General features: G+C 73.6%; 55 protein-coding genes and 1 other RNA gene (1 of these 56 running past the window's edge). 37 read left to right on the forward strand and 19 right to left on the reverse strand.

All coding sequences use genetic code 11. From position 1 onward, the window contains the following. Window positions 1-88: 88 nt before the first annotated feature. Window positions 89-673 carry an XRE family transcriptional regulator gene (locus ACFYON_RS16395; RefSeq protein WP_354872234.1) on the forward strand — a complete coding sequence of 195 codons (585 nt, stop codon included), beginning with the start codon at window positions 89-91 and terminating at the stop codon, window positions 671-673. 1 nt (window position 674) lies between these two features. Here ACFYON_RS16395 and ACFYON_RS16400 read toward each other — a convergent pair whose 3' ends face one another. Together ACFYON_RS16400 and ACFYON_RS16405 are read right to left on the reverse strand one after the other, a co-directional pair. Continuing rightward, the gene (locus ACFYON_RS16400) at window positions 675-2,102 is read right to left on the reverse strand and encodes an MFS transporter (RefSeq protein ID WP_354872232.1); all 1,428 of its coding nucleotides are present in this window, start codon (window positions 2,100-2,102) and stop codon (window positions 675-677) included. A 74-nt stretch (window positions 2,103-2,176) separates the two neighbouring features. After that, a complete protein-coding gene (locus ACFYON_RS16405; protein ID WP_354872229.1) occupies window positions 2,177-2,635 on the reverse strand; it encodes a MarR family transcriptional regulator in 459 nt (152 codons plus the stop codon). A gap of 104 nt (window positions 2,636-2,739) precedes the next feature. Between ACFYON_RS16405 and ACFYON_RS16410 the strand changes: the two genes are divergently transcribed. Beyond that, entirely contained in the window at window positions 2,740-3,615 is an 876-nt protein-coding gene (locus ACFYON_RS16410) for a universal stress protein (protein ID WP_355096914.1), read from the forward strand. Between the two features lie 82 nt (window positions 3,616-3,697). Here ACFYON_RS16410 and ACFYON_RS16415 read toward each other — a convergent pair whose 3' ends face one another. Then, window positions 3,698-5,041: a TolB family protein gene (locus ACFYON_RS16415; RefSeq protein WP_387320895.1), complete on the reverse strand. Its 1,344-nt coding sequence runs from the start codon at window positions 5,039-5,041 to the stop codon at window positions 3,698-3,700. After that, window positions 5,038-5,541 (reverse strand): SigE family RNA polymerase sigma factor, encoded by a 504-nt coding sequence (locus tag ACFYON_RS16420; RefSeq protein ID WP_208578236.1) that lies wholly within the window; start codon window positions 5,539-5,541, stop codon window positions 5,038-5,040. The genes ACFYON_RS16415 and ACFYON_RS16420 overlap by 4 nt, the downstream gene beginning before the upstream one ends. Before the next feature lie 140 nt (window positions 5,542-5,681). Here ACFYON_RS16420 and ACFYON_RS16425 point away from each other — a divergent pair, with 140 nt between their 5' ends. Further along, window positions 5,682-6,905, forward strand: a complete 1,224-nt coding sequence (locus ACFYON_RS16425; RefSeq protein ID WP_354872218.1) for an ROK family transcriptional regulator — start codon at window positions 5,682-5,684, stop codon at window positions 6,903-6,905. Between the two features lie 28 nt (window positions 6,906-6,933). Here ACFYON_RS16425 and ACFYON_RS16430 read toward each other — a convergent pair whose 3' ends face one another. After that, window positions 6,934-7,866 carry a phosphotransferase gene (locus ACFYON_RS16430; RefSeq protein WP_355096029.1) on the reverse strand — a complete coding sequence of 311 codons (933 nt, stop codon included), beginning with the start codon at window positions 7,864-7,866 and terminating at the stop codon, window positions 6,934-6,936. Between the two features lie 40 nt (window positions 7,867-7,906). Beyond that, window positions 7,907-8,482, reverse strand: a complete 576-nt coding sequence (locus tag ACFYON_RS16435; RefSeq protein WP_354872214.1) for a dihydrofolate reductase family protein — start codon at window positions 8,480-8,482, stop codon at window positions 7,907-7,909. Window positions 8,483-8,573: 91 nt separating this feature from the next. On the opposite strand from ACFYON_RS16435, the gene ACFYON_RS16440 reads away from it, so the two are divergent. Both ACFYON_RS16440 and ACFYON_RS16445 read left to right on the forward strand, forming a co-directional pair. Continuing rightward, window positions 8,574-9,152: a TetR family transcriptional regulator gene (locus ACFYON_RS16440; RefSeq protein ID WP_355096031.1), complete on the forward strand. Its 579-nt coding sequence runs from the start codon at window positions 8,574-8,576 to the stop codon at window positions 9,150-9,152. A gap of 73 nt (window positions 9,153-9,225) precedes the next feature. Next, on the forward strand, window positions 9,226-10,371 hold the full coding sequence (locus ACFYON_RS16445) for a polysaccharide pyruvyl transferase family protein (RefSeq protein WP_354872209.1): 1,146 nt from the start codon (window positions 9,226-9,228) through the stop codon (window positions 10,369-10,371). 4 nt (window positions 10,372-10,375) lie between these two features. Here the strand turns inward: ACFYON_RS16445 and ACFYON_RS16450 are convergent, their stop codons facing one another. Beyond that, window positions 10,376-10,582, reverse strand: a complete 207-nt coding sequence (locus ACFYON_RS16450) for a hypothetical protein (protein WP_355096033.1) — start codon at window positions 10,580-10,582, stop codon at window positions 10,376-10,378. Between the two features lie 85 nt (window positions 10,583-10,667). Here ACFYON_RS16450 and ACFYON_RS16455 point away from each other — a divergent pair, with 85 nt between their 5' ends. Then, entirely contained in the window at window positions 10,668-11,189 is a 522-nt protein-coding gene (locus ACFYON_RS16455; protein WP_357708874.1) for a DinB family protein, read from the forward strand. Between the two features lie 4 nt (window positions 11,190-11,193). Here the strand turns inward: ACFYON_RS16455 and ACFYON_RS16460 are convergent, their stop codons facing one another. Further along, complete coding sequence (locus ACFYON_RS16460) at window positions 11,194-11,346, reverse strand: hypothetical protein (RefSeq protein ID WP_354872200.1); 153 nt, start codon at window positions 11,344-11,346, stop codon at window positions 11,194-11,196. Between the two features lie 83 nt (window positions 11,347-11,429). Between ACFYON_RS16460 and ACFYON_RS16465 the strand changes: the two genes are divergently transcribed. Next, a complete protein-coding gene (locus ACFYON_RS16465; RefSeq protein WP_357708877.1) occupies window positions 11,430-14,639 on the forward strand; it encodes a DEAD/DEAH box helicase in 3,210 nt (1,069 codons plus the stop codon). Continuing rightward, a complete protein-coding gene (locus tag ACFYON_RS16470; protein ID WP_354872194.1) occupies window positions 14,636-15,610 on the forward strand; it encodes an SWIM zinc finger family protein in 975 nt (324 codons plus the stop codon). The genes ACFYON_RS16465 and ACFYON_RS16470 overlap by 4 nt, the downstream gene beginning before the upstream one ends. Here ACFYON_RS16470 and ACFYON_RS16475 read toward each other — a convergent pair. Then, complete coding sequence (locus ACFYON_RS16475; RefSeq protein WP_354872192.1) at window positions 15,607-15,864, reverse strand: DUF3040 domain-containing protein; 258 nt, start codon at window positions 15,862-15,864, stop codon at window positions 15,607-15,609. The two genes, ACFYON_RS16470 and ACFYON_RS16475, sit on opposite strands and share 4 nt — an antisense overlap. A 443-nt stretch (window positions 15,865-16,307) precedes the next feature. Between ACFYON_RS16475 and ACFYON_RS16480 the strand changes: the two genes are divergently transcribed. Genes ACFYON_RS16480 through ACFYON_RS16500 form a run of 5 tightly spaced genes read left to right on the forward strand, consistent with a single transcriptional unit; the run spans window position 16,308 to window position 22,546 of the window. Next, window positions 16,308-18,356, forward strand: coding sequence for a DUF1800 domain-containing protein (locus ACFYON_RS16480; RefSeq protein ID WP_354872189.1), 2,049 nt, complete (start codon window positions 16,308-16,310; stop codon window positions 18,354-18,356). A 14-nt stretch (window positions 18,357-18,370) separates the two neighbouring features. Continuing rightward, a complete protein-coding gene (locus ACFYON_RS16485) occupies window positions 18,371-19,744 on the forward strand; it encodes a DUF1501 domain-containing protein (RefSeq protein WP_354872498.1) in 1,374 nt (457 codons plus the stop codon). After that, complete coding sequence (locus ACFYON_RS16490) at window positions 19,741-21,156, forward strand: ferric reductase-like transmembrane domain-containing protein (RefSeq protein ID WP_355015177.1); 1,416 nt, start codon at window positions 19,741-19,743, stop codon at window positions 21,154-21,156. The genes ACFYON_RS16485 and ACFYON_RS16490 overlap by 4 nt, the downstream gene beginning before the upstream one ends. Window positions 21,157-21,170: 14 nt before the next feature. Then, the gene (locus ACFYON_RS16495; RefSeq protein ID WP_354872183.1) at window positions 21,171-21,770 is read left to right on the forward strand and encodes an FMN-binding protein; all 600 of its coding nucleotides are present in this window, start codon (window positions 21,171-21,173) and stop codon (window positions 21,768-21,770) included. Window positions 21,771-21,826: 56 nt separating this feature from the next. Beyond that, complete coding sequence (locus tag ACFYON_RS16500) at window positions 21,827-22,546, forward strand: FAD:protein FMN transferase (RefSeq protein WP_355015183.1); 720 nt, start codon at window positions 21,827-21,829, stop codon at window positions 22,544-22,546. Between the two features lie 320 nt (window positions 22,547-22,866). On the opposite strand, the gene ACFYON_RS16505 is transcribed toward ACFYON_RS16500, so the two are convergent. Beyond that, complete coding sequence (locus tag ACFYON_RS16505) at window positions 22,867-23,538, reverse strand: bifunctional DNA primase/polymerase (RefSeq protein WP_354872180.1); 672 nt, start codon at window positions 23,536-23,538, stop codon at window positions 22,867-22,869. Between the two features lie 242 nt (window positions 23,539-23,780). On the opposite strand from ACFYON_RS16505, the gene ACFYON_RS16510 reads away from it, so the two are divergent. From ACFYON_RS16510 to mctP, 7 genes are all read left to right on the forward strand, one after another. After that, a complete protein-coding gene (locus ACFYON_RS16510) occupies window positions 23,781-25,010 on the forward strand; it encodes a helix-turn-helix domain-containing protein (RefSeq protein WP_354872178.1) in 1,230 nt (409 codons plus the stop codon). Next, on the forward strand, window positions 25,007-25,588 hold the full coding sequence (locus ACFYON_RS16515; protein WP_355015178.1) for a flavoprotein: 582 nt from the start codon (window positions 25,007-25,009) through the stop codon (window positions 25,586-25,588). Before ACFYON_RS16510 ends, ACFYON_RS16515 begins: the two co-directional genes overlap by 4 nt. Window positions 25,589-25,677: 89 nt before the next feature. Continuing rightward, window positions 25,678-26,535 carry a Nif3-like dinuclear metal center hexameric protein gene (locus ACFYON_RS16520; protein ID WP_355015179.1) on the forward strand — a complete coding sequence of 286 codons (858 nt, stop codon included), beginning with the start codon at window positions 25,678-25,680 and terminating at the stop codon, window positions 26,533-26,535. After that, complete coding sequence (locus ACFYON_RS16525) at window positions 26,525-27,262, forward strand: C4-type zinc ribbon domain-containing protein (protein WP_355015180.1); 738 nt, start codon at window positions 26,525-26,527, stop codon at window positions 27,260-27,262. The genes ACFYON_RS16520 and ACFYON_RS16525 overlap by 11 nt, the downstream gene beginning before the upstream one ends. Before the next feature lie 5 nt (window positions 27,263-27,267). Next, on the forward strand, window positions 27,268-28,413 hold the full coding sequence (locus ACFYON_RS16530) for a bifunctional RNase H/acid phosphatase (protein WP_355015181.1): 1,146 nt from the start codon (window positions 27,268-27,270) through the stop codon (window positions 28,411-28,413). 125 nt (window positions 28,414-28,538) lie between these two features. Continuing rightward, window positions 28,539-28,781, forward strand: coding sequence for a DUF3311 domain-containing protein (locus ACFYON_RS16535; protein ID WP_354872165.1), 243 nt, complete (start codon window positions 28,539-28,541; stop codon window positions 28,779-28,781). After that, a complete protein-coding gene (gene mctP / locus ACFYON_RS16540; protein ID WP_387320898.1) occupies window positions 28,781-30,433 on the forward strand; it encodes a monocarboxylate uptake permease MctP in 1,653 nt (550 codons plus the stop codon). Before ACFYON_RS16535 ends, mctP begins: the two co-directional genes overlap by 1 nt. A gap of 288 nt (window positions 30,434-30,721) precedes the next feature. On the opposite strand, the gene ACFYON_RS16545 is transcribed toward mctP, so the two are convergent. Next, window positions 30,722-31,483 (reverse strand): sulfite exporter TauE/SafE family protein, encoded by a 762-nt coding sequence (locus tag ACFYON_RS16545; protein WP_354872160.1) that lies wholly within the window; start codon window positions 31,481-31,483, stop codon window positions 30,722-30,724. Window positions 31,484-31,667: 184 nt separating this feature from the next. On the opposite strand from ACFYON_RS16545, the gene rnpB reads away from it, so the two are divergent. Next, window positions 31,668-32,076, forward strand: an RNA gene (gene rnpB / locus ACFYON_RS16550) — RNase P RNA component class A. 214 nt (window positions 32,077-32,290) lie between these two features. Here rnpB and ACFYON_RS16555 read toward each other — a convergent pair. Next, complete coding sequence (locus ACFYON_RS16555) at window positions 32,291-33,073, reverse strand: transposase family protein (RefSeq protein WP_355047483.1); 783 nt, start codon at window positions 33,071-33,073, stop codon at window positions 32,291-32,293. A gap of 139 nt (window positions 33,074-33,212) precedes the next feature. On the opposite strand from ACFYON_RS16555, the gene ACFYON_RS16560 reads away from it, so the two are divergent. From ACFYON_RS16560 to ACFYON_RS16570, 3 genes are all read left to right on the forward strand, one after another. Further along, window positions 33,213-33,998, forward strand: coding sequence for a maleylpyruvate isomerase family mycothiol-dependent enzyme (locus ACFYON_RS16560; protein ID WP_357708907.1), 786 nt, complete (start codon window positions 33,213-33,215; stop codon window positions 33,996-33,998). A 99-nt stretch (window positions 33,999-34,097) separates the two neighbouring features. Beyond that, entirely contained in the window at window positions 34,098-34,622 is a 525-nt protein-coding gene (locus tag ACFYON_RS16565) for a hypothetical protein (protein ID WP_354874816.1), read from the forward strand. Between the two features lie 146 nt (window positions 34,623-34,768). Then, window positions 34,769-35,728, forward strand: coding sequence for a threonine/serine dehydratase (locus tag ACFYON_RS16570; RefSeq protein ID WP_354874814.1), 960 nt, complete (start codon window positions 34,769-34,771; stop codon window positions 35,726-35,728). Window positions 35,729-35,805: 77 nt separating this feature from the next. Here ACFYON_RS16570 and ACFYON_RS16575 read toward each other — a convergent pair whose 3' ends face one another. Both ACFYON_RS16575 and ACFYON_RS16580 read right to left on the reverse strand, forming a co-directional pair. Beyond that, a complete protein-coding gene (locus ACFYON_RS16575) occupies window positions 35,806-36,291 on the reverse strand; it encodes a roadblock/LC7 domain-containing protein (protein ID WP_354874812.1) in 486 nt (161 codons plus the stop codon). Continuing rightward, window positions 36,288-36,659 carry a hypothetical protein gene (locus ACFYON_RS16580; RefSeq protein ID WP_354874810.1) on the reverse strand — a complete coding sequence of 124 codons (372 nt, stop codon included), beginning with the start codon at window positions 36,657-36,659 and terminating at the stop codon, window positions 36,288-36,290. The genes ACFYON_RS16575 and ACFYON_RS16580 overlap by 4 nt, the downstream gene beginning before the upstream one ends. A 240-nt stretch (window positions 36,660-36,899) precedes the next feature. On the opposite strand from ACFYON_RS16580, the gene ACFYON_RS16585 reads away from it, so the two are divergent. The 6 genes from ACFYON_RS16585 (at window position 36,900) to npdG (ending at window position 41,632) form a co-directional block, all read left to right on the forward strand. Beyond that, window positions 36,900-37,223, forward strand: coding sequence for a PadR family transcriptional regulator (locus ACFYON_RS16585; RefSeq protein WP_355047272.1), 324 nt, complete (start codon window positions 36,900-36,902; stop codon window positions 37,221-37,223). Continuing rightward, on the forward strand, window positions 37,217-38,179 hold the full coding sequence (locus ACFYON_RS16590) for a hypothetical protein (RefSeq protein ID WP_387320901.1): 963 nt from the start codon (window positions 37,217-37,219) through the stop codon (window positions 38,177-38,179). Before ACFYON_RS16585 ends, ACFYON_RS16590 begins: the two co-directional genes overlap by 7 nt. Before the next feature lie 182 nt (window positions 38,180-38,361). Then, window positions 38,362-38,565 (forward strand): hypothetical protein, encoded by a 204-nt coding sequence (locus tag ACFYON_RS16595; RefSeq protein ID WP_018787041.1) that lies wholly within the window; start codon window positions 38,362-38,364, stop codon window positions 38,563-38,565. A gap of 77 nt (window positions 38,566-38,642) precedes the next feature. Then, window positions 38,643-39,368, forward strand: coding sequence for a histone (locus ACFYON_RS16600; protein ID WP_354874804.1), 726 nt, complete (start codon window positions 38,643-38,645; stop codon window positions 39,366-39,368). 62 nt (window positions 39,369-39,430) lie between these two features. Beyond that, the gene (locus tag ACFYON_RS16605; protein WP_354874802.1) at window positions 39,431-40,867 is read left to right on the forward strand and encodes an RNB domain-containing ribonuclease; all 1,437 of its coding nucleotides are present in this window, start codon (window positions 39,431-39,433) and stop codon (window positions 40,865-40,867) included. A 66-nt stretch (window positions 40,868-40,933) separates the two neighbouring features. After that, the gene (npdG, locus tag ACFYON_RS16610) at window positions 40,934-41,632 is read left to right on the forward strand and encodes an NADPH-dependent F420 reductase (protein ID WP_354874800.1); all 699 of its coding nucleotides are present in this window, start codon (window positions 40,934-40,936) and stop codon (window positions 41,630-41,632) included. Between the two features lie 45 nt (window positions 41,633-41,677). On the opposite strand, the gene panB is transcribed toward npdG, so the two are convergent. Then, on the reverse strand, window positions 41,678-42,523 hold the full coding sequence (gene panB, locus ACFYON_RS16615; RefSeq protein ID WP_354874798.1) for a 3-methyl-2-oxobutanoate hydroxymethyltransferase: 846 nt from the start codon (window positions 42,521-42,523) through the stop codon (window positions 41,678-41,680). 118 nt (window positions 42,524-42,641) lie between these two features. Next, window positions 42,642-44,402 (reverse strand): NAD+ synthase, encoded by a 1,761-nt coding sequence (locus ACFYON_RS16620; RefSeq protein ID WP_354874796.1) that lies wholly within the window; start codon window positions 44,400-44,402, stop codon window positions 42,642-42,644. Window positions 44,403-44,605: 203 nt separating this feature from the next. Between ACFYON_RS16620 and glnA the strand changes: the two genes are divergently transcribed. The 4 genes from glnA (at window position 44,606) to ACFYON_RS16640 (ending at window position 47,646) form a co-directional block, all read left to right on the forward strand. Next, a complete protein-coding gene (gene glnA, locus ACFYON_RS16625) occupies window positions 44,606-45,955 on the forward strand; it encodes a type I glutamate--ammonia ligase (protein ID WP_354874794.1) in 1,350 nt (449 codons plus the stop codon). Window positions 45,956-46,035: 80 nt separating this feature from the next. After that, window positions 46,036-46,461 carry a DUF350 domain-containing protein gene (locus ACFYON_RS16630; protein ID WP_354874792.1) on the forward strand — a complete coding sequence of 142 codons (426 nt, stop codon included), beginning with the start codon at window positions 46,036-46,038 and terminating at the stop codon, window positions 46,459-46,461. A 32-nt stretch (window positions 46,462-46,493) separates the two neighbouring features. Further along, window positions 46,494-47,186, forward strand: coding sequence for a WYL domain-containing protein (locus ACFYON_RS16635; RefSeq protein WP_354874790.1), 693 nt, complete (start codon window positions 46,494-46,496; stop codon window positions 47,184-47,186). A 97-nt stretch (window positions 47,187-47,283) separates the two neighbouring features. Beyond that, window positions 47,284-47,646 (forward strand): VOC family protein, encoded by a 363-nt coding sequence (locus ACFYON_RS16640; RefSeq protein WP_354874788.1) that lies wholly within the window; start codon window positions 47,284-47,286, stop codon window positions 47,644-47,646. 54 nt (window positions 47,647-47,700) lie between these two features. Here ACFYON_RS16640 and ACFYON_RS16645 read toward each other — a convergent pair whose 3' ends face one another. Continuing rightward, complete coding sequence (locus ACFYON_RS16645) at window positions 47,701-48,198, reverse strand: hypothetical protein (RefSeq protein WP_354874786.1); 498 nt, start codon at window positions 48,196-48,198, stop codon at window positions 47,701-47,703. A 182-nt stretch (window positions 48,199-48,380) separates the two neighbouring features. Here ACFYON_RS16645 and ACFYON_RS16650 point away from each other — a divergent pair, with 182 nt between their 5' ends. Beyond that, on the forward strand, window positions 48,381-49,274 hold the full coding sequence (locus ACFYON_RS16650) for a virginiamycin B lyase (RefSeq protein ID WP_354874784.1): 894 nt from the start codon (window positions 48,381-48,383) through the stop codon (window positions 49,272-49,274). A 67-nt stretch (window positions 49,275-49,341) separates the two neighbouring features. Here ACFYON_RS16650 and ACFYON_RS16655 read toward each other — a convergent pair whose 3' ends face one another. After that, a complete protein-coding gene (locus ACFYON_RS16655) occupies window positions 49,342-50,217 on the reverse strand; it encodes an LD-carboxypeptidase (protein WP_387189279.1) in 876 nt (291 codons plus the stop codon). A gap of 113 nt (window positions 50,218-50,330) precedes the next feature. Here ACFYON_RS16655 and ACFYON_RS16660 point away from each other — a divergent pair, with 113 nt between their 5' ends. Further along, window positions 50,331-51,098 carry a type 1 glutamine amidotransferase gene (locus ACFYON_RS16660; RefSeq protein ID WP_354874782.1) on the forward strand — a complete coding sequence of 256 codons (768 nt, stop codon included), beginning with the start codon at window positions 50,331-50,333 and terminating at the stop codon, window positions 51,096-51,098. 2 nt (window positions 51,099-51,100) lie between these two features. After that, window positions 51,101-54,124 carry a bifunctional [glutamine synthetase] adenylyltransferase/[glutamine synthetase]-adenylyl-L-tyrosine phosphorylase gene (locus tag ACFYON_RS16665; protein ID WP_354874780.1) on the forward strand — a complete coding sequence of 1,008 codons (3,024 nt, stop codon included), beginning with the start codon at window positions 51,101-51,103 and terminating at the stop codon, window positions 54,122-54,124. Between the two features lie 46 nt (window positions 54,125-54,170). Here ACFYON_RS16665 and ACFYON_RS16670 read toward each other — a convergent pair whose 3' ends face one another. Continuing rightward, window positions 54,171-55,172, reverse strand: the 3' portion of a protein-coding gene (locus ACFYON_RS16670) for a hypothetical protein (protein ID WP_354874778.1). 570 nt of this gene lie beyond the right edge of the window; 1,002 of the gene's 1,572 nt are visible here — the last part of the coding sequence; its start codon lies beyond the right edge, outside the window; the stop codon is at window positions 54,171-54,173.

The following is a 55,172-nucleotide window of genomic DNA, read 5'->3' on the forward strand; positions in this document are numbered from 1 at the left end:
GGTACTCGCCCATCCCGCTCCGCGACCAGACTGCTGCCGGCCCCGACAGAACTGCAAAGTCTGTTGCTGATGTGGCAAACTTGCTGGCATGGACGGCGACCTCGATCAGGCCCTCGACGCGGTGGGCCCCCGGCTGCGCGCGCTGCGCCGCGAGCGGGAGACCACGCTCACCGACCTCTCCGCCGCCACCGGCATCTCGGTGAGCACGCTGTCCCGGCTGGAGTCGGGCGGCCGTAAGCCCACGCTGGAACTGCTGCTCCCGCTGGCCCGCGCGCACGGCGTGACGCTCGACGAACTGGTCGGCGCCCCACCGACCGGCGACCCACGCGTCCACCTGCGGCCGGTCGCCGCGCACGGGATGACCATGCTGCCGCTCACCCGCCGGTCCGGCGGCATCCAGGCGTACAAGCTGATCATCCCGGCCGGCGGCCGGGCCGAGCCCGAGCCGAAGACCCACGAGGGGTACGAGTGGGTCTACGTGCTCAACGGGCGGCTGCGGCTCATGCTCGGCGAGCACGATCTGGTGCTCGAACCCGGTGAGGCGGCCGAGTTCGACACCCGCGTACCGCACTGGTTCGGCCGCGCCGACAGCGAGGCGGTGGAGTTCCTCAGCCTCTTCGGCAGCCAGGGCGAGCGCGCCCACCTGCGCGCCCGCCCTCGCGCGTCCCGCTGACTCACCCCACGAGCGCCGGGGCGTCGGCACGCTCCGCCGTGCGCGGGCGCGGCAGCGCGTACGCGAGCGCGACGGCGACCACCAGGAGCCCCGCGCCGATCGCGAACGCCAGGTGGAAGCCGCTGGTCAGAGCCGTGGCCCGGTCGTCGCCGAGCGCGACGCGGCCGGCCGTGCGGGCGGCGGCCAGCGTGGACAGCACCGCGACGCCGAACGCCATGCCGATCTGCTGCGTGGTGTTGAACAGCCCGGAGGCGAGGCCGGCGTCATCGGGGCGGGCGGCGGACATACCGAGCGAGGTCAGCGCCGGTAGCACCAGCCCGCCCCCGCCGGCCAGCAGCATCACCGGGAGCACGTCGGTCAGGTACCGGCCGTCCACCGGCACCCGGACCAGCAGCGCGAACATGGCCACCAGCAGGACCAGCCCGGCGGTCAGCACCGCCCGCTCGCCGAAGCGGGTGTTGAGCCGGGCCGAGACGCCGAGTGACACCGCGCCGATGAGCACGGCGGCCGGCAGCATCGCCAGGCCGGCGCCTGTGGCGTCGTAGCCGAGCACCTGCTGGAGGTAGAGCGTGATGAGCACCTGGAAGGCGAACATCGCGGCCATGGTGAGGATCTGGACCACGTTCGCCACGGCGACGCCACGCGAACGCAGGATGTGCAGCGGCATGAGCGGGCGGCGCGCGGTGGCCTGCCGGACCACGAACCCGGCGACGAGCGCGACGGCGAGCGCGCCGAGGCCGAGCGTGTGCGCCGACGTGGCGCCGTACCGCTCGATCGTGACCACCGTGTAGATGCCCAGCATGAGCCCGCCGGTGACCAGCACCGCGCCCGCCACGTCGGCCCCGGCCGCCAGGCCCAGGCCCCGGTCCGCGGGCAGCGTACGGGCCGCGAGCGCGATCGTGGCCAGGCCGATCGGCAGGTTGATCAGGAAGATCCAGTGCCAGCCCAGCGCGTCGGTGAGCAGGCCGCCGGCGACCTGGCCGATGGCCGCTCCGGCGGCGCCGGTGAAGGCGAACACGGCGAAGGCCCGCGCCCGCTCGGCGGCGTCGGGGAAGAGCGTGACCAGGATGCCGAGGCTCACCGCGACCGCCGCCGCGCTGCCGACACCCTGGAGGAAGCGGGCGGCGACGAGGGTGGCGGGGGATCCGGCCACGCCGGCCAGCACCGACGCGGCGGTGAACAGCGCGGTGCCGCCGAGGAACATCGTCCGGCGCCCGATCAGGTCGCCGAGCCGGCCGGCGAGCAGGAGCAGGCTGCCGAACGCGATCAGGTACGCGTTCACCACCCAGCTCAGGCCGGTCGGGGAGAAGTGCAGGTCGCGCTGGATGGCCGGCATCGCCACGGTGACGATGCTGCCGTCGAGGATGGTCATCAGGGCGCCGGTGGCGAGCACGCCGAGGGCGAGCCGCCGGGAGCGGGGAGCGGACATGGAGTCCTCCTGTCGAGAGGTGCGACAGGAGAGACCGTAACGGATAGTTCCGTTACGGACAATCTATTGGGGGATTATTGGCGGGCCCGGCGTGCCGGCTTGGGGCTCTGCACCGGCGTGGCCAGGTATCCGGCGGTCAGGCGTTCCAGCGCGCGCAGGAAGACCTTCCGCTCGTCGTCCGGCAGGCTCGCCAGCGCCTCGGCGTGCACCCGGTCGACGATCTCCTGGCTGCGCGCGGCCACCCGGGCGCCCTCCTCGGTGACCGCGATGATCCGCGCCCGCCGGTCGGTACGCGACGGACGCCGCTCTGCCAGGCCGGCCCGCTCCAGCGCGTCCACCGTCACCACCATCGTCGTCTTGTCCATGTCGCCCATCTCGGCGAGCTGGATCTGCGTACGCTCCTCGGGCAGCGCATGTGCGAGCACGCAGTGCATCCGGGCGGTCAGCCCGATCTCGGCGAGCGCCGCCGCCACCCGCGTACGCAACACGTGGCTGGTGTGGTCGAGGAGGTACGACAGGTCCGGGGTGCTCATCCGCCCAGCGTACCGATGCTTCCGTGCCGGACGATCCGGCTCGGACCCGGTCCGGACCCGGATACGATCTTGTGAGATGTCGTCGGTGAGAGGGGTTTGGTGCGGTGAGCGACGTGCAGGTCAGGCAAGTGGTGGTTGGTTACGACGGGTCTCCGGCCGCCAGCGCCGCCATCGAGGCGGGCGCGCTGCTGTTCCCCGGCGCGCACGCGTGGATCGGGCACCTGTGGACGCCACCGTTCGCCAGCGAGGAGCTGCGTAAGCGGCTCTGGACCGGCAAGCGCAACATCAACGTGTTCGTGGAGGCCATCGAGCGCGAGGGCGGCCGGGAGGCAGACCGGATGACGGCGGTCGGCGTGATGCTGGGCCGTGCCGCCGGCTGGGACGCCGAGCCGCTCGTGTGCCGTAGCTACGGCGGCGAGGGGCTCCGGCTCGCCGAGCTGGCCGACGAGAAGCAGGCCGACGTGCTGCTGCTCGGCTCACGCGGTCTCGGTGGCGCCCGCGCGGTGCTCGGCAGCGTCTCCGACATGGCAGTGCACTACAGCCCGCGTCCCGTGCTCGTGGTGCCGCACCCGCTGCTGACCGACGAGTACGACGCGCTCGCCGCCGGACCGGTGGTGGTCGGCTGGGACGCCTCGGCCGGGTCCGAGGCCGCGCTCGCCGCCGCCCGCCGCCTCTTCCCCGAGCGGGAGATCGTCCTGGTCGCCGTCGACGGCGACGAGGGGGACACACCGGAGACCGCCGACGGGCAGCCGTTGACCACCGTCCGCGTACATGCCGGTGGCGGCGCTCCCGGGCGCGCGGTGGCCGAGGCGCTCTCCACGGTCGCCGCCGAGCGCAAGGCGAGCCTGGTCGTGGTCGGCTCGCGCGGCCGGACGGCGGTCCGCAAGATCCTGCTCGGCAGCGTCGCCATGGCCACGCTGCACCGCGCGCACCGGCCGGTGCTGGTGGTGCCGCAGAGCCCGGTCCGCGAAGCGGAGTAGCCCTTCCGCTCGCTCGCCCGCGCCGAGTGGAACGTCACGGGTGTCTTCCGCGCCGGGAGGCGCCCGTGGCGTTCCACCCTCGTCACCGATGCCTGCGGCGCAGTCGCCGGTACGCCGCCAGGCCGCCGAGCACCAGCGCCACCAGGCCCACTCCCCACCACACCCGGCCGCCGGGGCCCGACGGCGGATCGGCCTCGCGGACCCGGCCGGCGTGCACCACCGAGTCCGCCACGTCGACGGCGAGCACCTGGTCCGGCGCGGTGAGCAGAGTGGCCGGGGCGGCGGCGCCCGGCGTCAGGCCCAGGACCCGGATCGACCGCACGTTGGCGTACGCGGTCCGCTGGTCCATCGCCAGCTCGTCGCCGGACAGGGCCGGCGCGTTCGGCTCGGGCCGGTACGCGACCACCCACGCGGTCCCGTCCGCCAGCCAGCCGAGCAGCCGGATCGCCGTCACGCCCGAGACGGCGGCCAGCGCTGGCGCGAGCAGCTCCCGGCCGTCGGTGTCGACCCGGCGCAGCCGCCACCGGTCGCCGGCCGCGTCGTGGGAGGCCAGGGCCAGCGAGCCGTCCGGCAGCCAGGCGCCCTTGCCGGCCAGCGCGGTGCCGGTCGGCAGCGCGAACGAGGAGATCTGCCGCCCGTCCGTGCTGCTCACGAGCACCTTCGTGCCGACCTGGTAGGCCAGCCGCGACCCGTCGGCCGCGAACGCGACAGGCGAGCCGAACACCGGCACCTGCGGGGTCTCCAGCAGGCGCACCGCCCGGCCGGTGTCCAGCCGCACCAGGCTGAGCGTGTTGATGTGCGCGCTGACCTCCGGATTCGCCGGAGTGGTGTCCACGACCACCAGCGCGGACCCGTCCGGCGCCCACCCGGCCGGCGTCGTCACCGTACTGCCCGGCCGAGGGCTGGGCAGCCGCCGGACCGTGCCGCCGGCCAGGTCGATCACGCCCACACCGGGGCTGGTGGGCGACCCGTTCGGCACCGCGAGGAACCGCCCGTCCGGGGAGAGCAGCACCCCCTCCCCGGCCGGCACCTCGGAGCCGACCGTCCACGTCCGGTAGCGGTCCGCGTCCGCCCCGACGATGCCGACAGTGCCGTTCTCGTCGACCAGGCCGGTCAGGCCGCGTGCCTGCCCGCTGAACACCACCGACGCCGGGCCGAGCGCGGGCCGGTCGGTCGCCCGCAACGCGCCGAACGGCGGCAGCCCGAGCCGGTCCGGCAGCGCCGCCCCGCCCGCGCCCGCCGGTAGGGGCCGCCCGTCACCGCGTACCGTCAGCGGCACGGCCGCCACCAGCGCCAGCACCGCCGTGACCGCCGCGGCGGCCCGCCACCGCGTGCGCCGCGCGGTCCGCACCGCCCGGTCGTGGACCGGGTACGCGGGCACCTCGGCCGCCGCCTCCCGCAACGCCTCCCGCAGCCGTACGCTCACCGCTCGCTCCTCTCCGGAGTCCGCTCCAGAAGTTCGGGGACCAGGTCGCGGAGCCGGCGTACGGCGTCGTGCCCGTGCCGCTTCACGGTGCCCACCGAGCAGCCGAGCGCCTCGGCCACCTGCGCCTCGGTCAGGTCCTCGTAGTACCGCAGCACCACCACGGCACGCTGCCGCGCGGTGAGCCGCCGCAGTGCCGCCACCACGCTCAGCCGCAGCGCCGTCTCCTCGCTGTGGTCGCCGCCGCCACGCTCGGCCGGCGTCGCGTCCAGCCGCTCGACCACCCGCCGGCGGCGCCACCAGGAGACCTGCTGGTGGTACATGACCCGGCGCACGTACGCCTCCGGATCCCCGTCACGGATCCGCCGCCAGTGGCGGTAGGTGCGCGCCAGCGCGCTCTGCAACAGATCCTCGGCGAGCTGGTGATCGCCGGTCAGCAGGTACGCGGTCCGCGACAACGCGGGTGACCGCTGCACCACGAACTCCCGGAACGACTCCGACATGCCCACCCCCCTCACCACAATGAACGCCGGTCGGGCCCTCGATGGTTGAGGCGGCCGTCCCCGCGGCGGGCGCTGGCAGCCGTCGATGTGCGGGAACTATCCTCGGGCCACGAGCCAGTCGCCATCCGACGGAGTGGTCGATGCTGAAAGGTCTGGCAGTGGACCGGCACGCGCAGGGGGACAGCCGCCGGCTCAACCTCGGCGCGCTGCTGCGGCGCGTCCACCTGACCGGCCCGGTCACCCGCGTCGAGCTGGCCGACTGGATGGGCGTCAACCGCAGCACGGTCATGGCGCTCACGGCGGAACTGGCGGCGGCCGGCCTGGTCCGGGAGGTGGCGGCCGGCGGCAGCGGGCGGGCCGGGCGTCCCTCGCGTGTGGTCCGTCCCGCCTCCGACACCGTCTACGTCATCGCCTTCGACATCGCCGTGGACCGGCTCGTGGCCGCCCGCGTCGGGCTCGGCGGCGTGGTGTCGGCGCGGCTGGAGGCGGAACGGCCGCGGGCCGGGGCCGACCTCGACTCGGTGGTCTCGGTGCTCGCCGACTTCGGGCGGGCCCTGCACCACGCCGCGCCACCCGGGTCGGTGTGCGTGGGCGTGGGCGCCTCCTACTGCGGCATGATCCGGCCGGGTGACGGGATGGTCCGCTTCGGACCCGACATGGGGTGGGTGGATCAGGCGTTCGGCGCCGAGCTGGCCGGGCGGCTGGATCTGGGCCTGCCGGTCCTGGTCGGCAACGAGGCGCACCTGGGGGCGCTGGCCGAGCATCAGCGCGGGGCCGGCGTCGGCGTGCAGAACCTGGTGTACCTGCACGGTGACGTGGGTGTGGGCGGCGGGATCATCGTGGGCGGGGAACTGCTCGACGGCGACGGCGGGTACGCCTCCGAGGTCGGGCACATGCTCGTGAACCCGTACCAGGGGCGGCCCTGTGGCTGCGGCTCGCGCGGGTGCCTGGAGGCCGAGGTCGGTGAGCGGGCGCTGCTCGACGTCGCGGGCCGCCCGGCGCAGGAGAAGGGGCGCGAGGCGGTACGCGCTGTGCTCGCCGCCGCCGCCGTGCGTGGAGAACCGGCCGCGCAGGACGCGCTGCGGCACATCGGTGACTGGCTGGGCATCGGCGTGGCGAACGTGATCAACCTGTTCAACCCCGGCGTGGTGATCTTCGGCGGCACGCTCAGCGAGGTCTTCCCCGCCTCGGCCGCCCATGTACGCAGCCGGATCGCCGCCAACGTGCTGCCCATCTCCCGCGACAAGGCCCGCCTGCGCGTCAGCGCGCTCGGCTACGACGCCACCTTGATCGGCGCCGCCGAGCTGGGCTTCTCACCCCTGTTCGCCGACCCCCTCGGCACCCCAGCCCGCGTCCCCGGATAGGCGGCGGGCGGGGCGCGGCGGGCGGGGGCTAGCCGGCCAGGCGGCGGGTCAGCCAGGGGAGCAGGGACTCGCCCTGTAGGCGCTGGAATGCCCGCACGGTCGGGATGCCGGGTGGCGGTGGCTGGCGGGCGCCGTCGAGGAAGAAGCCGGTGAAACCGGCGAGCACTCCGGTCAGGTCGGCCGTGTCGACTCCGGCGGTCAGTCGCCGGGCGGCCAGCAGCGCGTCCGGATCGTGTCCGCCGTACACCTGCACGTTGACGACGGTGAGCAGGGTGTCCAGCCAGGCCGGCCCGCGGCACGCCCAGGGCCAGTCGACCACGGTGACCGATCCGTCGGGGCCGAGCAGCAGGTTGTCGGCGCGCACGTCGACGTGGCAGAGCGTGTCGCCGGTGAGCGCGGCCAGTCCCCGGTCGGCGGCGGCGCACAGCTCGGGCAGGTGGGACCGGGCCCACGGGTCGAGGTCGGCCGGCGGGTCGGCGGCGAGGCGGCGCCAGCCGCCGAAGTCGTGCGCGAGCAGTTCGGCGGCGGTGGGCGCGGGCGCCGCGGCGGGGGCCGGGGTGAGCGTGCCGGCCATGGTCTCCAGCGTGGACAGCACGGCGGTCAGCTCGTCGGCCCGCCACGGGGTGGCGGGGTGCCGGCCCTCGACGTCGGCCAGGACCAGCGCGATCCAGTCGCCGTCGTCGTAGCTGCCGAGCAGCTCCGGCGCGGGCGCGTCCGGCGGCAGGGCGGCGGTGATCCGGGCTTCGGCGCGGTACAGGCCGGGGCTGCGGTCGTTCTGCGCCGGGCTGACCGCCTTGACGAAGGCCCGGCCACCGCCGGCGGTGCGGACCCGGTCGGCGGTGCCGGGGGAGAAGCCGCCCGGCTGCGACTCTGCCGCCACCACGCGGTCGCCGAGGACGGTCTCGACGCCGTCGCGTACGTGCGTGGGCAGTTCGGGCCAGTGCAGCCGGGTCTTCGTCACCGTTCCACGGTGCGTGCCACCCGCCGCCGGGGCAAGCGGGTTAACCGTCGCGCGTGTAGCGCAGGACCACCACACCGGAGTCGAACGGTCGCGCCGAGGTGAGCGTGAGCCGCCGCGGGTCGAAGCCGCTGTCGACGAGCTTGATGCCGCTGCCGACCACCACCGGGTTGAGCTTGACCACCAGCTCGTCGATCTCGTCGGTGAGCTGACCGGCGAGCCGGCCACCACCGCAGAGCCAGATGTCGCGGCCGGGCCGGGTCTTCAGCTCGCTGACGAAGGCGGCCGGGTCACCGGCGACGACGTCGACGTCCGGGTAGTCGGCCGGGGGCAGCGAGCGGCTGAACACGTACTGCTTGAGGTGCGCGTACGGGCTGGTCACGCCGATCTTCAGGCCGGGCTCGTAGGTGGCGCGGCCCATCAGCACGGTGTCGAGGCGGCCGGTGGGCGGGGAGTCGACGCCGAGCTGGGCGTGGGCGAACGTGGGCAGCGTCTGGGGCCACTCGGCCACCAGATAGGGCGCCACATCGGGCATCAGCGGGAGGAAGTCGAACGACCCGTCGGGCGCGGCGATGAAGCCGTCGAGGGTGGTGGCGACGAAGTAGACGAGCTTGCGCAAACCGGCTCCGATGTCCGAGGTGATCCACGACGGCTGTCGTGGTTCGGCATGAATGTACAACACCTGTCGTGGTTGTTGCTAGTGTGTTCGCGTGGCCAGGAACCCGGAACGCCGTACCCTGCTCGCCGACGCCGGCCTGCGGGTGCTCGCCGACGCGGGCGCGCGCGGGCTGACCCACCGCGCGGTCGACGCCGAGGCGGGCGTGCCCACCGGCACCACCTCGAACTACTTCCCGTCCCGCGCGGCGCTGCTCGCCGGCCTCGCCGAACGGATCCTCGCCCGGATGGCGCCCGACCCGGCCGTGCTGGCCGCCCTCGGCCGTCGCGAGCCGTCGCTCGCCCTGATGACCGACTACCTGCGCGACATCGTCGCCCGCACCACCCGCGAGCCGGGCCTCACCCGGGCGCTGTTCGAGCTGCGGCTGGAGGCCGCGCGTCGCCCCGAGTTGCGGTCCGCGCTCGGCGGCGTGCTGCGCCAGGGGTACGCCGACGACGTCGCCCACCACGCCGCCGCCGGCCTGCCCGGCGGGGCGTACGAGGTGGCGCTGCTGCACTACGCGGTCGACGGGCTCCTGCTCGACCTGCTCACCACCTCGATCGACGCCGGGTTCGACACCGATCAGGTGGTCTCCACCCTCGTCTCCCGTCTGGTCGGCGACGCCACCGGCTGAGCGTCCTCGCCGTGCGTTAACCCGGGCTGGCCAGCGGGAACGCTGGCCCGGAGGCCCTAGGAAGGAGCAACGGATGAGGGAACGCACCGGCCTGACCATCGGCGTGCTCGGCTCCTACGGCGGACGCAACCTCGGCGACGAGGCGATCCTCACGGGTCTGCTGGACGATCTGCGCCGCCACGAGCCCCATGCCCGGATCATCGTCTTCTCCCGGAACCCGGCGCACACCGCGCTGGCCCACCCCGAGGTCGAGGCGGTGCCGTGGGAGGGCGTCAGCCGGGTCGACTCGTCCCCGGTGCTCAACCAGCTCGACCTGCTCATCCTCGGCGGCGGCGGGATCCTCTACGACAAGGAGGCCCGGCGCTACCTGCGCGTGGTCCGCGTGGCCCAGGAGCGAGGGCTGCCGCTGATCACGTACGCGGTCGGGGTCGGCCCGCTCACCGACACGCTGGACAGCGACATGGTGCGCGAGACGCTGGCGCAGGCCGTCGAGGTGACCGTCCGCGACCAGGAGTCGCGGATGGTGCTGGAGGAGGCCGGCCTGGTGAACCCGATCACCGTCACCGCCGACCCGGCGTTCCTGCTCGAACCGGAGGAGTTCCCCCAGCAGTGGCTGCGTGACGAGGGCGTACCGGCCGGCTCCCGGCTGGTCGGGCTGAGCGTGCGCGAGCCGGGCCGGGCCGCCGAACGGCTCGACGTGGACGGCTACCACCGCCTGCTCGCCCAGATCGGTGACTTCCTGGTGCACCGGATCGACGCGCACGTGCTGTTCGTGCCGATGGAACGCGACGACATCCGGCACTCGCACGGCGTGCTGTCGCACATGACCGCCGCCGACCGGGGGCGGATCCTGCACGGTGACTACCGTCCGGCGCAGATCCTCGGCCTGATGCGCCACTTCGACCTGGCGGTCGGCATGCGGCTGCACTTCCTGATCTTCGCGGCCATGATGGGCACGCCGTTCCTGCCGCTGCCGTACGCCGGAAAGGTCTTCGACCTGGCCCAGCGGCTCGGTGTGCCGGCGCTGCGCGGCGTGGAGCGGGAGGTGGAGGGCCCGTTGCTGGCCGAGGTGGACCGGCTGTGGGACGAGCGGGCGGCCCGGGCCGAGGCGACCGCGCGCCGGGTCGCGGAGGTCTGCGAGCAGGCCCGCGGCACCTCCCAGGTGACCCGCAGCGTGCTGGACAGCATCCGGGCCCGCACGCTGACGCACGCGGGATGAGCCGTCAGACCGCCGGGCCGCGCCAGGCGTAGACCCACTCCTGCCCCGGCTGGTCGTCCGACTCCAGCTCGTAGATCTGCGCCTCCGCCAGACCCTGCGCCCCGAGGTGGTGATGGGTCAGGGGCGGACGGCCGTTGCCGTCCAGCTCGACCGTGACGGTCTCGCCGTCGGCCGCGCCGCCCACCAGAGGGATCTGCACCGAGGAAGCCATGCGCCCATCCTGCCCCGGCCCGCCCGGCCGCGCAGGGGATCACGCGGGGCGGCGAAACGGGCACGGTGCGTACTAGGGTCCGGGAATGGCGCACCCGACGATAGACCCGACCCTCGGTCCGGTCCTCGCCCGTACGGGCGGCGAACGGGCGATCCTCGACGCGTTCCTCGACTTCCACCGGGGCACGGTGCTGCGCAAGGTGCGTGGTCTGACCGACGCCGACGCCGCCCGGCGTCTGGTGCCCTCGCAGACCACCCTGGCCGGGCTGCTCCGGCACCTGACGGTGGTGGAGGGGAACTGGTTCCGCTGCCTGTTCGCCCCCGGGCCGGACGACGTGTACCGCACCTCGCAGGCCGACGCCGACGCCAGCTTCGCGCTGCGCCCCGGCGACACGGTCGAGACGCTCGCCGCCGCGTACGAGGCGGCCTGCGAACAGTCCCGCCAGGTCGCCGCCCGGTTCGACCTCGACCACGTGGTGCCGCACCCGCAGCTCGGCGAGGTGTCGCTGCGCTGGGCGCTGGTGCACCTGATCGAGGAGACGGCCCGGCACGCCGGGCACGCCGACATCCTGCGCGAGTTGACCGACGGCGAGACCGGCGCGATCTGACGCCTCAGTCCCGGGGCAGCAGCCCGTCCGGGTACTCCATCCCGTCGTGCGTGCAGGCGGCGGCCGCCACCCGGGCGGCGTACCGGGCCGCGTCGTGGACGTCCCCCCGGGTACGGACGTCCACGCCGAGTCCGCCGATCACGAGAAGGTCGACCATGGCGTCGACGATATCCGCGCCCGGCGGCCTATCCTGACTCCCCGGGGCGCCGTCCTTCCGCCCCGGGTCGGCGAGGGGGAGCAGTGCTGGTCATCCACGGGTTGTGGCTGCCCGGCGCCGGGCTCGCCCTGTGGGCCGAGGACAGCACGCTCCCGGCCCGCGCGCCGCGCCGCCCCGGCCGCGTGCCGCGCGAGCGCCCGCACCCGTTCGCCGCCGACCACGCCGCGCTCGCCGCCGCGCTCGACGGCGTGCCGGGCGAGCCGACCTCCGTACTGCTGGATCTGCCGACCCGGGCCGGCTCGCCGCTGGGCTCGCCGGAGCTGGTCCGGGCCACCGTCGAGGAACCGGTCCGCGGCCCGGTCACCCGCGCCGGATGGCGGGCACCCGCCCTGGGGTACGCCCCGGACGCCGCGTACGCGCTGCTGCGCGCCCCGATTCCGGGCCCGGTCGGGGCGAGCCTGCGCCACCTGTGCGAGCTGGCCGACTTCGCCGCCGACCTGGTGGCACGGGGCCGGCTGCTGCCGGTCGCGTTGGAGGCGTACCCCGACGGTGTGCCCGGCGGTGGGTCGGCCGCGACCGGCCGGCGGACCCCGGCGCGGCGGTCCCCGGCGGTTTCGGGCGCGGCCGGGTCCGGGCGGCGGCTGCGGGCCGTGGGGGCGGACGACGTGACGACCGGTTGGGGGCTCTGGCGGCCGCTGCTGACCGGCACCGACGCGGCGTGGGCGCGCGACCTGGCGCTGGCGTTGCCGCAGGCGGCCCGCGCCGCCCGGGAGTGGCGGCCGGAGCCCTCGGCGAGCGGGTCCGCCGCGACGACGGCTGACGCGTGGCGCGGGCGGCCCGACGACGTCGGCGCCGGTGCGCTGGTGGCAGAGGCGCTGGACGCGCTCGTCGACGCCGCCGCCCGGGTGGCGCTGGCCGACACCCGGCTGCACCGGGGGATGCGTCCGGTCGGCGCGGTGCCGCGCTGGCTGGCCGCGCTCACCGGACCGGAACGCGCGTTCCCGGCCGAGCCGGACGCGCTGGCGACGCTGCGCGAGGAACTGGACGCCTGGCAGCGCGACGCCGCGGGCGGCTCGGTACGGGCCACGTTCCGCCTCGTCGAGCCGGCCGTCGACCCGGTCGCCGAGCTGGTCGAGGACGCGGTCTGGCGGGTCGAGTTCGGCCTGCACCCGGCCGACGAACCGGGCCTGGTGGTCGACGCCGCGCACATCTGGCAGCGGCCCGCGCCCGTGCTCGCCGCGCGAGGGGTGGAGCCGCAGGAGACGCTGCTGGCCGAGCTGGGCCGGGCCAGCCGGTTGTGGCCCGAGGTGGACGCCGCGCTGCGTACCGCCGCGCCCGAGGGGATGGAGCTGGACGCCGAGGGCGCGCACCGGTTCCTGCGCGAGGGCGCGCCGGTGCTGCACGCGGCCGGATTCGGTGTGCTGCTGCCCTCGTGGTGGCGGCGTTCCTCGTCCCGGCTGGGCGCGCGGTTGCGGGCGCGCAGCCGTACCGCGCCGGGTGCGGTCGCCACCACCGCCGGGAAGCTGGGCCTGGACGCGCTCGTCGACTACCGCTGGGAGCTGGCGCTCGGCGACCAGCCGCTGACCGCCGAGGAACTGGCGTCGCTGGCCGATCTGAAGTCGCCGCTGGTCCGGTTGCGCGGCCGGTGGGTCGAGCTGGACCCGCAGCGGCTGGAGGCCGGGCTGAAGCTGCTGCGGTCCTCCGGCGAGCTGACCGTGGCCGACCTGCTGCGGATGGGACTGTCCGGTGACGACAGTGCCGGTGAGCTGCCGGTGCTGGAGGTCGTCGCCGACGGCGCGCTGGGCGAGCTGCTGGCCGGTGAGGCGGAGCGGCGGCTCACCCCGGCCGACCCGCCGCCGGGCTTTGTCGGCACGCTGCGGCCGTACCAGCGGCGCGGGCTGGCCTGGCTGGCGTTCCTCCAGTCGCTCGGCCTCGGCGGGATCCTCGCCGACGACATGGGCCTGGGCAAGACCGTGCAACTGCTCGCGCTCCTCGCCGGTGACCCGCCGGAGGCCGGGCCCACGCTGCTGGTCTGCCCGATGTCGCTGGTCGGCAACTGGCAGCGGGAGGCGGCGAAGTTCGCTCCCGAACTGCGGGTGCACGTGCACCACGGCGCCGAGCGGGCCCGGGGCGAGGGCTTCGCCGCCGCCGTGCGGGAGGCGGACCTGGTGCTCACCACGTACTCGGTGGCGGCCCGGGACGCGTTCGAGCTGGCCGGCGTCGACTGGCACCGGGTGGTGGTGGACGAGGCACAGGCGATCAAGAACGCCGCCACCCGCCAGGCCGAGGCGGTACGGTCGCTGCCCGCGCGGCACCGGGTCGCGGTCACCGGTACGCCGGTGGAGAACCGGCTGGCCGACCTCTGGTCCATCATGCAGTTCGCGAACCCGGGGCTGCTCGGCCCGGCCGCCACGTTCCGCAAGCGCTTCGCCGAACCGATCGAGCGGCACGGCGACGCCGAGGTGGCCGAGCGGCTGCGCCGGATCACCGGCCCGTTCGTGCTGCGCCGCCTCAAGACCGACCCGACGATCATCACCGACCTGCCGGAGAAGCTGGAGATGGAGGTGGTCTGCAACCTCACCGCCGAGCAGGCCGCGCTCTACCGGGCCGTGGTCGACGACATGATGGCGAAGATCGAGTCCAGCGACGGGATCGAGCGGCGCGGGCTGGTGCTGGCCACCATGACCCGGCTCAAGCAGGTCTGCAACCATCCCGCCCAGCTGCTGCACGACGGCTCCGCGCTGGACGGCCGGTCCGGCAAGCTGGAACGCCTCGACGAGATCGTCGACGAGGTGCTCGCGGCGGGGGAGAAGGCGCTGCTGTTCACCCAGTACGCCGAGTTCGGCGGCATGCTGCGCGGGCACCTGTCGGCGCGTACCGGCCGGGAGGTGCTGCTGTTGCACGGCGGCGTCGGCAAGGCCGAACGGGACGCCATGGTGACCCGGTTCCAGTCGCCGCAGGGGCCGCCGCTGTTCGTCCTGTCGCTCAAGGCCGGTGGCACCGGGCTCACCCTGACCGCAGCCAACCACGTGGTGCACGTGGACAGGTGGTGGAACCCGGCCGTCGAGGACCAGGCCACCGACCGGGCGTTCCGCATCGGACAGCGCCGCCGCGTCCAGGTACGCAAGTTCGTCTGCGCCGGCACCGTCGAGGAGAAGGTGGCCGCGATGATCGCCGACAAGCGCAGCCTGGCCCGCTCGGTGGTGGGCAGCGGCGAGCAGTGGGTCACCGAGCTGTCCACCGACACGCTGCGCGACCTGTTCCGGCTGGAGTCCGGGGCGGTGGTCGAGTGAGCCCGGTCGACAGGTTCGAGGACTACGGGCCGCCGGTACGGGTCGAGGGCGGGCTGCGGGCGCGCAGCACCCGGGGCGCGATCGGGCAGTCCTGGTGGTCGCGGCGGTTCGTGGAGGTGCTGGAGTCGTTCGCGCTCGGCTCCCGGCTCACGCGGGGCCGGGCGTACGCGCGCCGTGGGCAGGTGCTCCGGCTGGACGTGTCGCCGGGGGAGGTCACCGCCGAGGTGCAGGGCTCCCGGCCGCGTCCGTACCCGGTGCGGATCGGGCTGGCCGCGTACCCGGAGAAGACGTGGCGGCGGATCGAGGCGGAGCTGGCCGGGCAGGCGTTCTTCAGCGCCCGGCTGCTCGCCGGTGACCTGCCGGCCGAGTTGGAGGAGCTGTTCGCCGACGCGGGCGCGCCGCTGTTCCCGGCCGAGATCGACGAGCTGGACCAGCGGTGCGGCTGCCCCGACTTCGCGGTGCCGTGCAAACACCTGGCGGCCACGTTCTACCTGCTCGCCGAGGCGTTCGACGCGGACCCGTTCCACCTGCTGCACTGGCGCGGCCGGTCCCGCGCCGACCTGCTGGACCGGCTGCGTACGCTGCGCGGCGCCCAATCCGGTAGCCCGGACGGGAGCGGCGGCCCGGCGACCGGCCGTGGTGGACCCGGCGGCGCGGAGGCCCCGGGCGCCGGGCTGGACTCGGCCGCGACGACCGGTGTGCCGGTGGTCGGTGCGGCGCGGGCCCTGGCCGGGTTGCCGGCGGTCGAACCGGACGCCGAACCGGACCGGTTCTGGCTGTCGCCGGTGGCGCTGCCGGACCGTCCGCCCACGCTCGCCACCGGTCCGGAGCTGCTACTGCGCCAGCTCGGTTCACCCGGTGCCGGGATCGGCGGGCCGGGCCTGGCCGAGCGGCTGCGCCGGGCGTACCGGGAGTTCGGTCGCGGCGAAGCCCAGGGCGAGCGTCAAGAAGGAGCCCGTGCTCACGGCTAAAGGAGGCGGCGGCGAAAGCGCCACATCACCGCGGCGTTGGCGACGAGCACCACCGCGCATATCGCCCCGGCCAGCCGCCCGACAAGCACTGTCATCGCCGGCAGCGAGGCCCACAGCACGATCGTCAACAGCATCATGTACCGGCCCCGCCGGCCCTTGGCCCGGTTGTTCAACCGGGCGAAGAACCGTGGGTCACTCTCCCGTAGATGGCGGGTGATCTGTTCGAACCTGCGCTGATCCTCTTGGCTGAGCATGGCGGTGCCTTCCCCTCACGGCTTCAGCGGTTCGGCGGCATACCCGGATCGGAGGCCGGTCACGCGCCGCCGCTGCTGCTGTTTCGGCGGGCCGGACAGGCGGAACGCGGTTCTCATCGCAGGCTTATCGGTACCTTAAGTTTCGGTGAGGTGGTGAACGTGTCCGGCGGCGTCGCCGGGGTGCGAAACCTCGCATCCGGGCGGTGCGCGCCCGAGTCGGCCCTGTTCCGGAGGTCGTCGTGCACCGGTCGTCGAAACCGGCCTCTCACATCGGTTCTCAGCACTGTCTTAAGTGCGCTCGGGAGCGCGATCGGCGCGCCTTGAGCTGCCGGTTCGGCATGGCTACGTTGCCGTAGCAACTCTCCGGCAACCGTCGCCGCCCCTGCGTCACCCGACCCCCGGGTGGCAGGCGTGCCGGCGCTCGAAGAAAACGGGATAGGTACATGGCCGACCTGAACGTGCCACCGCGTCGACCTCGGGACGACCGCGGCTGGGACGGATACCAGCACCCCCAACCGGACGGGTACCGCGACCTGGACGCCGCACCGTACGCCGGCGGTCACCCCGCCCCGGGCCCGCAGTGGGTCGGGCCGAACGGTTTCGCTCCCGCCGCGCCGGCCCCCGCCGGCTACCCCCAGCCCGGCGGTTACGCCCAGCCCGCCGGCGGGTACGGCCCGCCGCCCGGCGGCGGACTGCCCGACCTGGACGACGACGGCGACGAGGCCCCCAAGCGGGGCCGGCGCCGGGCGCTGGCCACCCTCGGCGGCGCCGTGGTGGTCGCCGGTGGCGCCGCCCTGGCCATGTCCCCGCAGGTGCGCGGCCTGTTCAGTGACGCGCCGGCCGGTGACGCCACCGGCACCGTCAACACCGACGGCAGCTCCGCCCGGCCCAGCGGGCAGCAGCCCAGCACGGTACGGACCTACACCGAGCAGAACGAGAGCTACATGGGCTCCCGGGCCGGTGAGGCGCTCAAGCGCAACGCGCCGTCCGGTGGCCGGCTCTACGGCAGCCCGGCCGAAGCCGCCGCGGCGACCAAGGTGACGGTCAAGACGGTGCTCGCCAAGGACCCGATCCGGCACCTGGCCATCCGCACCACGTTCGGCGCCACCCCGAGGGTGATGGCCGACATCAAGCGGCTCGGCATCGACGACTGGCTGCGCGAGCAGCTCGAACCGGAGAAGATCGCCCCCACGAAGGCCGAGCTGAAGCTGGCCGACCTGCAGTCGCTCAAGCTCAGCCCGACGCAGCTGCGCGACCAGCGCGAGCAGCTCAACGAGAAGGGCGTCGACCCGGCTCGGGAGACGGTGGACGCCACCATCGCCCGGCAGATCTGGTCCGACCGGCAGCTGTTCGAGGTGATGGTCGACTTCTGGAACGACTTCCTGCACGTCGCCGCCGACTTCGACGGCGGGGAGAACTACCGCAACGCGTTCGACCGGGACGTCATCCGCAAGCACGCGCTGGGCAGCTACCCGGAGATGCTCGTCGCCGCGAACAAGCACCCGGCGCTGCTGCTCTACCTGAACCAGGTCGACTCGCGTAAGGACGCGGTGAACGAGAACCTGGCCCGGGAGAACCTGGAGCTGTACTCGGTCGGCGTCGACGGCGGTTACACCGAGAAGGACGTCCGCCAGGCCGCGCTGCTCCAGACCGGACGCGGTGTCGCCGACGGCAAGTACAAGTTCTTCGCCGAGCGGCACTACCTCGGCAAGGTGAAGATCCTCGGGTTCAGCCACGCCAACAACTCCGACGATCCGGTGGCCGCCGACAAGGTGATCGACTCGTACATCCGCTACATCGCGATGCACCCGTCGACCGCGCGGTACGTGGCACAGAGCCTCGCCACCCGGTTCGTGTCCGACACCCCGCCGAAGTCCGTGGTGGACCGGCTCGCCAAGGCGTACACCACGAACAAGGGCCAGATCCGTCCGGTGCTGGCCACGCTGTTCAGCTCCTCGGAGTTCTGGGCCGCGATCGGCCAGAAGGTACGCCGCCCGATGGAGTACCTGGTCGCCACGTACCGGGCGCTCGGCGTCTCGCCGGAGGCGGCCCCCGGCTACTCCGGCGACAACCGGCGTACCCCGTTCGCGCAGGGCCTGCGGCAGATCCAGGACAAGATGCGCGAGCTCGGTCAGTACCCGATGGGCAAGCCCACCCCGGACGGCTACGCCGACGTCTACCTGGCCTGGACCTCGGCCGGCACCATGATCGATGGCTGGAACGAGGCGGGTGACCTGATCGCCGGCTACCGCAAGCAGTTCACCTTCGCCAAGCCGGAGAAGCTGGTCGCGAAGCCGCCGGCCACCGCCGGGGCGTACGTGGACGCGCTCGCCCAGCGGCTGGTGCAGCAGAGGCTCAGCGCCAAGGAGAAGAAGCTCGTGCTCGCCGTGGCCGGCGTGTCCGAGAGCGCCAAGGTCGACGCCACCTTCAACGGGGCCATCGCCGCTGTCGCGCGGACGATCCTCGCGTCCCCCCAGCACCACCTCCGGTGAGGCATTCGATGGAGATGACCGTGAACCCGTACCCCCTGCACCCCGAATGCCCCGACCTGCGGCGGCTGGCCGACAACCCGGCCGAGGCGCTGCTGCGCGCGGAGGCGGACATCGTCGCGGCCGAGAACGCGGCCGAGGCCGACCGGTACCGCCGGCTGGAGGAGATCGAGGAGGCGCAGCAGGACGGCCGGGGCGTCACCCGGCGTACCTTCGTCGCCGGCGCCGCGGCGACCGCCACCGCGCTGGCGACCGCCCAGTTCGTCACCACCTCGGCGTCGTTCGCCGCGACCAAGACCGGCACGCTGATCCACGTCTTCCTCTACGGCGGGCTGGACGGGCTGAGCCTGGTCGCACCGGCCGACGACCCGGTGCTCGCCAAGGCGCGCCCCGACCTGCTGCTCGGCAACGACTCGCTGGCGCTGGCCCGCGGCTTCAAGCTCACCAGCGCGTTCGCCCCGCTGGACAAGTGGCTCAAGGCCGGGCAGCTCGGCTTCGTGCCCGCCGTGTCCGACCCGCGGCTGTCCCGCAGCCACTTCCAGGCCGCCGACGCGTGCAACCTGGGCGGCCTGCCGGGCGAGACCGGCGGCCGGGGCTGGCTGGACAGCCTGGTCGACTCGCTCGGCAAGGGCACCGCGTTCCGCAGCGTCGGCATCGGCAGCACGCTGCCGCGTTCGCTGGTCGGCGTGAACGGCGCGATCTCCCTCAACAGCGTCGGCGACCTGCGGCTCAACGGTGACGACAAGTACCGGGCGGCCACCGAGAAGGCGATCCGCGGTCTGTTCACCGGCATCAACCACCCGGTCGAGGAGGCGGTGCAGGAGGGCATGGGCGCGCTGGCCACCGCCCAGAAGCTCGCCGCGAAGCCGTACGCCGCCGCCGCGGGCGTCCAGTACCAGGGCGTCGGCAACTCGTTCAAGCAGCTCGCCCAGCTCATCAAGGGCGGCGCGAACGTGCGGGTGGCCACCGTCGGCATGGGCGGCTACGACACCCACGAGAACCAGGGCACCCGCGAGGGCGGCCAGCTCTGGCGGCGGCTCAACGAACTCGCCAACGCGATGGCCGCGTTCTTCACCGACCTGGGCGACCAGGCGGCGGACGTGACGATCATGGTGTCCAGCGAGTTCGGCCGGCGGGTCGGCTCGAACGGCGGCGGCACCGACCACGGGCACGGCGGCGTGGTCACCGTGCTGTCCGGCCGCAAGCTGGCCGGTTCGCTGCTCGGCACCTGGAACGGACTGGACAAGCTGGACAGCGGCGACGTGCCGGAATACAACAACATGTTCAACGTCTACGGATCGGTCGCGCAGGGCCGCTTCGGCCTGACCACCGCCCAGGTGGACAAGGTCTTCCCCCGGCAGAAGTTCACCCCGGTCAAGATCTACGCGTGACGTACCAGGACACCCACGCCGCCGGCCGCCGTACCGGGCATCCCGCCCCGTACGGCGGCCGTCCGGCTGCTCCCGTACCCCCGGGTCGTCCCCGGCGCGGACCCGGCGGCCGGCGCGCGCTCGCCGCGGTGTTCTGGCTGGGCCTGGTCGCCGCCGTCGGGCCGTGGTGGCTGGACACCCCGGCCGGAACGCTCGCCGGCACCGCCGACCTGCTCACCGCGGGCGGCCGGATCACCGGCCTGATCGCCGGCTACCTGCTGCTGGTGCAGGTGCTGATGATGAGCCGGCTCGGCGTGCTGGAACGTGCGCTCGGTGGCGAACGGATCTCCCGGCTGCACCGGGACCTCGGCGCGACGCTGCTGGTGGCGGTGCTCGCGCACATGTCGCTGCTGGTGGTCGGCTACTCCCGCCAGGAACGCAAGACAGTGTTCGGCGAGGTCGGCGCGCTGCTGACCGACTACGACGACATGATCACCGCGTTCGCCGCGGCCGGCGTCCTGGTCACCGTCGCGTTCACCGCGGTACGCGCCGTGCGCCGCCGCCTGCCGTACGAGCTGTGGCGCCTGCTGCACGCGGCCAGCTACCTCACGCTGCTGCTCGGCTACGCGCACCAGTTCAGCAACGGCGCGCAGCTCTACGAGCCGGGCCCGGTGCGAACCGGCTGGATCGCCGCGTACCTGCTGGTGGTGGCCGCGCTGGTGTGGGGCCGGATGGTCGCGCCGCTGGTGTTCAACATGCGGCACCGGCTGCGCGTCGCCGACGTGGTGGCGGAGAGCCCGGACACCGTCTCGGTCTACCTGACCGGGCAGCGGCTCAACCAGATCGGCCTGCTCGGCGGGCAGTTCTTCCGCTGGCGATTCCTCAACCCCGGCTGCTGGTGGCAGTCGCACCCGTTCTCCGTCTCCGCCGCCGCCAACGGCCGCTGGCTGCGGATCACCGTCAAGGTCGTCGGCGGGTACACCGCCGAGCTGCGCGACCTGACGCCCGGCACCCGGGTCTGGGCGCAGGGCCCGTCGGGCACGTTCACCGCCGCGCACCGCACCCGGGAACGGGCGTTGCTCATCGCCGGGGGCAGCGGCATCGCTCCACTGCGGGCGATGCTGGAGGAACTGCCGCCCGGAGCGGCCCTGATCTACCGGGCGCGTACCCCGGCCGACGTGCTGCTGCACCAGGAGCTGGACTGGCTCGCGCAGGCCCGGCAGACCTCCCTCTGGTACGTCGTCGGCCGCCGCGACGATCCCGGCCCCCGGCAGGTGATGAGCCCGGACGGGCTGCGCCGGCTCGTGCCCGACCTGACCCGCCGCGACGTCTACCTGTGCGGCCCCGGCGGCCTGGTCGACGAGGCGGTCGCCGCGCTGCGGGCCGCAGGCGTGCCCCGCCGCCAGATCCACCTGACCGCGTTCGAGCTGTAGGAGAGGCACCGCCCATGCGTCGCGCGCTGTTCGCGATCACCGGCCTGGCCGCCGGCACCACCGCGCTGGTCGTGCTCAAGGGCGCGCCGGGCGCCGGGCAGGCCGCGCCGGACGTGCCGGCCGCGCTGGCCCCTGTCGTCCCGGGCGGCTCGGCCGCGCCGGAACCGCCGTCGCCCACCGGCTCCGCGCCCGGCGACGTCACGCCGTCGCCGCGCGCGTCGGCGAAGCCGGCACCGAAACCGTCCGCCGACCGCAGCACGGCCAGCCGGGGCGGCACCCGCACCCGCACCACACCGGCCGCGCCCCGGACGACCACCAAGAGCGCACCCAAGGTCACCACCCGCACGGTGACCGGTCCGTCGGTCACCTACGAGTACGGCTCGCTCCAGGTCCGGATCACGCTCAGCGGCAGCCGGATCGTCGACGCCACGGCCATCGGACTGCCGCTGGGCGGGCAGTCCGGGCAGCGCAGCGACGACGTCCAGGCCCGCTACAGCGGCACCTCCGGCGAGGTGGTGGCCCGGCAGAGCGCCAACCTGAGCACCGTCTCCGGCGCCACCTACACCAGCACCGCGTACAAGCAATCGTTGCAGGCCGCGCTGGACAAGGCGTGACCGTCCCGGCTCGGGCCGGTGCCGTTCGTCCCGGCCTGCGCCGGGTCGAGCACGTCATGGGTACGGCGATCAGCCTCGACCTGTCCGACGACCTGCCCGCGTCCACGCTGCACCGACTGGCCGAGGACACGTTCGGCTGGCTGCGCGAGGTGGACACGCGGTTCAGCACGTACCGGGACGACAGCGAGGTGTGCCGGGTCGACCGGGGCGAGTTGCGGGCCGTCGACGCCTCCGCCGACCTGCGGGCCGTGCTGGCGGCCTGCGCCGACCTGTGGACCGCCACCGACGGGTTCTTCGACGCGTACGCGACGGGACGGCTCGACCCGTCCGGCTACGTGAAGGGCTGGGCGGCGCAGGTCGCCTCGGACCGGCTGGTGGCCGCCGGCGCCCCGAACCACTGCGTGAACGCGGGCGGCGACGTGCGGGTACGCGGCCACGACGCGACCGGCGAGCCGTGGCGGATCGGGGTACGGCATCCGTGGGACGCGGCGGCGACCTGTCTGGTGCTGACCGGCACCGACATCGCGGTCGCCACCTCCGGCGTGTACGAGCGCGGCCACCACGTGCTGGACCCGCGCCGGGGCGTACCGGCGACCGGCCTGCGCTCGGTGACGGTGGTCGGTCCCGACCTGGGCGCAGCGGACGCGTACGCGACGGCGGCCGTGGCCATGGGCGAACCCGCCCTGACCTGGCTGGACCACCTACCGTCCCCCTGGCTGCACGCCGTGGTCACCGACGACGGGCACCTGCACCACTCCCGCGCCCTCCCCACCTGAGCCCTCGCCCTCGTCGACAGGCGGTGGGTGGTGGGGCGGTGGGGCGGCGGGTCAGCGGACGGGGCGGTGGAGGGTGGCGGGGCGGGAGCCCGTCGGGCGGGGGCGGCCGGGGCGGGCGCCCAGAGGGCGGGTGAAGGCCCACGGATGCCGGCGGCGGGGCCGCGCCGGCTCGGTACCGCCGGTGTGGCGGGCAGCGTCGTCCCTGGACATGGTCAAACCCCCGCTCTGGCGCACACGCGCCCTCGGCAGGAACAACGAGTCCGGTGCCGGGGAGGTCGCTGTCGGGCGCCCGTCCGAGGCGGGGGCCGCCTCCGCCGAGGTCAACGGCCACGGCGGGGCAGCGGCAGGTGGCCGGGCAGCGGCTCCGTGCCGAACGTGACGCCGGCCGCGCGTAACGCGGCGATCAGCGCGTTCTGCACCAGGTAGGAGTCGGGTAGCTGCCAATGGGCCTGTTCCGGCGCGACCGCCCAGCGCACCGTCCCCTCGGGGAGCCGGGTCGGCGGGGCGGGGATCCACGAGCCGGGTCCGTGGCGTACCACGTGGAAGCAGTGCTCCAACTCGGGCCGCAGCGGGTCGCCGGGGCGTACCAGGAACATCCAGCGGCCGGTCGGGGTGACCAGCGCCGGCCCGCGTACGCCGAAGCCGGCGGGATGGGTGGCGACCGCGTCCAGCACCTGCCGGCCCAGGTGGGCGGCGACCTCCAGGACGTCGAACGCGTGCCCGGTGGGCAGCAGGATGCCGTGCGGGCGGCTACGCCACCAGGCGGCCACCCGGGCCGGATCGGCGCTGGCGGCGTGCTCCCAGTCCTCGAGCGCCGGGTGGCAGCCCACTGTGGGACAGCCGGGCCGGCCGCAGACGAACCGGCTGTTCGCGAGGCAGGCGCCGGGGGTGACCGGCCAGTGGTGCAGCGCGTACCGCACCGCGACCCGGCGCAGCCGGACCCGCTCCAGCGGCGAGAGGTGAGCGACGCGCGGTCGGACGTTCCTCCACATGTCTGCCGTCCCCTCTGGTCCCGCCGGACCGTCCACACGATGGGCCCGCCGCACCGTCCACAAGCCATACGTCGAGAGCCGTCACTGCCGTAACCCCCGCTCGTTGTGCTGACGAACGGCCGGTGCAACTTGCACGAAAGCTACGAGAACTGGCTGCACGGTGGACGCACAACCTGTGCGATCGGCGCAACCTGTGGGACGTGAGGGGACCGGCCGGCACCGTGAGGGGGAGGGGAGCGGGGATGGACGAACTGCCCACAGGCCGGCGCGTGGCGTACTGGCGGAGTCGCCGCAAGATGTCCCAGCAGGTCTTCGCCGACCGGCTCGGCAAGTCGAAGAGCTGGGTGGACAAGGTGGAGCGCGGCGTCCGCCGGCTGGACAAGTTCTCCGTGCTCTACGAGATCGCCGACATCCTCCAGATCGACGTGCAACTGCTGCACGGCAGGGACCCGGAACGGCGTACCGACGCGCTCAACTGCATCGACCAGGTCGAGGTGGAGGAGATCCGGACCGCCCTGGAGCGGTACGACTCGATGAGCGCCTACTTCGACGCGGCGCCCTGCCCCCCGCCGCTCGCCGACATGCGCAAGGCCGTGAACCACGCCTGGCTCACCTACCAGTACGGCCGGTACGGCATGCTCACCCGCGCGCTGCCCAAGCTGCTGCGCGACGCCCAGGCGGCGGACGCCGGCTACGCCGGTGACGACCAGGTGCGCGAGGCCGCCCACCTGCTCGGGCAGGTCTACCAGATCGCCTCCTCGGTGCTGCGCAAGCTCGGCGAGTGCGAACTCGCCTGGCTCGCCGCCGACCGGTCGATGGCGGTGGCCCAGCGGGCCGACGACCCGCTGCTGGCCGGCATCGCCACCACGAGGGTCTGCAACGCGCTCGTCGCGATGGGCCGCCCCCGGCCGGCGCTGGAGCTCAACGTCCGCATCGCGGGCCGGCTCGCGCCCGGCGGCGAGAACGACGTCGCACCGGAACGACTCTCCGTGTACGGCCTGCTGCTCCTGCAGGGCGCGATGGCCGCCGCCCGGATCGGCGACTCGGCGACGGTGGACGACCTGCTCGCGGGCGCCGGCGAGGCGGCCACCATGCTCGGCGGCGACCACAACCACTACTGGACCTCGTTCGGCCCGACGAACCTGGAGCTGCACCGCGCGGCGGCGGCGGTCGAGTTGGGCGACGGCGGCCGGGCGGTGGAGACGCACATGCGGCTGTCCGTGCCCGCGTTCAACGCGTTGCTGCCGGAACGGCGCGCGCACCACCTGCTCGACCTGGCCCGGGGCTACTCCCAGATCGGTGACGTCGCCAACGCGGGGGACATGCTGCTGCGCGGCGACCGGCTCGCGCCGTCGGAGATCCGGTGCCGCCCGATCGCGCACGAACTGATGTCCGAGATTCTCCGTCGCACACGTGGTGCGCCGCCTCCGCCGATCGCGGAGTTGGCTGAGCACATGGGAGTCGGAGTATGAGCGATCCGAACATCGCCGGCGGGCACCGGCGCGTGCTCTACGTCATCGCCTGCGGTTCGCCGCTGGCCCGTCACGTCGGCCGGCTGGTCGACCTCGCGCAGCGGGAGGGCTGGACGGTCTGCGTGGTCACCACGCCGGACGGCGCGAGGTTCGTCGACCGGACGGCGCTGGCCCGGCAGACCGGCCATCCGGTCCGTACGCACTACAAGAACCCGGGTGACCCGGACGTGCTGCCCCCGGCCGACGCCATGCTGGTGTGCCCGGCGACCGTCAACACGATCAACAAGTGGGCGGTCGGCATCACCGACACCCTGGCGCTCGGCCTGCTGATCGAGGCGCAGGGGATGGGGGTGCCGATCGCGGCCGTCCCGTACACGAACGAGGCGATGGCGGCGCATCCGGCGTTCCGGGCCAGCCTCGACCGGCTCGCGCAGTGGGGCGTCCGGGTGGTCTTCGGCGACCACGTCGTACGCCTGCATCCGCCCGGCACGGGGGAACGGCGCGCGGACGCCTTCCCCTGGGACGCCGGTCTGACCGCCCTGCGCGGCGCGGACCGGCCGGTCGCGCCGGTCGCCTGAGCGGTGAGCGTGGTTCCCGGGCACGCCCAGGAACCACGCTCGGCGGCGGCCGGCGTGTGCCGGCGCGGACGCCGGTAAGCTGGCCGCCCGTGAGCACAACCGTCGCCGATGTGGTGGCCGCCATGGACCGCCGTTATCCGCCCGCCTGGGCCGAGGAGTGGGATCGGGTCGGCCTGGTGCTGGGGGAGCCCGCCAACCCGGTGCGCCGGGTCGCCTGCGTGGTGGACGTGGTCCCGGAGACCGTGGACGAGGCGCTCGCCGCCGGCGCGGACATGATCGTCGCGCACCATCCGCTGCTGCTGCGCGGCGTCTCCTCGGTGGCCGCCACCACGTACAAGGGCCGGATCGTGCACCGGTTGATCAAGGCGGACGTCGCGCTGCACGTGGCGCACACGAACGCCGACGTGGCCGATCCGGGGGTGTCCGACGCGCTCGCCGCGCGGTTCGGGCTGACCGGGCTGCGCCCGCTGCACCCGCCCCGCCCCGGCTCGCCCGCCGCCGGGCCCGGCCGGGGCATCGGCCGCGTCGGCGAGCTGCCTGTCCCGATGACGCTGGCCGAGCTGACCCGGCTGGCCGCCGCGGTGCTCCCGGTCACCGCCTGGGGAGTTCGCGCCGCCGGGGATCCCGGGCGTATGGTTCGTACCCTCGCCGTCAGCGGCGGCTCGGGGGACGGCTTCCTGACCGAGGCGACCGCGGCCGGGGTGGACGCGTTCCTCACCGCGGACCTGCGCCACCACCCGGCCGGGGAACACCTCGCCGCGGGCGGCCCGGCGCTGCTGGACGCCGCCCACTGGGCGACGGAGCGACCCTGGCTGGACGACCTGGCCGCCTACCTGGCCGCCGAGCTGGACGTCGAGACCGTGGTGTCCGACCTGGACACCGACCCGTGGACCGTGCACGCCGCCGCGCCCCGGCCGGACGACAAGGAGCCCCGACGTGAAGGCTGACCCGAAGGTGCAGCGCCGCCTGCTCGACCTGCAGGCGATCGACACCGCCCTGGTCCAGCTCGCGCACCGCCGCCGCACCCTGCCGGAGCGCGCCGAGCTGGAGGCGCTGGCGCGTGAGCTGTCCGCGCTGGAGGACGAGCGGGTCCGCGCCCAGGTGGCGGTCGACGACCTGGACCGGGACATCGCCCGGATCGAGAAGGACGTCGACCAGGTGCGGGCGCGCAAGAGCAAGGACGAGGCCCGGCTGGCCGCGGGCGGCGGCCCGGCGCGGGAGCTGGAGGCGCTCCAGCACGAGCTGGTCTCGCTGAACCGCCGGCAGAGCGAGCTGGAGGACGCCGAGCTGGAGCTGATGGAGCAGCGGGAGACCGCGCAGGGTGTGCTCGACGGCGTGGAGAGCCGGCTCACCGAGACCCGGGAGCGCCGCGCCGCGACCGAGCAGCGCCGCGACGAGACCCTGGCCGAGATCACCAAGGAGGAGGAGTTCAAGCGCACCGCCCGCCAGCCGCTCGCCGGTGACCTCCCGGCGGACCTGGTCGTCCTGTACGACAAGATCCGTGCGGACACCGGCCTGGGCGCCGCCCTGCTCACTGCGGGCCGCTGCGGCGGCTGCCGGCTGGAGCTGTCCGGCGCCGACCTGGCCCGCATCCGCAAGGCCGACCCGGACGACGTGGTCCGCTGCGAGGACTGCCGGCGGATCATGGTCCGGACCAACGAGTCGGGACTGTAGCCGCCGTGGCGGTGCGCGCGGTCGTGATCGAGGCCGACGGCGGCTCCCGGGGCAATCCCGGCCCGGCCGGCTACGGCGCCGTGGTCCGGGATCCGGAGACCGGCGAGGTGCTGGCCGAACGATCGGAGTCGATCGGCACGGCGACGAACAACGTGGCCGAGTACCGGGGCCTGATCGCCGGGCTGGAGGCCGCCGCCGAGCTGGGCGCGGCCGAGGTCGAGGCGCGGATGGACTCCAAACTGGTGGTCGAGCAGATGTGCGGCCGCTGGCAGATCAAGCACCCCGGGCTGCGCCCGCTCGCCGCCCAGGCCGCCGGGCTGGTCGGACGCTTCACCGCCGTCCGGTTCACCTGGATCCCTCGGGAGCGCAACCGGCACGCCGACGCCCTGGCCAACACGGCCATGGACGCCGCCGCCTCCGGCGCCGCACCGGAAGCGAAGGCCGAGGCGCGGGCGGCGACTGTCGTGCGGGCCACCGGCACCGACCCGGCCACCACGCCCGCCTCCTGGGAGCCGCGCCCGACCGAGGAGGCCACCCGGCTGATCCTGGTGCGGCACGGCGAGACCGAGCGCACCGTGCAGAAGCGCTACTCCGGCCGGGGCGACGTGCCGCTCACCGAGCGGGGCCGGGCCCAGGCCCGGGCCAGCGCCGCCCGGGTGGCCGCGCTGGCGCCGTCCGTCGCGGCGGTGGTCAGTTCCCCGCTGTCCCGGTGTACGGCCACCGCCGAGGCGGTCGCCGCGCAGGTCGGAAACCCTCCGGTACGCACCGACGACGACCTGATCGAGTGCGACTTCGGTGCCTGGGAGGGGCACACGTTCGCCGAGGTACGCGAGGGCTGGGCGGCCGAACTGGACGCCTGGCTCGTCTCCACGGCCGTCGCGCCGCCGAAGGGCGAGTCGTTCGTGACAGTCGCCGAGCGGACCGGGCGGGCTGTCGACCGGCTGCGTTCGGCGTACCCGGGGGAGACGGTGGTGGTGGTCTCCCACGTCTCGCCGATCAAGCTGGTGCTGCGCGACGCGCTCGCCGCGAGCGACGCGTTCCTGCACCGGCTCTACCTGGACACCGCCGGCATCTCGGTACTGGACCTGTACCCGGACGGCGGCGTCGCGGTCCGCTCGGTGAACGACACCTCTCACCTCACGGACGTCTGACGGCCGTTCGGCGCATGCCGACGGCCGTTCAGCGCATCGACATCGCCCGATCGAACGTGACCCCTGTCACAGGGTCGTAGCCTCCGGCCGTCACAGGCCCGCTACGAATGCCCGGAGGGTGTCACATGTCCGCACCGGAACCGGAGGCGCTCGACACGGCGCGATCCAGGGCGAAGGACAAGAGTCCCTGGAACTGGTTGCTCTTCATCCCGATCGTGGTGCCGCTGATCCCGGCGCTGTTCAACGCCGACTCGCCCCGGCTGTTCGGGTTCCCGCGCTTCTACTGGCTGCAACTGGCCTGGATCCTGCTCGGCGTCTGCACCACCACGCTGGTCTACCAGATGACCAAGAAGCGGGGTGACCACTGATGTGGCGGGACCACCTCACCGAGATCATCGTGTTCACCCTGCTGTTCCTGGTGGTCAGCGCCATGGGCTTCGTGGCCGCCCGGTGGCGCAGGCCGACCGACATGGCCCACCTGGACGAGTGGGGACTGGGCGGGCGCAGCTTCGGCGGCTGGATCACCTGGTTCCTGGTCGGCGGTGACCTCTACACCGCGTACACGTTCGTGGCGGTGCCGGCGCTGATCTTCGGGGCCGGCGCGGCGGGCTTCTTCGCGGTGCCGTACACGATCGTCATCTACCCGCTGGTGTTCCTGGTGCTGTGCCGGCTCTGGTCGGTCTCGCACCGGCACGGCTTCGTCACGCCGGCCGACTTCGTCCGCAACCGCTTCGGCTCGCCGGTCCTGGCGCTGCTGATCGCGATCACCGGCATCGTCGCCACCATGCCGTACATCGCGCTGCAACTGGTCGGCATCGAGGCGGTGCTCAAGACCATGGGCGTCACCGGGGACAGCGCGGTGGCCCGGCACCTGCCGATCATCATCGCGTTCGCGATCCTGGCCGCGTACACGTACCAGTCCGGGCTGCGCGCGCCGGCGCTGATCGCGTTCGTCAAGGACTCGCTGATCTACATCGTGATCCTGGTCGCGGTGATCTGGCTGCCGTACAAGCTCGGCGGCTGGGGAGCCATCTTCGACGCCGCCGACGCGAAGTTCCAGGCGTCACCGGCGCCCGGCGACGGCATCCTGCTCAACGACAACAACCAGATCCAGTACGTGACGCTGGCATTCGGCTCGGCGCTGGCGCTGTTCCTCTACCCGCACAGCATCACCGGTGTGCTCGCCAGCCGGAACCGCGACGTGATCAAGCGGAACATGTCCGCGCTGCCCGCGTACAGCCTGCTGTTGGGGTTGATCGCGCTGCTCGGCTACATGGCCATCGCGGCGAACGTGAAGCCGCTGCCCGGCGCCAAGGCCGGCAGCGTGGACGGCAACACGGTGGTGCCGCTGCTGTTCGACCAGCAGTTCCCGGACTGGTTCGCCGGAGTGGCGTACGCGGCCATCGGCATCGGCGCCCTGGTGCCCGCGGCGATCATGTCGATCGCGGCGGCGAACCTGTTCACCCGCAACATCTACAAGGAGTACCTGAAGCGGGACGCCACCCCGGCGCAGGAGGCGAACGTCTCGAAGATCACTTCGCTGGTGGTGAAGGTCGGCGCGGTGGCCTGCATCGTCTTCCTCGACCCGCAGTTCTCCATCGACCTCCAGCTCATCGGCGGCGTGATCATCCTCCAGACGCTGCCGGCGGTGGCGCTGGGCCTCTACACCCGCTGGTTCCACAGGGGTGCGCTGATCGCCGGCTGGGCGGCCGGCATGGGCCTGGGCATGTGGATGCTCTACCAGATCGGCAACCCGGCGACCGGCAAGAAGCACTTCGCCGGGTCGGCGTTCCCGCTGGAGAAGTTCGGCTTCGACACCCCGAAGACGATCTACGTCGGCATCGTGGCGGTGCTGGTGAACCTGGTGGTGGCCGCGCTGCTCACGCTGGTGCTGCGCGCCGCGAAGGTGGCCGACGGGCCGGACGGCACCACGCCGGACGACTACTTCGCCGACGAGGGCGACCCGCGCGTCACGGCCACCGCCGATCGCGCCGACTCCGCACCGGAACCGGTCGCATGAAAGGAGGGGTCCCTTATTAACGCATTCTGCATAATAAGGGACCCCTCCTCGCACCTCAGCGGCGGCGGTTGCGCGCGTCGAGCGCCGACACGTCGGCGCCGTGCAGACCGTCGGCTTCGGGGTGCTCGCCGCCGGCATGATCGCCTACCTCGCGTTCGGTCATCTGATGGCGGGCGGATACGGCGAACGGGCCATCTGGAACCGGTCCGCCCGCCGCGCCGAGCACGCACCGGAGAGCCGGTGGGGAGGCCTACTGATCGGCCGCGGCCCTGATCCGGCCCGGCGGCGTCAGGTCAGCGCCCGCCACAGCAGGTAGAACCCGATGGCCGTGCCGAACACCACGATCACCGTCTTCAACACCACCTGCGGCAGCCGGCGGGCCAGCCGCGCGCCCGCGTACCCGCCGAACAGGGTGGCCGGCGCGACCACCGCGACCGCCGCCCAGTTCACCGGGCCGAACAGGGCGAACACGATGAGCGTGGTCAGCCCCACCACCGCGGAGAGCAGGTTCTTCACCGCGGACACCCGGGCCAGCGTCGCGTCCAGCACCAGCGCCAGCCCGGCCACGAGCATCACTCCGAGGGCCGCGCCGAAGTAGCCGCCGTACACGGTGCCGAGCGCGACCATGGTCTGCACCGTGACGGTACGGCGGCGCGCGCCCAGCAGTTCCGGATGGCCGACCAGCCGGCGCAGCGGACCCTGGAACGCGAGCACGGCGGTGGCACCGAGCACCAGGAACGGCACCACCAGTTCGAACGCGCGGGCCGGGGTGGCCAGCAGCAGCGCGCACCCGGCGATCGTGCCGAGTACGGCGGTGGGCAGCAGCGACCGCAGCTCCCGCCCGCGCGGCAGATCAACCCGGCTGCCCGCCACGCTCGCCACGTATCCGGGGAAGACCGACACCGAGTTGGAGACGTTCGCCGCCACCGGCGGCAGCCCGGTGGCGATCAGCGCCGGGAACGTGATCAGCGAGCCACCACCGGCCACCGCGTTCACAGTGCCCGCGGCGAGACCGGCGGCGAGCAGGAGCGCGGCGTCGGAGAGATCCATGGTTCCCCGAGGCTAGTACGGCGCCGGCCCGGTCGCCGCGCTGGCCTTGCTCGTCCCGGATGTGGTCTTGCCCGGCTTGGCTTGTGTCTGCGCTGGCCGGTTCCTGCTCGGGCGGTTCCTGCTCGGGCGGGCCGGGGCGGAAATGGGCGCGGCGGGTGCGTCGTTAGGATGAGGGCGCGACGGACGAGTCGACCGGGCGGTCGCGTCGACGGGCTCCGGCCCGTCGCCGAGGAACGTCCGGACTCCACAGGGCAGGGTGGTTGCTAACGGCAACCCGGGGTGACCCGCGGGACAGTGCCACAGAAAACAGACCGCCGGCCCGTTACGGGACGGTAAGGGTGAAACGGTGGGGTAAGAGCCCACCAGCACCCCGGGTGACCGGGGTGGCTCGGTAAACCCCACCCGGAGCAAGGCCAAGAAAGGGTCGTCACCGCAAGATGACGACCCGCGCAGACGCTTGAGGGCTGCCCGCCCGATGTCTGCGGGTAGGCCGCTGGAGCCTGCCGGCAACGGCAGGCCGAGATGGATGGCCGCCGCCGGTGCGCCTTCGGGCGTGCCGGGCACAGAATCCGGCGTACAGGTCGACTCGTCCGTCGCCCACCCAGACACTGCGGGATAGCCGCCGAGCATGCGCTACCTCAGCCGGTCGTTCCTCCTCGGCGCGCCGCACCGCAGGAAGGAGGTCGAGCAGTTCCTCGGTCCCGGCACGGTGGGGGCATCGAGGTCGTCCGCTGGTGTCCATCTGGCCATGGCAGGACGGCTACAACGAAAATCGCTGTCCGGTCGTCGGAGACCACTGAGCGATTTTCATCCTGCGTAGCGGTCGGCTTCGACGTGGTGCAGGACGAGGATGGCCTGCACGATCGCGGTCGCTCGGTGTGGGCAGCAGCGCAGCTTGGTCAGGATCTTCCAGGTCTTGAGGGTGGCGATCGCGCGTTCGCCTCGGGCGCGGATTTTCGCGTGGGCCTGGTTGACGGCCTTCTGCCGGCGTGACAGCTTCGGCCGGAAGCGGCGCCGTTTGAACGGGGTGCGCACGCTGCCGTGGGCGCCTTGATAGCCCTTGTCCGCGAAGGTCATCACTTCGGCGTTGGTCAGGGCGTCGATGATGCCGTGGGTGCGGGCGGCGGTCAGGTCGTGCGTCGAGCCGGGCAGCGCGGTCGAGGCCCAGACGAGACGCCCGGCCGCGTCGGCGATGACCTGCACGTTCACTCCGTGACGCTTGTGCTTTCCGCAGTAGTACGGCTTCTGGTTGGCGACCCGGTCGATCGGGATCAGGGTGCCGTCGAGGATTGCGTAGGCGAGTAGCCGGATCCTGGTCATGGCCGTGGCCAGGTCGTCGGCGGTCGCGGCGAGCAGGTCGATGGCCTCGCGGACATAACGCCAGGCCGTCGTGACGCCGATCTCGAATCCGGCGGCCAGGCGGGTCAGGGTGTCGCCGTTGCGCAGGTGGGCCAGGGCGAGCAGGGCTTGCCGGCCGGGGTCGAGGCGTCGCCATCGGGACCGTTGCTGCTGGCGGCGGGTTCGGATGAGGGCGGCGAGGTGGTTCAGGCTGCGGGTGGACAACGGAATCGCGGCAGGGTAAGACAGCACAGCGAGGCTCCCGGTTGGGGCATCTGATCTTGGTCGATTGCTGTCTTACCGGGAGCCTCGTCCTACATGGACACCGGCCTCCCGCACCGCCCGTGACCTGCACCGTCACGATGAAAATGGCTCACTGATAGAAAGCCGCGTGGATCAAAGTCTCACGTTCGCTGATCATCTGCGGCTGATCAGCGAACGGTCTGCCGCCTTCCGTGCTGCCGTCGCCGCGGCACCCGGTCTCGACATGCAGGTTCCGACCCATCCCGGCCGGACCCTGTTCGATCTCGTCCAACACGTCGGCATGGCCCGCCGCAAATCGGCCGCCGTCGTCGCCGCCGGGCCCGCGGACGCACCCCCGGAGAAGTCGGCCTGGGACGACGGCACGGGTGCGCCTCTGGAACGCGAGGCGCTGCTGGCCTGGTGGACCGAGTCCATCGACCTACTGACGAGCGTGCTGCGTGAGGCCGGCCCGGATCGCAGGTGCTGGACGTGGTGGGACGACTCGCCGTCGCCGCAGACCTCTGGTGCCTGGGCGCGACGACAGGTTTCCGAGATCGCGGTGCACACCTATGACGCCCAGCTCACCGTGGGCGCCCCGCAGCCGTTACCGGAAGAGGTCGCCCTGGACGGCTTCGACGACTGCCAGTTCACCCTCTGCGCAACCACCGTCGCCTGGCCGCACGCCCCCGCCGTCGTCGACTACCACGCCGTCGAGGGCCGCTCCTGGCGCCTTCGGCTCTCCCGCGACGGCGCACAGGTCGCCCGCCTCACGCCCGCTGCCGGCGGGGATCCCGAAACGGCCGACGTCTCCGCCCGGGGCACGGCAAGTGACCTGGTGCTGTTCTTCTACGGCCGCATACCGCTCGATTCGCTGCAGTTCGCAGGCGACCGTCGGATCTTCGATCAGCTCGCCGACTGGGACCCCTCCGTATGACCACCCGAGGACATGCTGTTGGCCTTGTCGGATTTCCGACGTGGAGCGGGGCCGATCGGTTGGTTCGCGCTTGTGGAAAGTGACTGACACTCGGACGTCATGGACGAGGAACTTGGCAGAGCGGCTGTCCGTGTCCTGGTTGCGGCAACGGGTGGCACCGCGGGCGCCGGGCTTCAGGAGGCGGCCGAGAAGTTGCGTGCGCGGGTTCATTCCCAGCTCATGGATGTGGACAGCAGCGAGATATACGAGAACTGGGAGGATGCCCCACGGAGTACGCGGAAGCAGGGCGATCTGGCTGCCGCCATCGGTTTCCTGGCCGACGACTACCCGGATTTCGAGGCCGAGCTGAGGGAGTTGATCGAAGAGGCCAGGGCGCTGTCGATGGTGCATGAGGGCAGGCTGGGCGGGGGAGATCAGACGAACAGCTCCGTCGAGGCCGGTGATGACTCCCCGGTTGTCAGCGGCATGGTGTACGGCGATTCCTACGCAGGCGACGACCTGGCAGCCTCGTACAACACCTCGAATTCGAGAGCCGTCGTAATCGGTGGTGGAATCGTCTTGGCCTGCTTGCTGGGGCTCGCCCTGATCCTCGTTGTCCAGCGGTTCGGTGCCTCGGCTGGATAACGGCAGACTCGACGTGCCGGGAATTCCTCATGGCGCCCTCCGAGGAGGGCCTGCGGCATCTTCGCCGCGTTGGGAGAGACCTTGGCGTAGATACGGGGAGTTCGCCCACGACGAACGCCGCACTGAAGGATCTGTGGGACGCTGCGATGGTGATCGAACTTGCGGACATCCAGGCGGCCGCCGACCGGATCGCCGACGTCGTCGTCCACACCCCGACCCTGTCCAGCCCGGGACTGTCTGAACTGCTCGGCGTGCCTGTCACCGCCAAGCTGGAGCTGCTGCAACGTACCGGATCGTTCAAGGCCCGTGGTGCGGCGGCGAAGCTGCTCGCGCTCGACGACGCGGAGCGGGCGGCGGGGGTGGTCGCGGTCAGCGGCGGCAACCACGGCATCGCGGTCGCGGTGATGGCCGGCGCGCTAGGGGTGGCGGCGACAGTGGTGATGCCCCGTAGCGCGCCCGTCCGTGCGGTCGAGGTGGCCCGGGCGGCCGGTGCGGACGTCCGGCTGACCGAGGACATGGCCGGCGCGTTCGCGCTGATGAACCGGTTGCGCGACGAGGGCGTGACACTGCTGCACCCGTTCGACGACCCGATCGTGCTGGCCGGGCAGGGCACTGTGGGGCTGGAGCTGGCCGACGACGCCGGTGAGCTGACCGACGTGCTGGTCAGCATCGGCGGGGGCGCGCTGATCTCGGGTGTGGCGGCGGCGCTGCGGGCGCGGCGGCCGGGGGTACGCGTCTGGGGCGTGGAGACCGAGGGTGCGGAGGCGATGTCGCAGGCGTTGGCGAAGGGCGGCCCGGTCGAGGTGCCGCTGTCGTCGATCGTCACCACGCTCAGCGCGCCGAGCGTCTCGCAGCTCACCTACGAGCACGTGACGGCTCTGGTGAGCGACGTCCTCGTGGTCTCCGACGCCGAGGCCGTGCGGGGCACGCTGGAGTTGGCCGAGCACGCCAAGGCGTGGGCCGAGCCGGCCGCCGGGTGCCTGCTGCCCGCCGCCCGCCGGGTGGTCGAGCGGGTGGGCGGCGACGTCCGGCTGGGCCTTGTGGTCTGCGGCGGCAACGCCACTGTGGCAGACGTGACCGCGTGGGCGGGCCGCTTCGGCCTCTGACCACCACGAGCGACAGAAGCCGGGGGTACGCCGGCCGCCTCGGTCCGGACGGGTGGAACCGAGACGACCGGCGTACGTCAGGACGTGGCCGGGGTGACGCCGTCGAGCAGCTCGGCGAGCCGGGCCGCGGTGGCCGGGGCGTGCAGGTGCAGCCGCGCCACGTTGATGCTGTCCGTGCCGACCACGGCGAGCAGGGCCTGGCCGTTGATCGCGTACACGCTGAGGTAGCCGCCCGCGTTGCGCACCGTGGACTGCTGGAAGTCGCCCTGTCCGAGCCGGAGCCCGACCTGGCGGCCGAGTCCGTACGTGGTGGCGGCGAGCGCGGCCAGGTCGTCCGGGTCGGCGCCGTTCTGCAGGTTGTGCGTGACGAGTAGGCCGTCGACGCCGCCGAGGACGCAGCCGTGCACGCCGGGGATCTGCAACCGCAGCGCGGACAGCTCCTGGCCGATTGCCGGGTACGGCAGCGCCGGGTTGCCGGACAGCGAGGGCGGGAGCGCGCGTGGTGGCGGCAGCGTGCCGGCCTGGGCGCGCGAACGGCGGGGGAGGTCGTCCACCCGGCTCACAGCTCCAGGCTCTCCTCGATCGCACGCAGTTGGTGCCGCGCCATCGCGAGGTTGGCCCGGCTCTTGCTCACCATCAGGTAGAGGAACAGGCCCTTGCCGGTGCGGGCGCTCAGCGGGCGGATCAGGTGGTACTGGCTGCCGAGCGTGATCAGGATGTCCTCGATCTCGTCGTCGAGCTTGAGCATCTCGATGGTGCGCAGCTTGGCGCGTACGACGTCGGTGTTGCCGGCGGCGGCGACGGTCAGGTCGATCTCGCCGGTGCCCCCGGCGACGCCGAGCGTCATGCCGCTTGTGTAGTCGACGAGCGCGGCACCGATCGCGCCGTCGATGTTCATCGCGTTCTTCAGCGCGATGTCAAGGTTGCTCACGTTTTTTCTCCCCAACTCGGGCCGCTGTCCGCCGGAAGCGGGCGGACAGCGGGTTCGGTCCGTCGAGGCTCGCATATGGAGCCGCGCGGTGCACCCGGGCCACCGGTGATCCACCTGAGCGGGCACCGCCGGACCGGCCACCGGTCCCGCCAAAGGGGACACGGCGTCCCATTGTCGATCACCGTTTGTCCTGCTACGACGGTGCGCCCTCCCTATGTAGAGTTCCGATAGAGTGTGCCCGTGCGACTGACCATTCCGGTGGCGAAGGTGCTCTCGGCGCTGCTCGCCGAGCCCGAGGCCCCGCGCTACGGCCTCGACCTGATGCGGCTCACCGGCCTGCCCAGCGGGACGCTCTACCCGGTGCTGCACCGCCTCCAGGCGGCCGGCTGGCTCGCCGCCGACTGGGAGGACGTCGACCCGGTCGCCGCCGGCCGCCCGGCCCGCCGCTACTACCGCCTCACCGGCGAGGGCACGCGGTCGGCCCGGCTGGCGCTGGCCGAGCTGCGTTCGCTCGTGCCCGTGGAACGTGCCGGCGTGGACCCGGCCGGGGCACCGGCATGGTGACCCGGGGGGTGGCCGCCGTCCTGCTGCGGGTCGCGGTGTGGCGCTGGCCGGTGGAGCTGCGCGCCGACCTGGCCCGGGAATGGGCCGCCGAGCTGCACGAGCTGGCCCGGACCGGGCGGCGGTGGGGGATGCTCCGGTTCGCCGGGAGCCTTGCGGTCAGCCGGGCGGCCACGCCACTCGCCGGCCGGGCCGGGTCGCGGCGGCTGGGGCGTACCGCTGGGGTGTTGCTGCTCGCGCCGCCGGCCTGCGTCGCGGTCCTCGCGGCCGCAGCCGCGGTGATGGGCGTGGCCCACGCGTGGCTGGAGATGCGCGTGCCGTGGGCCACCGCCGCGCAGTTGCGGGTCTGGTCGGCGCTCACCGCGCTGCTGGGCGGGGCGCTCGCGCTCGTCGTCGCCCGGGCCGCGCGCCGGACCGTGCGCGTGGGGGCGCTGCCCACCGCGCTCGGCGTGGTGCTGCCGATCGCCGCGACGGCGACCGCGACGCTGGCGCTGTTCGCCGGCCGGGGCGAGAGCCGCGTCTGGGAGAGCGCACCAGGGCTGCTGCTCTGGCTGGCGCTGCTGGTCCCGGCGCTCTGGGCCGCCGGGGCGCTGGCGCGCCGGGGCCGGGTCCGGGCCGCGTGGCTGGCCGGGCTGCTCGGCGCGCTGGTGGCGGCCGACGCGGCGGTGGTGCTCGCGGTGGTCGCCTCGATCCCGGCCACCGCACCCGTGGCGGACGGCCTGCCGCCGGACGCGGTGGACCGGATCTCCGCGCCGCTCTGGCTGTTGACCTGCTGGACCGACTCGTCGTTCGGGCTGCCCCAGCCGACCGAGTGGGAACGGTTCCGGATCACCGACCGCCTGGGGGTCGAGCCGCAGTTCTACCTGGCGTGCACGCCCTATGTCCTGGCGTACGCGATCGCGGCGGCCCGGCCGACGGCGGCCGTGCCCGGCCCGGAGCCTGTCCCGGCGCCCGCCTGAGGGTCAGGCGTTCCAGCTCAGCGCCCGGCCGGTCCGCTCGTAGTGCCGGCTGGCTCGGCGTCGATCCGCCGGTCCTGCGTCGTTCCCCGTCGCAACCGCCCCGACCAGGTCTAATGTGGAGAACGGTGACTATTTGCGCCGTTCCGGTGGCGGACGGGCGGTTCGCGGTGCACAGTGATCGCATGAGCGACGACGGAAGTGGTGGGCACTACTACTGGTGCACGCGACACCACCGGGTCGAGACCGATGCCGACGTGTGCCCCGCACGGCACGTTCTCGGACCGTACGCCTCAGCCGCCGACGCGGACAACGCCCTGCAGACGGTGCGGGAGCGGAACGACGCGTGGGACGCCGAGGACGCCCGTTGGGCCGGGGAGGGCCGCTAGACGGCGCGGGAGGGCCCGCGTCGAGGTGATCCGTGCTCCGCGAGGGCGAGAGCACGTCCCCAGGAAAGGGAACCGAGATGGCCGAAGCACAGCAGGCCACCCGCCCGGCCGCGAAACGGACGACCGCGAAGAGGACCACCGCGGGCAGGTCGACCACGGTCACCAAGGCGTCGCCGAACGCCTCGGGCGCCGGCGCCGGGCGGACACCGGCGAAGAAGGCGGCGGCCAAGAAGGCGGCCGCCCGGAAGGTCGTGGCGGCAGCCCGCAAGGCGCCGGCCACCAAGGCCACCACCAGCAGGACGACGGCGAAGAAGACCGCGGCGCGGACGGCGCCGGCCGGCCGGGCCACCGCCAAGAGCGCGCCGGCCAAGAAGGCCACCGCGAAGAAGGCCACGGCGAAGAAGACGACGGCGGCGAAGAAGACCACGGCGGCCCGGAAGAGCACGACGGCCCGCACCACTGCCACCGCGAAGAAGGCGCCGGCCCGCAAGACGACGACGGCGAAGAAGACCACGGCGGCCAAGAAGACCACCGGCGCGCGCAAGGTCACCTCGGCGGCGAAGAAGACCACCGCCGCCAAGAAGACCACCGCGGCGAAGAAGGCGCCGGCGAAGACGACGACCGCCTCGACGCGTCCCACGGCGCGCAAGGCGGCGGCGAAGAAGGCGCCCGCGCGCAAGACCACCACGGCGCGCAAGACCACCACCACGGCGAAGACCACCGCCGCGAAGAAGGCGCCGGCCCGCAAGAGCACCGCCGCCAAGAGCACCACCGCACGTAAGGCGCCGGCCCGCCGCGCCTGACGCCGCGGACACCGCTCCCTCCCGAGGGGCGGAACGTGCGGGGCGCTGTCAGGATTGACCGCGTGCTGATCCGACGCGTACTGGCGCCCCGTATCGACTTCGGCGCGCTGCGCCGCGAGCTGGGACTGCCCGAGAGCTTCCCGGCCGCGGCGCAGCGCGAGGCCGACCTGGCCGCCGCCGCGCCGCCGCCCGCCGTCCCCGACCGGACCGACATCCCGTTCGTCACCGTCGACCCGGCGACCTCGCGCGACCTCGACCAGGCCATGCACCTCACCCGCCGTCCCGGCGGCGGCTACCGCGTCCGGTACGCGATAGCCGACGTCCTGACCCACGTACGCCTCGGCGGTGAGCTGGAGGCCGAGACGTGGCGGCGCGGGCAGACGGTCTACCTGCCCGACGGCAACGTGCCGCTGCACCCGCACACGCTCAGCGAGGGGGCGGCCAGCCTGCTGCCGGACGCCGACCGGGCCGCCGTGCTCTGGACCGTCGACCTGGACGCCGATGGCGGCACCGTCGCGGCCACCCTGGAGCGGGCGCTGGTGCGCAGCCGGGCCAAGCTCGACTACGGCGGCGTGCAGCGCGACGCCGACGCCGGCCGGTTGCCCGAGCCGATCGCCCTGCTGCCCGAGATCGGGGCGCTGCTCACCGCCCGTGGCCTGAGCCGCGGCGCGATCAACCTGCCGCTGCCGGAGCAGGACGTCGAGCCCGACGGCGACGGGTGGCGGCTGGTGCTGCGCGGCCCCGGCCCGATGGAGGAGCACAACGCCCAGATCTCGCTGCTGACCGGGATGGCCGCCGCGGACATCATGCTGGCCGGCCGGATCGGTCTGCTGCGCACCATGCCCGGCCCCCGCCCGGAGGCGGTCGAGCGGCTGCGGCTGGCCGCCGGTCCGCTCGGCGTGCCCTGGCCGGACGGCACACCCGTGGGTCAGGTGCTCGACGGGCTGGACACCTCCCAGCCCCGGGTGGCCGCCTTCGTCGACCAGGCCGCCGAGCTGATGCGCGGCGCGGCGTACACCGCGTTCGACGGGGAGGTGCCCGAGCAGCCCGAGCACGGCGGGGTGGCCGCCGCGTACGCGCACGTCACGGCGCCGCTGCGGCGGCTGGCCGACCGGTACGCCACCGAGGTCTGCCTGGCGCTGCACGAGGGCCGGGAGGTGCCCGAGCAGGTCCGGGCCGCGCTGCCGAAGCTGCCCGAGGTGATGGCCACGACCGACCGGACCGCCGGCGCTGCCAGCCGGGGCGCCGTGGAACTGGCCGAGGCGGTGCTGCTCGCGCACCGGGTGGGGGAGACGTTCGAGGCGGCGGTGCTCGACGTGGACGAACCGCGCCCGGCGGGCGACGGACGGCCCGGCCGTCAGCCCGGCGGCACGATCGCGCTGGACGAACCGCCGGTGCGGGCCCGTTGCACCGGAGAGCTGCCGCTCGGCGAACGCGTCCGGGTACGGCTCACGGTCGCCGACGCGGCCCAGCGCCGGGTCGCCTTCGAACGGGCGTGACCAGCGCGGCCATTGTCACAGCATCGGGATGCACCGCACGCCGTCGCGCTTTGCGAGGATGAGCCCATGGCTTACGACGCGACCACGCTGCCCGACGTCTCCGGGCTGACCGTCGGCATCATCGGTGGCACCGGCGACCAGGGACGAGGGCTCGCCTACCGGTTCGCCCGGGCCGGGCAGACGGTGCTGATCGGCTCCCGCACCGCGGAGCGGGCCACCCGGGCCGCCGCCGAGATCGCCGCCCTGCCCGGCGTACCGGAGGGTGCCGTCGTCTCCGGCGGCGACAACGAGGACGTGGCCCGGCGCAGTGACGTGGTGATCGTGGCGGTGCCGTGGGACGGGCACGCGGCCACCGTCGCCGCGCTCACCGAACCGCTGGCCGGCAAGATCGTGGTGGACTGCGTCAACCCGCTCGGCTTCGACAAGCAGGGTCCGTACGCGCTCACCGTCGCCGAGGGCAGCGCCGTGCAGCAGGCCGCCGCGCTGCTGCCCGAGTCCCGGGTCTGCGCCGCGTTCAACCACGTCAGCGCTCCGCTGCTGGCCGACCCGGAGATCGACCGGATCGACCTGGACGTGCTGATCTGCACCGAGGACCGGGAACTGGTGGGCGTGGTCGGCGCGCTGGCCGCGCGGATCCCCGGCATGCGGGGCATCTACGCCGGACGGCTGCGTAACGCCCACCAGATCGAGGCGTTCACGGCCAACCTGATCGCGATCAACAAGCGCTACAAGGCGCACGCCGGCATCCGCGTCACCGACCTCTGAGAGCGCGGCGAGGGCCGGCCGGCGCCGGCCCTCGCCGCACCCGCATCAGAAGGTGTGCTCCGCGGCGGGGAACTCGCCGCCGCGTACCTCGTCGGCGAACCGGCGGGTGGCGTCGGTGAGCGCGCCGGCCAGGTCGGCGTAGCGCTTGACGAAGCGCGGCGCCCGGCCGGTGCGCAATCCGGCCATGTCCTGCCAGACCAGCACCTGCCCGTCGGTGTCCGGGCCGGCCCCGATGCCGACGGTGGGGATGGGCGACTCGGCGGTGACCCGCTTGGCCACCTCGCCCGGCACCATCTCCAGCACCACCGCGAACGCGCCCGCCTCGACCACCGCACGCGCGTCGGCGAGCACCTCCTCGGCGGCCTCGCCCCGGCCCTGCACCCGGTAGCCGCCGAGCGTGTGCTCGCTCTGCGGCGTGAAGCCGACGTGCGCCATCACCGGGATGCCCGCGCCGGTGATCGCCTCGATCTGGGCGGCGCAGCGCCGCCCGCCCTCCAGCTTCACCGCGTGGCAGCCGCCCTCCTTCATGAACCGCACGGCGGTGCGCAGCGCCTGCGCCGGGCCCTCCTCGTACGAGCCGAACGGCAGATCGCCGACGACCAGCGAGTGCTTCGTGGCCCGTACCACGGCGCGGACCAGCGGCAGCAGCTCCTCGGCGGTCACCGGCAGCGTGGTCTCGTAGCCGAAGACGTTGTTCGCCGCCGAGTCGCCGACCAGCAGCACTGGGATTCCCGCCTGGTCGAAGATCGAGGCCGTGTACTGGTCGTACGAGGTCAGCATCGCCCACCGCTCGCCGCGCTCCTTGGCGGCGATCAGGTCACGGGTGCGTACCCGCCGCGTGGCCGGCCCGCCGTAGAGGGCGGTCACCTCGGCCGGGGTGGACTCCACCATGACAATCTCCTTCCTCGAGGCCGCGCACGCGGTCCCCGGGTTCCCCGCGATCGTCGCACCGGGCGACGGGCCGCGGGCAGGTCGCAGTGGAGGATGTCACTCCCCGGCCGGGCAGCGGTCAGCCGTCCTCGCGCCACCGGTTGGTGATCGGCAGCCGCCGGTCCCGCCCGAACGCCTTCATGGAGATCTTGGTGCCGGGCGCCGACTGCCGCCGCTTGTACTCGGCGGTATCCACCATCCGCAGCACCTTGTCCACCACCGCCGGGTCGTGGCCGGACTCGACCAGGCCGTCGCGGCCCAGGTCGCCGTCGACGTAGCCGATCAGGATCGGGTCGAGCACGTCGTAGTCGGGCAGCGTGTCGCTGTCGAGCTGGCCGGGGCTCAGCTCGGCCGAGGGCGGCTTGCCGATCGAGTTCTCCGGGATCGGCGGGGTCTGCCCGCGCCGGGCCGCGTCCGCGTTGCGCCACTTCGCCAGCCGCCACACCAGCGTCTTCCAGACGTCCTTGACCGGGTTGTAGCCGCCCACCGAATCGCCGTACAGCGTCGAGTAACCCACCGCCAGCTCGCTCTTGTTGCCGGTGGTGAGCACCAGGTGGCCCTCCTGGTTCGACAGCGCCATCAGGATCACGCCGCGCACCCGGGCCTGCAGGTTCTCCACCGCCACCCCGGACAGCGACATGTTCGCCAGGAACGTGTCCACCATCGGCTGGATCGGCTCGACCCGGTAGTCCAGGCCGGTGCGCTTCGCCAGGTCCTCGGCGTCGGTGCGGGAGTGCTCGGAGGAGTGCTGACTGGGCATCGAGACGCCGACGACCCGCTCCGGGCCCACCGCGTCCACGGCGATCGCGGCCGCCACCGCGGAGTCGATGCCGCCGGACAGGCCGAGCACCACAGAGGGGAAGCGGTTCTTGTCGACGTAGTCGCGCAGGCCCAGCACCAGCGCGTGCCACACCTCGGCCTCGTCGGCGACCGGCTCGATGATGCCGCCGTCGGCGGCCGGGCCGGACGGCGCGGCCGGGATCGCCGGGATCTCGTGGCGGGCCACGCGCATGCCGTCGCTCAGTTCACCGGTGCCGCCCGGCGCGCCGGCCGCCGCCGGCAGCTCCAGATCGTGCACCAGCAGGTGCTCGACGAACTGCGGCGCCCGGGCCAGCAGCGTGCCGTCCGCGGCGACGACCATCGAGTCGCCGTCGTAGACCAGCTCGTCCTGGCCGCCGACCATGTTCACGTACGCGACGGCGGCCCCGGCCTCGGCGGCACGCCGGCCGACCAGCGGCAGCCGTACGTCGTCCTTGTTCAGCTCGTACGGCGAGCCGTTGATGCTCAGCACCAGCCCGACGCCGGCCTGCCGGGCCACCGCGAACGGGCCGCCGGCCTGCCACAGGTCCTCGCAGATGGTCAGTGCCACGTCCACGCCGCCGACGCGCACCACCGTGAGCGTGTCGCCGGGGACGAAGTAGCGGTCCTCGTCGAAGACGCCGTAGTTGGGCAGGTGGTGCTTGAAGTAGGTGGCCACCACCTCGCCCCGGTGCAGCACCGCCGCCGCGTTGCGGGCGCCCCGGCCCGGCTCGGCGTCGGAACTGACCTGCGGGGGCCCGTCCGCGTCCAGGTAGCCGACCACGACCGGCAGGTCACCGAGACCGTCGGCGGCCAGGTCGGCGGCGAGCCGGTGCAACGCGGCCCGGGACGCGGCCACGAACGAACGCCGGAACACCAGGTCCTCGACCGGGTAACCGGTGAGCATCAGCTCGGGGAACAGGACGAGCTGGGCGCCGGCGTCGGCGGCCCGGCGGGTCCACGTGCGGACCAGGCCGGCGTTGCCGGCGAGGTCGCCTACCGTCGGGTTGACCTGGCACAGGGCGAGACGCAGGGTGGGCATGTCTCCATCTTCCCCCAGCCGTCCGGGCCGGGTCCGACAGGTCGCGGGTGGCCGGGCGGCGCAGCGCGCGTCCCAGCCGACCGGACACGGCGGGACGGCCGGCCGGGGAGGGCGTAACGTCGGCGTAACGAGCCCGGTGGAGACTGGGCGGTCAGGCCGAGCCGGCCCGACCGGTGCGGACGTACGTGTCACGAGGGGTGGAAGTGGACCGTCAGCAGGAGTTCGTCCTCCGCACGCTGGAAGAGCGGGACATCCGTTTCGTCCGGCTGTGGTTCACCGATGTGCTCGGCACGCTCAAGAGCGTCTCGGTGGCCCCGGCGGAGCTGGAAGCCGCCTTCGAGGAGGGCATCGGCTTCGACGGTTCGGCGATCGAGGGTTTCGCCCGGGTCTTCGAGTCGGACATGGTCGCCATGCCGGACCCGACGACGTTCCAGGTCTTCCCGTTCGAGGGCGGGGTCAGCGGCGAGAGCGCCCGGATGTTCTGCGACATCATGCTGCCCGACGGCAGCCCGTCCTGGGCCGACCCGCGGCACGTGCTGCGCCGGATGCTGTCCCGGGCGGCCGACAAGGGCTTCACCTTCTACACCCACCCGGAGATCGAGTTCTTCCTGCTGGAGAACGGTCCGCAGGACGGCTCGGTGCCCATCCCGGTGGACACCGGCGGCTACTTCGAGCACACCACGCACGCCGTCGCGCGGGACTTCCGCCGCCAGGGCGTGCTGGCGCTGGAGCGCATCGGCATCTCGGTGGAGTACAGCCACCACGAGGTCGCCCCCGGCCAGCAGGAGATCGACCTGCGCTACGCCGACGCGCTCACCACCGCCGACAACATCATGACGTTCCGGCACGTGGTGAAGGAGGTCGCGCTCTCCACCGGCGTGCAGGCCAGCTTCATGCCGAAGCCGTTCACCGACCAGCCGGGCAGCGGCATGCACACGCACCTGTCGCTGTTCGAGGGGGAGCGCAACGCGTTCCACGACGCCGGCGACCCGATGAAGCTCTCGAAGGTCGCGAAGTCGTTCATCGCCGGGCTGCTCACCCACGCCCGGGAGTACACCGCGGTCACCAACCAGTGGGTCAACTCGTACAAGCGGCTGTTCCCGCAGGCGCTGCCGGACCGGATCACCGAGAGCCCCGCGTACGTCTGCTGGGGCCACCTGAACCGGTCCGCGCTGGTGCGGGTGCCCGCGTACGGCAAGCCGAACTCGGCCCGGGTCGAGGTCCGCTCGCTGGACTCCGCGACCAACCCCTACCTCGCGTTCGCGGTGATGCTCGGCGCCGGCCTCAAGGGCATCGAGGAGGGCTACGAGCTGCCCCCCGGCGCCGAGGACGACGTCTGGTCGCTGAGCAGCGCCGAGCGCCGGGCCATGGGCTACGAGACGCTGCCGGAGAACCTGTCCGAGGCGATCGACGTGATGGCCGAGTCCGAGCTGGTGGCCGAGGTGCTCGGCGAGCACGTGTTCGACTTCTTCCTGCGCAACAAGCGCTCCGAGTGGGAGCAGTACCGCCGCGAGGTCACCCCGTACGAGCGGCAGCGCTACCTCTCGCTCTAGATCGTTGTGGCGCGGTGCCGCTATCGTCTGCGGCACCGCACCGGCACCCCCGCCGGGCGGCGTGAGCCGGGGAGGCGTTGGTGCTGGGAGATCTGCTCGACGGGGCGTGGCAGAGCATCGTGTTCGGGATCGTCGGGGTGGCGCTGATGGCCGCCGGGTTCCTGCTCGTCGACCTGCTCACCCCGGGCAAGCTGCGGGAGCTGATCTGGGTACGCCGCAACGGCAACGCGGCGCTGCTGCTCGCCGCCAACCAGCTCGGCATCGCCGGCATCGTCTTCACCGCCATCCTGACCAGCTACAGCTCGTTCGCCAAGGGGCTCGCGTCCACTGTGGTCTTCGGGCTGGTCGGCCTGCTGGTGATGGCGCTCGCGTTCCTGGTGCTGGACCTGCTCACCCCCGGCAGGCTGGGTGACGTCATCGCCGCCGACGAGCCGCACCCGGCGGCCCGGGTCAGCGCCGCCACCCACTTCGGCGCCGCGCTGATCGTCTGCGCCTGCATCGCCTGAGCGGTGTCGTACCCCCGGGTTAGCGTCCGGGGGTGAACCGTACCGATCGCCTCTACGCCCTGGTCGAGGAGCTGCGGGCGGTCTCGCCGCGCCCGCGCAGCGCGAGCTGGCTGGCCCGCCGCTTCGAGGTGAGCACCCGCACCGTCGAGCGCGACATCTCCGCCTTGCAGGGTGCCGGGGTGCCGATCTGGGCCGAGCCGGGCCGCTCCGGCGGCTACGTGGTCGACCGGGCGCGCACGCTCCCGCCGGTCAACCTGACAGCGGCCGAGGCGGTGGCGATGGCCGTCGCGCTGCACCGGCTCGGCGGTTCCCCGTTCGCCCCGGCGGCCGGGGCCGCGCTGCGCAAGCTGGTCGCGGTGATGCCGCCCGCCGCGGTGGCCGAGGCGCACCGGCTCGCCGGCCGGGTCCACCTGGTCGGCGACGGGCCGGGCACGCCCGTCCCGGCCGCCGTCGCCGACGCGGTCGCCGCCGGGCGGGTGCTGCGCCTGCGGTACGCCGACCGTGGCGGCACGGATTCGCTGCGCGACGTGGAGCCGCTGGCCTACCTGGGCAACTCGGTGCACTGGTACCTCGTCGCCTGGTGCCGGCTGCGCGACGGTCTGCGCTGCTTCCGCACCGACCGGATCGTGTCGGTGCGTCCGCTGGCCGAGCCGGTGACCCGGGAGCTGCGTCCCGGCGATCTCGATGTGCCGGTCGACCGGGTGCGTCCGCTCACCCTGGTCTGATCCGGGTGGAAACACCGACAGGACGCTGTCGTGGCCCGGTATCACGCTGAATCCTGACGACGTCGGCCGACCGCCGGCGCGAATCCCAGGAGGAAGCATGTCCAGTACGCCCGTGACCTGGTTCGAGATCGGCTCCGACCGCCCCGACGAGGCGCAGCGGTTCTACGTCGAGATGTTCGGCTGGAGTTTCGAGCAGGGCGGCCCGGGTGGGTCGTACCGGCAGACGACGGCCGGCGGTGAGCGGGGGATCGGCGGCGCGATCCGGGGCACTGACGACGGCAACTACGCGACCTTCTACGCCCAGGTGGACGACGTGGCGGAGACCTGCCGCCGGGCCGAGAAGGCCGGCGGCGCCGTACTGACGGCGCCGGTGACCACGCCGGCCGGACTGGTGCGTGCCACGCTGCGTGACCCGTCGGGCAACCTGTTCGGGGTCTTCAGCCCGCCGGCCGAGGGCTGAGCGAGGCACGGTGGCGGCCACCGACGAGGTGGCCGCCACCGGTGTACGTCTCGGCTACGACCCGATGCCGGCCGGGCCGCCCTTGTCGTGTCCGCCCCGCGGGCCGCCCTTGCCGTCGTGGCCGGGACCGCCCGGGAACACGCCGGCCTCGGCGGCCTTGAGCACCGCGTCGGCCTGCTCCCGGGTCAGCTTGCCGTCCTCGACGGCCTGGTTCAGCCGCTCCTTCAGCGCGGCCTGCCGGTCCTCGGTCGAGGGCCGCTCCGGCCGCTCCGGGCGGTCGCCCTGGCGCTGCTCGTGCAGCTTCTCCAGCGCCGCGGTGACCTTGTCGGTCGGGACGCCCAGCTCCGTGGCGAGCGCCTCGGCGAACTCGGCCTGCCGGTCGGCGTGCTTCTGGCGGCGGTCGTCACCCTGGTCGGTGGTGCTGGCGCTCGAGGACGGCTTCGGGCTCTTGTCGTCGGCGAGGGCCACCGTCGGGGCGGCGATCCCGACGCCGAGCACTCCGGCGGTGGCCAGGCCGGCCAGCAGGTGCTTCTTCGACATCGTGCGGATCATGCGATTCTCCTGTTCGGTGGTGGTGCGATGACGTCACCGACAGTGGCTGCCGGAACTGAGGGCGACCCGTGGCGAACCTGTCAGCGAGCTGGCAATCACGCCCGGAAGGCTCGAATTACTCGTGTTGCCGCGTCGCCGGGGTACCCGCAAGGCTGGGCCAAACCCGACGAAAGGCCTTCTCGATGACACAGCCCGCCATCAGCGAGATTCCGCTCACCGGGCCGGGCTCCGGGCCGTACTCGATCACGGTCGGGCCCGACGGCGCGCTCTGGCTGACGCTGGCCGGTTCCGGCGGCGTCGCCCGGCTCGGCCTCGACGGTGAGGTACGCGCCTACCGCGACGACCCGCCGGACAGCCGGCCGCTGATCATCGTCGCCGGTCCCGACGGGGCGCTCTGGTACACCCGCTCGGGCGACGACCGGCTCGGCCGGATCACCGTCGACGGCGAGACCGGCTCGGTGGCGCTGCCGCCCGGCTGCGGCCCGGGCGGGCTGGCGGTGGGCGCGGACGGCGCGCTCTGGTACGCCGGCATGAACGACGACACGGTCGGCCGGGTGACAGTCGGCGGTGAGGTGACCTCCTTCCCGCTGCCGGTGACGAAGGGCTTCCCGTCGATGCTCGCGGCCGGGCCGGACGACGCGCTCTGGCTCACGCTCAACCAGGCCAACGCGATCGCCCGGGTCGGCCTGGACGGGAAGGCGACCGTTCATCCGCTGCCCACCGAGGCGGCCGGGCCGGTCGGCATCACCCGGGGCGGCGACGGCGCGCTCTGGTTCGTGGAGATCCTCGCCGGGCAGCTCGGGCGGATCGCGCCGGACGGGCGGATCGTCGAGTTCCCGCTGCCGGACCGGACGGCCCGCCCGCACGCGATCGTCGCGGACCCGGCGGGCGGGTGCTGGTTCACCGAGTGGGCCGCCAACCGCATCGGCCACATCGACCCCGACGGCCGCATCACCGCCCACGACCTGCCCACTCCCGACTCCGAGCCTCACGGCCTCACGGTGACCCCCGACCGCACGGTCTGGGTGGCCCTGGAGACCGGCGGCGTGGCCCACCTCACGCCGGTTCAGGGTTGATCATGAGGTTGGCGGCAGTTGTGGATCTCCAGAGTGCCGCCAACCTCATGATCGCCGGGCCTCGGCGTCAGCAGACGGCGGACGTCACCGTGAGGGTGCCGTCGGTGGCGTCCAGGACGGCGGGGGTGTTCACCGGGACGGTCAGCTGGCCGGGGCCGTGGCCGACGGGGAGGCCGCCGAGGAGCGGGACGCCGAGGTCGCCGAGGCGATCGGTGAGCACGTCCACGACAGTGGTGTCCCAGCCGTCCGCGCACTCGGTGAACTGACCCACCGCCACCCCGGCGATCCCGTCCAGCGCGCCGCAGCGGCGCAGGTGGGTGAGCATCCGATCGATCTTGTAAGGCGGCTCCTGCACCTCCTCGACCAGCAGGATCGCCCCGGTCAGGTCCGGCATGTCCGGCGTGCCGATCGACGCGGTGATCAGGCACAGGTTGCCGCCGATCAGCCGGCCCTCGGCCCGCCCGGGCACCCGCACCCGGTACGTCTCCTCCGCCTCGACCGCCGCCACCGTCACCGGCTCGGTGCTCGTCAGCGCGGCGTGCAGCGACTCCGCCGAGCGGATCGGCGTGCGCTCGTCGCGCCACGCCGCACCCGGCCCGTGCACCCCGGCCAGCCGGGCGCCCCGCCAGAGCGCGAACTGCAACGCGGTGATGTCGGAGAACCCGGCCACCACCTTCGGATCCCGGCGTACCGCCGCCATGTCGATCAGGTCGACCACCCGCTGCGCGCCGTAGCCGCCCCGGGTACAGATCACCCCGCGGATCTCCGGGTCGGCGAACGCCGCGTTCAGGTCCGCGGCCCGCAGCGCGTCGTCGCCGGCCAGATAACCCCGCCGGGCGTACGCGTTCGGCGCGGGCACCGGCCGCAGCCCCCAGCCGGTGAGCAGCTCGATGCCGCGGGCCACCCGCTCGGGACGGGTCGGCCCGGACGGGGACACCAGCATCACCGCGTCGCCGGGACGCAGGGCCGGTGGGCGTACGCAGTCGTCAGGCACGATCGCGAGCCTAGGGCCTGCCGGACCGGCCGCTGTCGGGCGCACCGGCTAGCCTCGACGTCGTGGCGACCGCGCTGGTGATCGAGAACGACCCGACCGACGACCTCCGCCGCCTGGGGGAGTGGCTCACCGAAGGGGGCCTTGAGCTGCGCGTGCTGCGTCCGCACGCCGGTGACGCGCTCCCCGCCGACCTGGAGGGGTACGCCGCGCTCGTGGTGCTCGGCGGCGACCAGCAGCCATACCCGGGGCCCGACGGCGCACCCGGCGCACCCTGGTTCCCGGCGCTGGAAGGGCTGCTGCGCAAAGCGGTCCGCCAGCGCGTGCCCACGCTCGCCGTCTGCCTCGGCGCGCAACTGCTCGCCACCGCGCACGCCGGCCGGGTCGAGCGCAGCCCGTCCGGCCCCGAGGTCGGGCCGGCGCTCGTCGGGCGGCGCGACGCCGCCGAGAACGATCCCCTGTTCCGGTACGTGCCGTTGATGCCCGACGTGCTCCAGTGGCACGCCGACGAGATCACCGAGCTGCCGCACGGCGCGACGCTGCTCGCCGCGTCCACCCGCTACCCGCACCAGGCGTTCCGCCTCGGCGACCGGGCCTGGGGGTTGCAGTTCCACATCGAGTGCGACACCGCGATGATCGCCGAGTGGTCCCGCGACTCGGCGGTGCTGGCCGAGCTGGGCTACGACCCGGAGCTGGTGGTGGCCGCCTGCGACCGGGTGATGGCCGACGTCGAGGAGGCGTGGCAGCCGTTCGCGATCCGGTTCGCCGCGCTCGCACTCGGCGAACTCGGCGACGACAACCCCCGCCGCAGCCTGCCGCTGCTGGGGGCCTGACGGTGACCCGGCCGGTCCGCGGGCGCCTGGCCCGCTACGGATTCGCCGAGGGTGACGGGGCCAGCCGAGCGGAGAACCTGCTCGGCCCGGAAGGGCTCGCCCTGTGGCGGCCCGACACCCAGGAACCCCCCGACGAGCGCGCCGCCGAACTGCTCGCCGCGCTGTCCCGTGCCGCCGACCCGGACCTGGCCCTGCGCCAGTTGCACCGGCTGGTCGAGTCCGAGCGGCGCTCCGGCGACGAGGCGGCCGTACGCGATGCCCTGGCCGCCGACGCCGGGCTGCGCCGCCGGCTGATCGCGGTGCTCGGCGCCTCCTCCGCGCTCGGCGACCACCTGGTCGCCAACCCCGGGCAGTGGGCGGTGCTGGCGACCGAGCCGGACGGGCTCGCCCCCGCCGCGGACGGCCGGCTCGACCTGAGCGTCGCCGCCCGGCTCACCGCGATGACCGGATCGGTCCCGCTGCTGCGGCAGGCGTACCGGCTGGCGTTGCTGCGGATCGCGGCGGCCGACCTGACCGGTGGGCGCGGCCTGGAACAGACCATGGCGGCGCTGTCCGGGCTGGCCGACGCGACGCTGGCCGCCGCCTACGACATCGCCGCCGACGAGCTGCCGGAGGGCACGCCGCGCCCTCGGCTCGCGGTGGTGGCGATGGGCAAGTGCGGTGGCGACGAGCTGAACTACGTCTCCGACGTCGACGTCATCTTCGTCGCCGCGGCCGACGACGACCTGCCCGCCGCGACCCAGGTCGCCACCCGGCTCATCCAGATCTGCGGGCTGGTGGCCTGGCCGGTCGACGCGGCGCTGCGGCCGGAGGGCAACCGGGGTCCGCTGGTGCGTACGCTCGCCAGCCACCTCGCCTACTACAAGCGCTGGGCCCGTACCTGGGAGTTCCAGGCGCTGCTCAAGGCCCGCCCGGCGGCGGGCGACCTGGAACTGGCCAAGGAGTGGACCGACGCGCTGGCTCCGCTCGTGTGGACCGCCGCCGAACGCCCGGAGGCGGTGGAGGACATCCGGTCCATGCGCCGCAAGATCCTCGACAACGTGCCGCCCAAGGAGCTGGAACGCGAGATCAAGCGCGGTCCGGGCGGGCTGCGCGACATCGAGTTCGCCGTCCAGCTGCTCCAGCTCGTGCACGGCCGGGGCGACGAGTCGCTGCGGGTGCCCGGCACCGTGCCGGCGCTGCGCGCGCTCGTCGCGGGCGGCTACGTGGGCCGCGCCGACGGGGAGGCGCTGCTGCGCGGCTACCGCTTCCTGCGCGCCATCGAGCACCGGCTCCAGCTCCAGGCCCTGCGGCGTACCCACACCGTGCCGACCGAACCGGCCGCGCTGCGCTGGCTCGCCGCCGCGCTCGGCTACCTGGCCAGGCCGGGCCGCAGCGCCGTCGAGGAGTTCCGCGCCGAGTGGGTCACCCACGCCACCGAGGTACGCCGGCTGCACGCCAAACTGCTCTACCGGCCGCTGCTGGAATCCGTGGCCCGGGTGCCGGCCGAAGGGCTGCGCCTCACGCCCGAGGCGGCCCGGCACCGGCTGGAGGTGCTCGGCTTCGCCGACCCGGCCGGCGCGCTGCGACACATCCAGGCGCTCACCGGCGGGGTCAGCCGTACCGCGGCCATCCAGCGCACCCTGCTGCCGGTGCTGCTCGACGAGTTCGCCGACGCCCCCGAACCGGACCGCGGTCTGCTCAACTACCGGCAGGTGTCCGACAAGCTCGGCAGCACTCCGTGGTACCTGCGCCTGCTGCGCGACTCCGGCCCGGTGGCCCGCCGGCTGGCCCGGGTGCTGTCGTCCTCCAGGTACGCGGCCGACATGCTGGCCCGCGAACCGGAGGCGCTGCGGCTGCTCGCCGAGGACAGCGAACTGACCCCGCGTCCACGGGAGACCCTCGTCGACGGCTTCGCCGCCGCCGCCGCCCGGCACGACGACCCGGTCGAGGCGATCCGGGCGGTCCGCGCGCTACGCCGCCGGGAGCTGGTCCGGATCGCCGCCGCCGACGTGCTCAGCCGCGCCGGTTCGCTCGCCCCGCTCAACCCCCGCCCGGTCGGCGGCGGGGAACGCCGGCCCACAGTGGTGGACGTGACGGCGGTCGGCACCGCGTTGTCGCACGTCGCCGACGCCACGCTGGCCGCCGCGCTGCGCGCCGTCCGTACCGTCCACCCCGGGCCGCCCGGCCTGCGCTTCGCGCTGATCGGCATGGGCCGGCTCGGCGGGTACGAGTCGAACTACCTGTCCGACGCCGACGTGCTGTTCGTCTACGACCCGCCGCCCGGAGTGGAGGAGAGCGCGGCGAGCGCCGCCGCGCACGCCATCGCCGAGGAACTGCGCCGGCTGCTGTCCGCGCCCGCCCCCGACCCGCCGCTGGGCGTCGACGCCGACCTGCGGCCCGAGGGCCGGCAGGGTCCGCTGGTCCGCAGCCTGGCCGCGTACGCGCAGTACTACGCGCGCTGGTCCCGGGTGTGGGAGGCGCAGGCGCTGCTGCGCGCCCGGTACGTCTGCGGTGACGCCGACCTGGGCGCCGAGTTCGAGGCGATGATCGAGCCGGTGCGCTACCCGGCCGACGGGCTGACCCGCGAGCAGGTCATCGAGATCCGGCGGATCAAGGCGCGGGTGGAGACCGAGCGGCTGCCCCGCGGCGCCGACCCGGCCACCCACACCAAGCTGGGCCGGGGCGGGCTGGCCGACGTCGAGTGGGCGGTGCAGTTGCTCCAGCTCCGGTACGCCGGTCAGGTGCCCGCCCTGCGCGGCACCCGTACGCTCGACGCCCTCACCGCCGCCCGCGACGCCGGCCTGCTCGACCCCACCGACGCCGCCGAACTGGCCGCCGGTTGGACGCTTGCCGCCGAGGTGAGGGACGCACTGATGCTGGTACGCGGCCGGGCCGGGGACCAGTTGCCCCGGCACGGGGTGGAACTGGCCGGGGTGGTGCGGTTGCTGGGCCGGGAGGACCAGGGCGAGTTCCTCGACGAGTACCTGCGCACCGGCCGCCACTCCCGCACAGTCGTCCAGCGAATCCTGGAGTCCTCCCTCTAACCGTCGGAGCGGGACGGCCCGGGGGACGGCACTGGCTCCAGGTGTGTCAGCTTGTGAGGGTGTAGGTGCCTTCTCGGGGGACCGTCACGGTGGTCCACGTGCCGTCTCGGGTGACTGTGGCGCCGCCCGTCGCGGTGAGCCATCGGGTGTGGCGTACCCGGATCGGGATCGGGCCGGCGGCGGGGGCGCGGAACGTGATCGAGGCGCCGTCCTGGCGGACCAGCTCACCCGGTGCGCCGACGAGCGGGGTGGGCTCGGCGACCGCGTACAGCTTCCAGTGCCGGTCCGACCAGACCTCGGTCAGGTAGGGCTGGCCCATCTCCACCAGCTTCGCCTCCGACGACCCCACCCAGGACAACTCGGCGGCCGGCACCGCGACGTACTGCACCGCGTTGTCGGCCAGCCAGTCCCGATACGTGATCGGGGTCAGCGGAACGCCGGTGCCGGACGCCCCCGGCACAGTGGTGAAGAACAGCGGGTTGCGGTCGATGTCGGCCTGGCGTAGCCAGCCCCGGGCCAGCGGCACGTCCCCCATGTGGGCCGCCTCCCAGTAGTTGCGGGTCGGCGGCACCTCCACCCGCCCGGTGAGTCCACGCCGGCCCAGTTCCGCGCGCAGCGGCGCGAAGTACGCCGGGTCGGCCGTCGGGTCGTCGGCGCTGCGCAGGTCCGCGGTGACCACCGGCGGCTGCCACCAGCAGACCACGGCGAGCAGCGCGGCGAGCCCGGCTGCGCCGATGACCCGGGAGCGCCGACCGGCGACGCGCAGCCGATCGGAGAGCGGGGCGGGGAGCGTCGCGGCGGCGGCCAGCACCGGCAGCGCGAACATCACCACCAGGCGGGTGGCGTTCAGCCCGACCGGCGTGTGCAGCAGCGCCGACGCCAGCACCCCGGCCGCGGACAGCAGCGCGCCCACCCGCGCCGGCCGGTACGCCACGAGCGCCGCCACCACCAGGCTCGTCACCACGGCGTGCACGGTGTCGGCCGTGCTGATGTTCATCCAGCCGCCCTCGCCGAACAGCAGCCCGGTGACGGCGAGCGGCACGGCGGC

Origin of the sequence: Micromonospora sp. NPDC005686, assembly GCF_042871665.1 — a bacterium.
Lineage (GTDB): Bacteria > Actinomycetota > Actinomycetes > Mycobacteriales > Micromonosporaceae > Micromonospora.

What these genes read in the sequence shown, in the direction of transcription:
- ACFYON_RS16395 (WP_354872234.1), top strand. Translation starts at nt 89, where the DNA reads ATGGACGGCGACCTCGATCAGGCCCTCGACGCGGTGGGCCCCCGGCTG.
- ACFYON_RS16400 (WP_354872232.1), bottom strand. Translation starts at nt 2,102, where the DNA reads ATGTCCGCTCCCCGCTCCCGGCGGCTCGCCCTCGGCGTGCTCGCCACC.
- ACFYON_RS16405 (WP_354872229.1), bottom strand. Translation starts at nt 2,635, where the DNA reads ATGAGCACCCCGGACCTGTCGTACCTCCTCGACCACACCAGCCACGTG.
- ACFYON_RS16420 (WP_208578236.1), bottom strand. Translation starts at nt 5,541, where the DNA reads ATGTCGGAGTCGTTCCGGGAGTTCGTGGTGCAGCGGTCACCCGCGTTG.
- ACFYON_RS16425 (WP_354872218.1), top strand. Translation starts at nt 5,682, where the DNA reads ATGCTGAAAGGTCTGGCAGTGGACCGGCACGCGCAGGGGGACAGCCGC.
- ACFYON_RS16445 (WP_354872209.1), top strand. Translation starts at nt 9,226, where the DNA reads ATGAGGGAACGCACCGGCCTGACCATCGGCGTGCTCGGCTCCTACGGC.
- ACFYON_RS16450 (WP_355096033.1), bottom strand. Translation starts at nt 10,582, where the DNA reads ATGGCTTCCTCGGTGCAGATCCCTCTGGTGGGCGGCGCGGCCGACGGC.
- ACFYON_RS16455 (WP_357708874.1), top strand. Translation starts at nt 10,668, where the DNA reads ATGGCGCACCCGACGATAGACCCGACCCTCGGTCCGGTCCTCGCCCGT.
- ACFYON_RS16460 (WP_354872200.1), bottom strand. Translation starts at nt 11,346, where the DNA reads ATGGTCGACCTTCTCGTGATCGGCGGACTCGGCGTGGACGTCCGTACC.
- ACFYON_RS16475 (WP_354872192.1), bottom strand. Translation starts at nt 15,864, where the DNA reads ATGCTCAGCCAAGAGGATCAGCGCAGGTTCGAACAGATCACCCGCCAT.
- ACFYON_RS16480 (WP_354872189.1), top strand. Translation starts at nt 16,308, where the DNA reads ATGGCCGACCTGAACGTGCCACCGCGTCGACCTCGGGACGACCGCGGC.
- ACFYON_RS16485 (WP_354872498.1), top strand. Translation starts at nt 18,371, where the DNA reads ATGACCGTGAACCCGTACCCCCTGCACCCCGAATGCCCCGACCTGCGG.
- ACFYON_RS16495 (WP_354872183.1), top strand. Translation starts at nt 21,171, where the DNA reads ATGCGTCGCGCGCTGTTCGCGATCACCGGCCTGGCCGCCGGCACCACC.
- ACFYON_RS16500 (WP_355015183.1), top strand. Translation starts at nt 21,827, where the DNA reads ATGGGTACGGCGATCAGCCTCGACCTGTCCGACGACCTGCCCGCGTCC.
- ACFYON_RS16505 (WP_354872180.1), bottom strand. Translation starts at nt 23,538, where the DNA reads ATGTGGAGGAACGTCCGACCGCGCGTCGCTCACCTCTCGCCGCTGGAG.
- ACFYON_RS16510 (WP_354872178.1), top strand. Translation starts at nt 23,781, where the DNA reads ATGGACGAACTGCCCACAGGCCGGCGCGTGGCGTACTGGCGGAGTCGC.
- ACFYON_RS16515 (WP_355015178.1), top strand. Translation starts at nt 25,007, where the DNA reads ATGAGCGATCCGAACATCGCCGGCGGGCACCGGCGCGTGCTCTACGTC.
- ACFYON_RS16535 (WP_354872165.1), top strand. Translation starts at nt 28,539, where the DNA reads ATGTCCGCACCGGAACCGGAGGCGCTCGACACGGCGCGATCCAGGGCG.
- mctP (WP_387320898.1), top strand. Translation starts at nt 28,781, where the DNA reads ATGTGGCGGGACCACCTCACCGAGATCATCGTGTTCACCCTGCTGTTC.
- ACFYON_RS16545 (WP_354872160.1), bottom strand. Translation starts at nt 31,483, where the DNA reads ATGGATCTCTCCGACGCCGCGCTCCTGCTCGCCGCCGGTCTCGCCGCG.
- ACFYON_RS16565 (WP_354874816.1), top strand. Translation starts at nt 34,098, where the DNA reads ATGGACGAGGAACTTGGCAGAGCGGCTGTCCGTGTCCTGGTTGCGGCA.
- ACFYON_RS16570 (WP_354874814.1), top strand. Translation starts at nt 34,769, where the DNA reads ATGGTGATCGAACTTGCGGACATCCAGGCGGCCGCCGACCGGATCGCC.
- ACFYON_RS16590 (WP_387320901.1), top strand. Translation starts at nt 37,217, where the DNA reads ATGGTGACCCGGGGGGTGGCCGCCGTCCTGCTGCGGGTCGCGGTGTGG.
- ACFYON_RS16595 (WP_018787041.1), top strand. Translation starts at nt 38,362, where the DNA reads ATGAGCGACGACGGAAGTGGTGGGCACTACTACTGGTGCACGCGACAC.
- ACFYON_RS16600 (WP_354874804.1), top strand. Translation starts at nt 38,643, where the DNA reads ATGGCCGAAGCACAGCAGGCCACCCGCCCGGCCGCGAAACGGACGACC.
- npdG (WP_354874800.1), top strand. Translation starts at nt 40,934, where the DNA reads ATGGCTTACGACGCGACCACGCTGCCCGACGTCTCCGGGCTGACCGTC.
- panB (WP_354874798.1), bottom strand. Translation starts at nt 42,523, where the DNA reads ATGGTGGAGTCCACCCCGGCCGAGGTGACCGCCCTCTACGGCGGGCCG.
- ACFYON_RS16620 (WP_354874796.1), bottom strand. Translation starts at nt 44,402, where the DNA reads ATGCCCACCCTGCGTCTCGCCCTGTGCCAGGTCAACCCGACGGTAGGC.
- ACFYON_RS16640 (WP_354874788.1), top strand. Translation starts at nt 47,284, where the DNA reads ATGTCCAGTACGCCCGTGACCTGGTTCGAGATCGGCTCCGACCGCCCC.
- ACFYON_RS16645 (WP_354874786.1), bottom strand. Translation starts at nt 48,198, where the DNA reads ATGATCCGCACGATGTCGAAGAAGCACCTGCTGGCCGGCCTGGCCACC.
- ACFYON_RS16650 (WP_354874784.1), top strand. Translation starts at nt 48,381, where the DNA reads ATGACACAGCCCGCCATCAGCGAGATTCCGCTCACCGGGCCGGGCTCC.
- ACFYON_RS16655 (WP_387189279.1), bottom strand. Translation starts at nt 50,217, where the DNA reads ATGCTGGTGTCCCCGTCCGGGCCGACCCGTCCCGAGCGGGTGGCCCGC.